Source organism: Paenibacillus sp. FSL R10-2788, from assembly GCF_038003885.1.
Taxonomy (GTDB): Bacteria; Bacillota; Bacilli; order Paenibacillales; family Paenibacillaceae; genus Paenibacillus_AQ; species Paenibacillus_AQ odorifer.
Genome location: NZ_JBBOQA010000001.1, coordinates 4,958,187 through 5,015,857, shown reverse-complemented (window position 1 = coordinate 5,015,857; position 57,671 = coordinate 4,958,187). Strand labels below are relative to the sequence as shown.

Genomic DNA, 57,671 nt, shown 5'->3' with positions numbered 1-57,671 from the left:
CCCTTCCCGGTCTGGCAACCGTCGGATTGTTTATCATGGTGGGGAGCTGGAACGCATGGTTTGATGGGATTTTGTATATGTCGAATACAACGGACTATCCGTTAGCTTCATTCTTACAGACTGTAGTTGTGCAAGGTTCAGCGCAGAGTATGGCACTTAGTCAATCAGAAGCAGCCGCGTTGTCAGAACAGAGTATCAAAGCTGCGCAAATTTTTATTAGCACACTGCCCATTATCCTTGTGTACCCGTTTCTACAGAAGTATTTTGTCAAAGGCATCGTTCTGGGTGCTGTAAAAGAATAACGTGACCAACATATAAAAACTTTAATTCAAAGGAGCTTATTGATGAAAAAAACAGGGGCCTTAATAACGACTACTGTATTGATGGCAGGATTGCTAGCGGGCTGCGGCTCAAACGGTAAAGAATCTAATGCGGCAGAAGCGGTTCTCAAAGACGGCAAATACGATCCTCCTATTACTATCAACATCGCCAAGCAACAAGATGAGAATGCCGGTAAATATATCAACGGGGAGAGCTTAAATGATAATGTGTTGACCCGCTGGGGTGTCGAGAATCTAGGGATTAACATCCAAACTACTCTTTTGGGCGGTGATGCCTCCCAATATAATACGAAACTTCGTTTAGCGCTCACTGGTTCCGAGAAGCTTCCGGATGTTTTGCCAGTGTATGACACCTCCTTAGAAAATGATCTGATTCAATCTGGACTTGTAAAAGATATTGCGGAAGACATTAACAAATATATGCCTGAGCGTCTGAAAGAAATATATAAACAATATCCAACAACGTTCAACCCGGTTATCCAGGACGGCAAGGTTTATGGGATGGCGATCTCGCCCAATCTCACTGAAGGTGAAGTCATGCTTATCCGTCAAGATTGGTTAGATAAATTAAATTTAAAAGCGCCAACAAATATAGATGAATTTGAACAGGTAATCGCTGCCTTTACGAATGATGACCCGGACGGTAACGGAAAAAATGATACTTATGGATTTGATTTCTCGGGAAAAGATTCTTACAACACGGGTTGGGTGAGTGACTCTGTAATGATTTTTAGTGCTTATACAGGGAAGAGTCTCCCCGGCCAATGGTATAACGACAATGGTAAACTCACTTACGGTTCTGTCGCTGATGGGACAAAAGATGCGTTAGCTAAACTACGCGATTGGTACTCCAAAGGGTATTTAAATAAAGAGCTGGCTACACAGGGTGCATGGGATGCACTGGCGGATTTCACTGAAGGTAAAGCAGGAATTATTATTGGCCGTCCTTGGCTGTACGGCAGTGTTAAAGATGTGGAAACTAACGTAAAAGGGGCTAAAATCAAAGCTTACCCAACTATCAACGGTGTAAGTGGGGATCGAACCTACCAATCCGGTCAACAGAACGATGGTGTCTTTATGTTTAATAAAGACTTTAACAATATGGAAGCTTTCTTCTTGTATTATGACAAGCTTTACGATGCAGCATTTGGTACCGGAGATTTCAAATATGGTTATGCTCAGGGATATGATTATGACATCGTAGGCGATGAAGTGGTATTCGATTCAAAAAAATTCAATACGCCTTTGGATGCCGCTCAAGGTGTAGGGAAAATGGCTTTTACCAAAAATACACCTAGTGTTGATGGTCCAGGTAAATCTTTTTATGATCTTTCCAAAGGTGCAAAAGCAGAGAATGGGGTCTTGATCAGATCGGCTTCAAATGATGAAACAGCCAAAGAGGGATATGTGATTTCCTATGAGAATAGAGAGTCGCTGCTTCCAAATGCATTTAACGGTCCTCCTACCAAGACTATGCAGACAACCTGGGAACAACTGAATACGATGGAAAAGGAAACCTTCACCAAAATTATTTACAGTAAAGAGCCGCTAACTGCGTACGATGACTTCGTGAAGCAATGGCATGACAAAGGCGGTACGAAAATTTCCGAAGAAATCAACGAATGGTATAACAATGCTAGCAAGGTGGATGTGATGTCTCAGATGGGATTGAAATAAGTTCGCAAGAACAGCAGGTTCAGTTAAGGTCATCCTTGGCCGGACCTGCTTTTTTGTATAAAAATCTAATCCTCTGGAGGATAATCATGGACGAAAACGCGAATATAGTCACCCTATTAAATAGCGCTCCGCTTCTGGATATGAGCGGGAACCCTGTACATGCACATGGTGGACATATGCTCTATAAGGATGGATATTATTACTGGTTTGGTGAGAACCGGATGGATCGGCGGAGAGTGAACTGCTACCGATCTGTGGATCTAGTGAATTGGGAATGGCGCAATGATGTGCTCACACTCGATTCACCGGTACAGCCGATTTATCATCGCACCACATTAGAGCTTGAACCCTTGGACAGGGAGGGTCGCCCAACGGGTGCGGTAATTGAGCGCCCAAAAGTACTCTACAACAAACTTACAGGGAGATTTGTTATGTGGATGCATTGGGAAAATGGACGCGACTACTCTGATGCGCGCTGCGCGATCGCTGATTGCGGGACGGTAGATGGGGATTATGTTTACCGGGGCAGCTTTAATCCGATAGGTAACATGTCTCGTGACTGCACCTTGTTCCAGGATGACGATGGGACGGCTTATTTTATCTCCGCGGCAAGGGAAAATGCTGATCTTATTATGTATCGTCTGTCACCTGATTACCTCAGCATAGAAGAACAGGTCAAGACCTTGTGGCCCGGACAAGCGCGTGAAGCACCTGCATTAATGAAACGTCAGGGTGTATACTTCCTCATCTCGTCCGCCTGTACGGGCTGGTTGCCTAACCAAGGAACCTATGCCTGGTCTGAGGAATTATTTGGTCGTTGGTCACCCTTGCTGCCTTTGGGCGACATCACTACATACGACAGCCAGCCTGCTTTTATAGTTCCTATTGTAGGAACAGACAATGACCAGTGCTCTTACCTGTATGTTGGGGATCGCTGGGACCCTGCGGATTATTATGCCTCTTCCTATGTATTTCTGCCGCTGAGCTTTCCTTCTGACCGGGAAATGAAGCTTGACTGGGCAGAGCGAACGGTGATTGACCTAAGGAAGGGAATCGTAGCTGTGGAATGCGGCTCTGGTAGTGGTCTGTTCAGATTGAAAAGCTTAGGAATGGGGCTTTATCTGGCGGCGGGAAATCAATCTATTGAACATGAGGAGACCCTGAACGTCGAAGTCCGTACGCTTTCGTATGAAGATCAGCAGCAGAGATGGACAGTTGAATACGGGGAGAAGGGTAGGGCGAGAATTCGAAACAGTGAAAAGGCCTTATCTATTGGCCCGTTGAATTCCTTGCTGCTGGAGCCTATTCGTGACAACGAAGATCAGTTTATATGGTTGCTTACAAAGACAGAAGCAGGTTCACTGACTATTGGGAGCAATGACGGAAGAGTTCTTACCGTAGCAGGAGAACAGCGTGGGGGCTGGGGTTGTGTGTTTCTTGAATCCATACGCTGCCATGATCCCCGTCTAGGTGCAGACCCACAGCTTTTTCAACTGATTTCAGTAAGGTAAACAGTTTAGAGAAAAGAGGTATACCGATGAATTTATCTGTCTCCTTCCCTATGGAATGGTTTAAAAGTGCCCCCCATACACAACTTACTGCGACTTCCTCTGAGGCGTTTCAGTTAATCACTACACCAGAAGGTGGTGGATTTGAGCTTCAGCCAGGGCATCTGGGATCCGCCGCTTGGTGCGATTATGGTTTCGTTAATGCGGAGGTTTACCATGAAAGCCATGACGTTCTGGTGCTGTTATTCAGTTTTTATGATCGGGATCATCGCGTCATTACTTATCATGTAGGAATTTTACCTGGTGTGCGCACGAAAATTTGTTTACCCTTGATTCATTTAAATGGGGAGAAGTTGTTCCTTCCCCGTTATCCGGGTGTGATGCAGACAGTACTGCGGGGAGATGCAGGCATCGATCGCAAGCATATCACCCGATTCTCTATCGCTACTCTCCCTTCAACAACAAGTAGAGCTGTGCAAATTAGTGGCTTGGCTCTAAGTCTAACTGAGCCCGCCTTTGAGTATGAACAGCAACCATATATAGATGATCTGGGCCAATTAAAGGGAAGGGATTGGCCAGGGAAAACGGTTGATGCAGAAGCGTTGACGGAACGGCTGCGCGCAGAGCGGCAACTTGCGGCACAAGTTGATCACAGTGGAGGTGACCTCAGCAGGTACGGAGGTTGGAAAGCGCTGAGATTCGCGGCAACTGGATATTTCCGCACGGAGTTTGACGGCAGCCGCTGGTGGTTCGTTGACCCAGAGGGTTATGCCCTGTTCAGTACGGGGATGGACTGTGTGGGTCCGGCTTGTTCTATGCATGTAACTGGCATGGAGCACTTGATACCCTCATTGCCGGAGCGGGAAGGAATCTATCAAGAAGCTTGGTCACAGGATGGCGAGGAATTCAGCTTCGAGATTGCCAATCTGATCACTGCTTTTGGGGCGGAGTGGCGCTCTAACTGGGTGGCTATGACGGATTTTCGCTTACAACAATGGGGATTCAACACCATCGGTAACTGGTCCAATGATCTTTTTATTGAGGAATCTCAGCTTCCGTATGTTTATCCTCTAGTGGACTTTCCTATGACGGAGCAATCTATTTTCCGGGATTTCCCGGATGTGTTTAGCCCGGAGTATGAGCGGAATGCCGGGAGCTTTGCGGAGCAGCTTCTTCCATTAAGGGAAGATCAGAGAATGGTTGGCTATTTCATGCGTAATGAGCCGCATTGGGCATTCGTGGATGGGTTGAATTTGACCGGGCAGATGCTGAAATCTCCGGTCCGTTATGCCAGCAAGAAGGAATTCATTCGCTGGCTTGCAGAAAAGTACAAAACAGTGGAGCAATTAAACATGGCGTGGGATAGTGTTTTTGAAGAATTCGAGGATTTATACGATGTATCGAATGTGAATGTAACCGGGGATAATCTCACTTCTGCCCGAGAAGTGGATTATAACCAGTTCAACCGGATCATGATCCGGCGGTATGTAGAAGTGCCAGCCTGTCTTTGCAAGCAGACGGATCCGAATCATCTGAATTTGGGAATGCGTTATGCCTGGGTTGGCAGTGATGAGGTGCTGGAGGGCTGCGAATGGTTTGATGTATTCTCTATGAACTGCTATCAGTTCAGTCCTGACAAGGAACAGATCGCCCAGATCAGCGGACGACTGAACAAACCAGTCATGATTGGGGAATATCATTTTGGTGCGGCTGAAGGCGGCATGTTGGCTTATGGGATCCGTGCGGTGGCAACCCAGAAGGAGCGCGGTGAAGCTTACCGTTATTATGTAGAGCAGGGGGCAGCCATCCCGCAGCTGATCGGAGTTCATTATTTTCAATGGAATGATCAGCCTGTGCTTGGACGTTATGACGGAGAAAACTATCAAATCGGCGTAGTGGATGTCTGCAACCGTCCATATGAACCTTTCGTGCAAGCAGCGAAAAAGGCCCATGACCAGATGTATCAGGTGCGGACGGGGAGGACAGCACCCTATAATATTGTGCCAATAGAGATTCCGAAAACGGGATTCTGATTGCAAATCTTTACAACAAAAAGGCCCCCAGCCAATGGGGGCCTTTTTTGTCCTCTCCTCTGCAATGTAGCCCCTTTATAAGCCAAGGCCGGAGGAGGGGAGTGAATCATCACGGGAATAGCGCTTGCGGTATTCCCCCGGAGTTATTCCGGCACAACGTTTGAACATACGGATGAAGGAATTTACGTTCTGATAACCGACCTGAAGCGCGATATCCTGAATCCGCAGTTCCAGATTCATTAGCAGCTCTTTGGCCCGCTCAATTCGCAGATTGTTCAGATATTCACTGAAGTTGATGTTTGTTTTCTCTTTAAAAATGCTGGACAGGTAACCTGGAGTTAAATTCAACTTGTCTGCTACTAGGTTGAGGTTGATGTCCTCGCCGTAATGTTTGTCTAAGTAATCCAGCACAAAGCTGATAATAGGGTCGCGCGGCTCCGAGCGGTTACTGATGACCACGAGCACACGACGAACCAGATCACGCAGCCATTCCTTGTATTGATCCATTGAGTGGAAAGCGTTAAATGGCTCTAGACGGGGTGGTAAGAGACGCTCCGCTTCCGCTTGGGGCAGATTCAGCTTCGTCACCGTTTTGCTCGTCTGTTCCGCTGCTCCCAAGGCAAATGCCCGAAAATCCGCCGCCGCCGCGTCCTTGTGCTGCAGTTGCTCCAGCTGACGATCCAGCCAAGCGAATACAGCCTCCTCATTGCCAGACTGCAGCAGATTGTGCAGCTCCTCTCCGTGTGTCACCTTTAAATGAAAGGATTTGGCGGACGAGGCTCTAGGTTCTACGATAATTTGTGTTTCCCCGTTCAATCTACGCTCATTTAACAACATCGATAGATTATTGTAGGCATCGGTAAATGAGGTTTCGCCTGAATATACCGGACTTACAGCAATAGTCAGGTATAAGGATATCTCCGAATCCAGCAGTTCTTTCAGTGTATCAAGAGCCTGCAGAAAACTGCTCTGCGGTCCGGGGTTGAACAGGAGCAGCAAGAGCTGATCCTGCTCCGGCTGGAGTGCGACGCTGTCGCTTTCACCTCCGGTGATCAAGGTTTGGATTAGCTTCCATAACATCAGTGTGTGTTTCTCAAATTCGTCCGGCAAGGTTTTGAAGCTGACCTTGAACAGAATGGAGGCATAGGGTAGTTCGGATTGCCGGACATCTTCAAGCTCCGCAAGACTTTTACTCAGCGGGATATTTTTCACTTTATGAGTGTAGGCATATTGGCGTACCAGTGAGTTCTTATGATCAAGATCGGTCTGGATGAATCGGTTATTCTCCAAAATGGAGCTCAGGCGGTCGCCGATAATGGCGAATTCCTTCACACTGCTCAATTTTTCTGGCCGGCTGCCCGCTTTACGGTCCAAGGCAGCAATCAGGCGCTGGAGCGGCTGGTTAAGCCGATGGCTGAAGATCAGGGATGAGAGAACACTGATCAGTACTGCCGCAGAGAGTAACACAGCCAGCAATAGCTGCATACCACGCATTTCTGCGGCAATAGCCGCTACCTCGGTCACTCGGATATAGGTGAATCCGGTTTGTTTACCTTTTTCATAGAAGTAATATTGATCTCCGACCCGCTCATGGGCATTGCTACTTTCCGGAAGCTGGCTTGTTTGCAGTTTAACATCTGATGTAGAGAACAATAAATTTTCTTGTGCATCCAGAATATAGAATGGGGTATTGCCGGCATCACCGTAGGTATCCTGCATCAGCTGCGGATTCAGCATGACAATCCCATACACTTCCTCATAAGGAATCGCTTTGACCAGCACTGGCATTAACCTTCCGAGCGTACGGGTGGAATGTATAGTTTTCTCGGTAAAGGTTACGGCGGGCATGACTTTTAAAAATTGATTGCCCATCGTTTGCCGGCTCCAGTACTCCGGAGGGTATTCTGCACTGAAGTAGTATTTACCGAACATATCTGCGGCGCTGCTTAGGCCCTCCCTCTCCAGTACATAATCTTCCTTTTTAAAATAAAGAATGAAATTTTCGATATGCAGAAAAGGATTAGCATACAAAGTTGAGAGATCCGATGTCACTTCTGCCGGGATATCATATCGACGGTTCTCTTTGAGGTGGCTTAAAATGCCCAGATTGGCAGTCCATGAATCGGATTGGGTGAGGGCAAGAATCATGTTCTGGGTCAACCGGAAATGATTTTCGTAGCCTTCGACCGTTTGTGCGAGTCCAAGCTCATTTTGACGGATCATCTCCTTATAGATTTTGCCGCTTAAATACAGATGGGAGAACAGATTAAATGATGCCAAAATCAAGATGACACTGAGGAAGCTTAGCATCAGCTTAACGAACAGGGCATTCAGCGCAAATTTGCCTGTAACGGATCCCTTCATATGTATCCCCCTTTGGATGCACCCGTAAATGAATTGGATTAATTCTATCATAGCGGCAAAAAGCTAACACCAACAATATGCAATTTTGCTGATTTGTACGCTATTCTATGGAAATCCGCAGTTAAGGCGAAATGTTATATAACATGTAGATAGCGCTTTCCAAAGAAATGCAGCTATAATTCGGAGACAAATCCCAGAAAAAAGGGGGAAGTAATCTGACATCTATATGATTTATGATCATTTTAACAAGAGGAGACATGCATATGGCTCAAGCTAGCGTAGTGCAGGACAAAATGCGAAAGAAAGTGCACCGGCGACCCCAACGCCACAAAACGGGAATCCTTAGAACTTGGAATAAAAACAAGGCGCTCTGGCTGCTGTTCCTGCCGTGCCTGTTGTATTATTTGATCTTCCGCTATGCGCCGATGTTTGGATTAGTTATCACTTTCAAGGATTACAATCTTTTTAAAGGAATTTGGGCCAGCGATTGGGTGGGACTCAAATATTACAGGATGTTTATTGAGAATCCCGATTTTTGGCCGCTGATGAAAAATACTTTTCTGCTTGGTTTATATAAGCTGTTTTTCGGCTTCCCGGCACCAATTCTACTGGCGATTTTGCTTAATGAGGTGCGCAAGGCTGCTTTCAAACGTGTTGTGCAGACCGTCAGCTATCTTCCGCATTTTATCTCAAATGTCATTGTAGCCAGTATGGTGATTATGTTTTTATCCCCAACCGGAGGGCTGATTAATAATCTGCTTGGTGCCATAGGGATTGGACCGATCAATTTCATGAATGAACCTGGATTGTTCCGCGGTATTTATGTCCTGTCGGAAATCTGGCAGCATATCGGTTGGGAGACTATTATCTACTTGGCCGCGTTGACCGCTATCGACCCGCAGCTGTATGAAGCCGCTGATATGGACGGAGCCAGCCGCATGCGTAAAATATGGCATGTCACCTTGCCCGGCATTTCACCCGCCATCGTGATCACCTTGATTCTTAATATCGGTAAAGTGCTCGAGATTGGCTTCGAGAAGGTGTTCCTGATGCAGAACCCGGCGATCTACGATACAGCGGATATTATCAGTACTTATGTCTATAGGGTGGGTATGGTGCAGGGGAACTTCAGCTATGGCGCTTCTATTGATCTCTTCATGGGCGTGATTAGCTTGATCTTCATCTATACAGCAAATTACATCAGCCGTCGTGTAAGCGAGACAAGTTTATGGTAGAAAAGAGGTGTGGTGATGAGATCACCCCGTTTATCCTGGTTTAATGTCGTGAGCACTTTTATCCTTCTCGTGGTTGTGGTGGTCACGCTTTATCCGTTCCTGCATATGCTCGCTGTCTCTCTCAGTAGTGATGTGCATGTCATGAAGAATACAGTTTCTTTCTGGCCTAAGGGTTTTAACCTGAATATGTATAAGCTTGTACTCGGAGATTCGCAAATCTGGGTGGCTTACAAAAATACACTCATTTACACCGTGCTTGGCACCTTTATCTCGCTGGTGGTCACCTCCACGGGTGCCTATGCACTCTCACGCAGTGATATGGCGCTGCGCAAGAGCTTCACCCTGTTGATTGTGGTGACGATGTTTTTCAGCGGAGGGATGATTCCTACGTTCCTCGTGGTTCGCTCCCTGGAACTGGTCGATACCGTATGGGGCATGGTGCTGCCGGGGGCGGTTAGCACTTGGAATCTGATTCTGATGCGGACCTTTTTCTCCGGCATTCCTAAAGAGCTGGAGGAGTCAGGCCGCATCGACGGACTGAATGATATCGGCATATTTATCCGTATTATTGTTCCGCTTTCCAAGGCTTCCTTCGCCACCATAGCGCTCTTTTACGCGGTTGGCATGTGGAATAACTTTATTTACCCGCTGCTCTACCTGCGCTCACCGGATTTGTTCCCGCTGCAAGTGCTGCTGCGCAATCTGGTGCTGGCTGGCAGTGCTAGCTCGGGAGATGTTACTAGCATTGGAGGTGACAACATGGTTATAGAAGAATCGCTGAAGTACGCGACGATTATGGTCTCGACGCTTCCGATTCTGATTGTGTATCCATTTGTACAGAAGTATTTCGTTAAGGGGGCCATGATTGGCGCAGTTAAAGGCTGAGGCGGGTGGTACCGTCACAAATTCAGAATAAGGGAGAGATCGTAATGAACAAATGGAAATCTGTACTGCTGCCACTGGTGATTGCAGCAACCGTAGTAACTGGCTGCAGCGGAGGGGGCAATGACACCTCGCCGCAGAGTAATACTCAGGGCAGCAGTACCGCTTCACCTACTGATTCGTCCAAAACGGAAAAAACCTTCACTGCGCTCTTAGACAACAATGCTACGTTCCCTTATTCGAAAAGCTGGCCCATTTGGAGCTGGCTGAAGGAGAAAACCGGTGTCACACTCGAGGTGCAGACCCCTTCAGGGAAGCTTGAAGAGAGCTTGAACCTGGCGATTGCCTCGAAGGCAATGCCGGATCTGATGTATATGCCTAACCGCAAAGAATCAAATAAATTCGGGCAACAGGGTGCGTTGGTGGATTTGATGGAGTATATGGACAAAATGCCGAATCTGACCGCCTGGGTAAAGCAATATCCAGAGGAAGCGAAGGCTGCACTGTCTGCTGATGGCAAAATGTATATGTTCCCGAATCAGGGCTTTGGCGAGACGAATCGCATGATCTGGTTATACCGTAAAGACATTTTTGACAAAGAAGGAATCCAGGCACCAGCCACATATGAGGAGCTGCATACAGCTCTAAAAACCTTGAAGGCGAAATATCCGGACAGCTATCCGCTTTCGATCCGCTACGGACAAATTCCCGATGAAATGAATGCCAATATGACTGTGAATTACGGGACAGGTGAAGGGGCTTATTATGATTTTGATAAAAAAGAGTGGCTTTTTGGGCCTACGGAAGATAGTTACAAGGAAATGGTTGGCATGTGGAAAATATTTTATGACGAAGGGCTGATTCCGCCTGACTTTCTATCTCTGCAAACTAAGCAATGGCAGGACATGGTGTCCACGGGCAAATCGTTTGTGACCATTGATTACATCAGCCGGATCGATTTTTTCAACAATGCGATGCAGCAAGAAAATCCGGACTTCAACATGCAGTTTATGGCTCCTCCAGCGGGCATTGCCGGCGGCAAGCAACTGAACCCGTATTTTCATTATATGGAAGGTGGCCTAACCGTAGCTTCAACCTCCAAGAATATCGATGAAGTGATGAGCTATATGGATTTTTTCTATTCCGAAGAGGGACGTGCGCTCAGCAGCTGGGGCGTGGAGGGCGAGACGTATGTGAAGGAAGGCGACACGATCAAGTTCAAACCAGAGTACAACGATGTGATCGAAATGCGGAAACAGACAGGACTTCAGACTAGCGGAACGTACACATGGATCGACTTTGGCTCACATCTGTCGTTGTTCTCAGACAATTTGAAGTATGCCTTTGAAGAAGCAACGAAATATGATCCGTCCATGATGCAGCCACGGCCTGCATTTACGGAGAAAGAGAATGAAATTATTGCGATTACCGGCCAGGCGATCCAAAAACACCGCGATGAAAGCTTTGCCAAGTTTGTAACCGGCTCCCGAAAGCTGGCCGACTGGGACAAATATGTGGAGGAGATGAACAATCTCGGCGTGGATAAGTTGTTGAGCACTTATAAGGAAGCTTACGAGCGTGTTCAGAACATTCAGTTAAACGGGAATTAATCTGTCTGGTGCCAAGGACAATAGTTGCCCGGAAAGGATGAACGGGATGAATGACATCATTAAACCGTTAGAGACACACAGAGTAGAGCAGATGTCCGTTCAGGTTTATGAAGATCGTAGCCTAATGGGCGCTGCGGCGGCATCGCAGGTTGCGCAGAAAATTAGAGCTTTGCTTCAAGATTCCGCGCGTCAGGTCCGAATCGTGTTTGCAGCCGCACCTTCGCAAAATGAACTGTACGAGGGGCTGGTGCGGGAGCAGGGGATTGATTGGTCCCGGGTCAATGCTTTTCATATGGATGAATACATTGGCCTTGCGGCTTCGGCTCCCCAGCGTTTCGGCCGTTTTTTGACAGATCGGCTATATAGTCGGGTTAACCCTGGCCGGGTAGAACTGCTGGATGGTCTCGCCGCTGATGTGGTGCAGGAATGCCAGAGATATTCGGCTTTGTTGAGCGAGGAGCCTATTGATATCGTTTGCCTCGGGATCGGGGAAAACGGGCATATCGCGTTTAATGATCCGCCAGTCGCTAATTTTACCGACCCGCAGCTGGTCAAAGCGGTCGAACTGGAGGAAGCCTGCCGCCGCCAGCAGGTGAATGACGGTTGTTTTACCGGGCTGGACGAGGTGCCAACCCATGCGCTGACGCTTACGGTACCAGCCTTGCTGGCTGGCCGTCACCTGTACGGAATTGTACCTGGGGTGTCCAAACGCAATGCTTTACAGGCGGCGCTCCATGATTCGATCAGCACGGCATGTCCAGCTACTATTCTGCGAACCCATCCGGAGATCACGATGTTCACGGATCGGGCTGCCTTCGGCCTATGAACGTGTCAATTAAAGGAAAGCACTACAAGACTGGGCTGCCGGTTGAGGTGAGTGTCGAGCACGGGCAAATCACTTCGGTCACCGAACTTGCGGAGAGTCCAGCCAGGGCCGATTGGCCCTGGCTGGCACCCGGGTTGGTGGATCTGCAAGTGAACGGGGCTGGGGGCTGGATCTCAACACGCTGCCTTTGCAGCCTGCCACGGTATTGGAACTGTCCCGACTTCTGCTAGGAAACGGGGTCACCAGCTATTGTCCAACTCTGATTACCAATGGCAAAGAAGCGCTGGCTCAAGCGATCTCCGCCATTGCGGAAGCCGCTTCGCTGTATCCGGAAGATGCTGGGGGGATTGTAGGTATTCATCTGGAAGGACCTTTTCTGTCACCAGAAGAGGGTCCACGCGGCGCTCATCCAAGGGAACATATTGGCCCGCCGGATTGGGATATGTTGTGCCGCTGGCAGGAAGCGGCTGAAGGGCTTATCCGTATCCTCACCGTCTCCCCGGAATGGCCAAACGCCGCTGCATTTATCGCCCGGTGCAGTGAATCAGGCATCCTTGTTTCCATAGGGCATACAGCAGCTTCCCCCGAGCAGATTAGGGAGGCGGTTGCCGCAGGAGCGGTGATGTCTACGCATCTCGGCAATGGTACACATCTGACGCTGCCCCGTCATCCCAACTATTTGTGGGAGCAGCTGGCGGCGGATGAACTATACGGCTGTATGATTGCAGATGGCCAACATTTACCACCCGCTCTGTTGAAAGTAATTCTGCGGATGAAGCGCAGCCGCACCATCTTGGTCAGCGATACTGTATCACTGAGCGGAATGCTGCCGGGAACTTACCACCTGCACATCGGTGGAGAGGTTGTATTAACAGCAGAAGGGCGGCTGCATCTGGCTGGCAATCAGCAGCTGCTTGCAGGTTCCGCCATGATGCTTCCAGATCAGGTAGCCTATCTTGCGGAGGCTGGATTAGCCCGGCTGGATGAAGCCTGGGATTGTGCTTCTGCTCATCCGGCCACACTGCTGGGGCTGGAACAGGCGATAGGGCTAAGGGCTGGAGCGCCTGCCGATCTCGTGAGCTTCTGCTATGACGACAGGACACTTACCGTGCTGGAATGCTGGAAGAATGGTCATAGCAGGGCTTGCAGTAAATAATTACAGCAAAGATTAGGAGGAGAACGATGCAGAGCTTGATACCGCAACCGAAGCAGATCCAAGCGAAAGAGGGAGAAGCTTTTCTGTTCAGCGAGGGTGTAAGTCTGAGCCTCTACATGGAGCGGCATGATCAGAGGCTGGTGGTTCATTGCCGTCGGGCGTTTCCGGAGCTGGAATGTACACATGTTATCTCGGGGAAAGGATTTTCACTTATTCTTCAGAGTCCCTTGCTGCCAGAAACGAAAGGAGCTCAGCCAGATGAAGTGGATCTGGAAATGCTTAACGGTCGGGCGGAAGGGTACAGGCTGGAGGTGTCGGAGTGCCGGATGGTAATCCAAGCACTGGACGCGCCGGGGCTGTTTTACGGGCTGCAAACGTTACTACAGCTGCGTAAGTCAGCAAGGGAAGTTCCTGCCGTGTCTATCACGGACTGGCCTGACACTACCTTGCGGGCGATGAACTTTGATCTTCGCCAGACATTTTCCAAGCCAGAGCTGCTGCTATCGTATTTGGCGGATTTTGCCCGGTATAAAACGAATGCGGTTCTGATTGAATACGAAGATAAATTCCCGTTCCAGAAGTACCCGGAATTCGTGCATCCTCAGCATTCGTTAAGCCTCACACAGCTAGAGGAACTGAAACGCACAGCCCATGAATATTTTATTGAGATCATTCCGCTGCAGCAGAGTTTCGGGCATCTGGAGTATGTACTCCGCCACGACGCTTGGCGGCACTTGCGCGAAACGGAGTTATCCCTCGGGGAGATCTGTCCATCGCATCCGGAATCCTTCGAGCTGATTACCGATCTGTTACAGGAGATGATGGATGCTCATCCGGATTCCCGTTATATTCACCTCGGCTGCGACGAGGTGTACAGCTTATGTGAATGCGAACGCTGTAAAACGTTGTTCGGAGGGGTACGGGAGCGGGCGTTTATCGCTTTTTTGAACACTTTGATTGAATTTACAGCCAGCCGTGGTAAAAAAGTGATTTTCTGGCATGACATGCTGGACAAATGCCCGCCGGAGGAACTGGCAAAGCTGGATAAGCGGAGTGCGGCGATGATCTGGATATACAACGGACGTAATATTGAAGCTGAGGTTTCTTCTCTTGCGGATAAATTCAGGTCACTAGGTATCGAGGTTATGGGAGCGCCGGCGGTTCGCAGCTTTGACTGGGCTGAACATCAGAATTATCCGGTACTATTGAACCGGACGGATAATCTGCTCCAATGGGCGGAGACAGCGGATAAGCTGGACCTCGGTTGCATCGTCGCCACGAACTGGACAGGGCCGTTCAGCCTTGGTGTTCCTTATGGGATCTTTGAGACGACCTGGTATCCGATGCTGCTGCACGCCGATTTGGCCTGGAACCGTAAAGCGGACTCAGCAACATTTATCGATCGATTCATGGAGCAGTTTCATGGCATCGGTCCTAGAACAGGTCACGCTCAGCTCGGGAATTATCAGCTGGAAGATTATTATGATGTTATCTGGAAGCTGTTGGACAAGGTGAAGGATCATAAGGATGAAGCAGAGCTGATTGCCATTATGCATGATTTTGAAGCGGCGACGGACCGTTCGCGGGCGATCCACAAATATGTCTACCGCTGGGAGCTCTATCCGGGAGATGAAGCGGAAAGGCACTCGCTGCTGAACAATTACATGCGAAATCGCCGCGGACGTGAGAACGTTTTGCCTCGCATGAAAGCGGCTTTGGAGCGTTACCAGCCATCCGATATGGCGGAGCATTTTGTGAAATCCCGCTTCTATCTTCACGATTATCTGGAGCGGACATTATACCGTGAGCTGGGGTTTGCTCAGGCTGAATAAGAGTTTTTGAAAAGATCGTAGGGCTATCGTGTAAGCGGGTAGCAGTGCGGTCTTTTTTTAATTCATAGCTGGATGAAGCTACATATTACAACATATTCAGGAACTAAATCCCAGTTTGCTGCGTCTAACTTATAAAGTTCTAGCAAACTACATTGGAGGAGAATGAATATGAGAGCAACACCCATAAACAGGACGATAAGGAAGGTTACACTTACCGCATTATGTATTTTGCTTGTATTGCTGAGTGGCAGGGTAATGGCGGAGCCGTCTCCGGCACAAAAGACAACCGCGGTATTCACAGCGGAGATGCAGAGTACCTTGGAAGGGGCGCAGAATGTGCTGCTTACGATACAGCCATTCCCGGACGAAGCAGCCGTAGGTTTCTTCAAGAATGGGCGTAGTCTGCCCAAGGGATATCTGGAGCAGACTGCCGATAAGATTCTGGAACAGCGGGGCAAGTTCACCAAGGTGGCAGGGCTAACTCGAACAGCGCTGGCTTACAGTGCTGCGGGGGGCAACATCAACAACATCGCGGGTATTGATCTTTATCCATTCCTGATGAATCATGACGGAATTGATTCGGAAGGGGCAGCAGCGGTAGCAGCCGCCTATATTACCTCGAAAAACTCCATTTCAAATTCATTGGAGCGGACAAACCGTTACCCCGATTTGCTGTTTTATCAGCTGCTTGATATGCAGCTAGCGGATGGCAGCTGGCCGCTGGCCGGGCAGAAGCAAGGAGATCTGGTAGCTACTGCCTGGGTACTGACGGCACTTGCTTCCGAAGTGAGTTCAGAACAAACTGCGCAGCCGATTGAGAAGGCTTTGCAGTGGCTTAAGAGCAAGCAGCAGCTAGACGGAGGATTCGATGGTAAAACTACGACGACAGCGCAGGTGATTGTTGCTTTATCCTCGCAGGGAGTTGATGCAGCAGATTTCACCAAGGAAGGCGGAGCCTCGTTGCTGGACCATTTGCTGGCGCGGAAGCTTACGGGTGGCGGCTTTGCGCAGACAGCAGGCGGAGGAAACGATAGTCCCGCTACTGTGCAAGCCTACCTTGCCTTGACTTCCTATAAGCTGCTGTCCAAGCAGGCTGGCATGCTGTATAGCGGACTACATCATGCTGGACTTGACCGGGCAACGATTCAGGTCGAAGGACCCGGTGGCACCCTTGCCGGGGGGCATATTGTTGGCGGAGATGCTGTGAAGGCAGCGGCAGCTTTTTTACAGGCGAAGGGTCTGGCGTATAAGCTGAATGCGGATGCAGCTAAACCGGCCTTCACAGCTATAGAAGGGATTCAGAACGGGCGATACAATGGACGCGGAGAATGGAAGATTGCTGTATTCAGCGGGGGCAGTGCATGGATGTATCCTGAGAATAGCCCGTACAGACTGACGATAGGCAATGGGGATCAGCTGCTCGTTTACTACGCGGACGATACAGAACTGCTTGACCGGATGGAAGTGAAGTGGAAAGATAAAAACGGCCAGGAAATGGGTGGATACGCAAGCGCCAATATGCCGTTTTCCCTCCATATCACCAAGTCAAACGGTCAGCTGGGCGGTCTTCCGGCTTTCGGCGCTACAGTGACACTTCAAGGAAAAAGCGTTGTGGCTGACAGCACGGGAAAGGTGTCTTTTGCCGGGATGAAGCCCGGTGTCTATCCTGTGCAAGTCACCAAATACCGTAAAGATGCTGCTCCAGCACTTTCCAAACGGACGTTTGCGCTGCATGTCTCTTCCCCGGAATTGGCCAGCTTTACGGATGCCAATAAAGTCGCAGCTTGGGCACGTTTGGATTTCGCAACAGCGCTCAGCAGCGGATATATTCAGGGCGTGAGTGCCAGCGGAAATGTGCTGGCTCCTAAGCAGAAGCTGACCCGGGCTGAATTTCTGACCCTGCTGCTGCGGCTATTGCATGAGTTCCCCGATGCCAAGGCCACTTCTAGCTTTAAGGATGTTCCGGCGGACAAATGGTACAGCGGTACCATCGCCAAGGCTGAGGAGCTGGGCATTATCAGCTCTTCAGCCGGCAAGTTCGAACCGGACCGCGGTATTACGCGGGAAGAAGCGGCGGATATGGTAACCAAAGCTGCCCGGTTGTCTACGTACGGCAGCCCGGACCGTGTGAAGTTTGCCGATACTTCCAGTTTGTCAGAGGCGAGCCGCCAGGCGATTCAGGCCGTGAATGAACATGAAGTAATGACCGGCAGCGGGAGCCGTTTCGATCCTAAGCAGATTCTGGTGCGTGAGCAGGCAGCGGCAATTTTAGTCAGACTGCAGAAATTAATCCCGGAAGCCTTCTATTAATGGAATAAACGTCCAGGGATATGATAAGCTTCAGATAGAGTTATCACATCCAGTGCAGAGGAGGCAAATCTATGAGCCGCTTGATCACAGGCAACATATATTATGGATTTCAGGTCGTTAATGAGGAATTTATCCGGGAGATCGATTCCGCCGTATTCACGATGGAACATCTGAAGAGCGGCGCCAGGCTGCTTTTCGTGCAGAATCAGGATGACAACAAGGTATTCAGCGTAAGCTTCAGGACTCCGCCTGAAGATAGCACAGGAGTCTTTCATATTTTGGAGCATTCCGTATTATGTGGTTCGGAGAAATATCCGGTGAAGGAACCTTTTGTAGAATTGCTAAAGGGCTCGATGCAGACATTCCTGAATGCATTTACGTTTGGGGATAAGACGATGTATCCGGTGGCGAGCCGGAATGAGCAGGATTTCTCCAATCTGATGGAGGTCTACCTGGATAGTGTCTTTCAGCCGAATATTTATAAGCAAAAGGAGATATTTGAGCAAGAGGGCTGGCATTACGAGCTTCAGCAAACTGAAGCTGATCTGATCTATAAAGGCGTGGTTTACAACGAGATGAAGGGTTCCTATTCCTCGCCGTTTACGGTACTGATGGACAGGATCAAAAAGTCGTTGTATCCAGACACGATTTACCGCCATTCTTCAGGTGGAGATCCGCAGGAGATTCCTGCGCTTACGTATGAGCAATTCCTTAAGGCGCACAGCAACTATTATCATCCGTCCAACAGTTATTTTTATCTGTACGGAGACGTCTCTATTGAAGAGAAGCTGCAATTTATAGACCAGGAATACCTTAGCCGTTATGAAAAGAACAGCTTTGATACCACCATTCCCCTACAACAGCCTACCGGAATGACGGAGCTGGTAGCGGATTATCCGATTCTGGAAGCAGAAACGGCCGACGACAAAACTTATTTGAGTCTGAACTATGTAATTGGAACCTCTACGGATCGGGAACTGAATCTGGCTTTTGATATTTTGAAAAGCATGCTAATGGACAGCAATGCAGCTCCGCTTAAGCAAGCCCTGCTGGAAAGCGGTCTGGGTAAAGATGCCTTTGCTTTTTATTCCGACAGTATGGTTCAGCCGCTGCTTGGTATTACCCTGACACATTCGAACGCCTCCGCCAAAGATGCCTTCGTGGAGCTGGTGAAGACCACATTAAGCAGCTTGGTTAAGAACGGGCTGGATGAGAAGCTGGTGCTGGCGGCGGTCAACAGCAAGGAATTTGAACTGCGGGAAGCGGACTTTAGCCGATATCCAAAGGGACTTACTTACAATATCGAAGTGATGAAGTCCTGGCTCTATGACGGTCAGCCGTCTACTCATATGCTTTATGAAGAGGTATTCACTACCATTCGGGAAAAAATAACGGATCGTTATTTTGAGAAGCTGATTGAGGTCTACTTACTGAATAGTGATCATTGCAGTCTGGTGGTGCTGAACCCGTCCAAGACGATTGCAGCCGACAAGGAAGCGAGCACCCAGCGTCAATTAAGTGAATACAAATCATCACAGCAACCAGACCAGCTGGAGCAGCTTGTGCAGAGTACACAACATCTTCTGGCGCGGCAAGGCCGTGCAGATGCTGCCGAGGATTTGCAGAAGCTGCCGAGTTTATCTCTACAGGACATTAACCGCAGTGCTGAACCTCAGGTGCCATCCCATGAATATAACCTTGAGGGTCTAAAGCTGATCCACCATGACGTATCTACTCAAAAGATTGCGTACTGCAAGTTTTATTGGGATACGAGTGTTGTGGCTCCTGAGCAAATTCCTTATCTTGTGCTGCTGGCAGAGGTATTGGGCCAAATGGAGACAGCTTCTTACAGCATTGAAGAGCTCACTAGTGAAATTGGGATCAAAACCGGAGGCATTCATTTCAAAAATGAGATCTTTGGCGCTGCAAAAGATACTGGAGCCAGTTATCAGCCTAAATTCACTGCGCAGGTTAAGGTGATGGCGGGGCATATTGGCGAATCGCTGGATCTGCTGCGCGAGCTGCTCTATACCAGCGCGCTTGATAATCTGACGAAGCTGCAGGAAATCGTGCGCCGGGAAGCCTCGCAGATGGAATCAGTTCTGAATCAAAAAGGCAATGAAATTGCGGCCAGCCGCCTGATGTCTTATTTTTCGGACATGGGAGCGTATCAGGAACAACAGGGTGGTGTGGCCTATTACCGCTTTATCCGTGAGCTTGCCGAGAAGATCGATCAGCAGGGAGCTGAGGTGGCAGACACGCTGAAGGATATCTGTGCGGTTTTATTCAATAAACAGAATTTAATCATCAGCGTGACGGGTACCCCTGATTTGTATGAAGAATTTGCCGCTAATGTAGCGAAGCTGGATATTCAGGATCGGCCAGTGGTGAATAAACCTAAGATTACGGCGCAGGGGCATGCGGATAATGAAGGTTTTATGTCTTCCAGCCAGGTGCAATATGTGGTTAAAGGCTACGACTTCAACAAGCTGGGATTTACGTATTCCGGCAAAATGCAGGTGCTCAAAAAAATCATGAGCCTCACCTATCTGTGGAATGCCGTGCGCGTGAAGGGCGGAGCTTATGGCGGAAGCCTGATGCTGCGCAGAGATGGGATATTGATGTTCACTTCCTACCGTGATCCCAATTTGCAGGAGACGCTGGAGGTTTATGATCAGGCGTACCGATTCACCGAAGGATATGAAGCGGATGCCGACGAGATGACCAAAGCAGTTATCGGCACCCTGTCCATGCTGGACCAGCCGCTGAGCCCAAGCGCTCAGGGACGGCGGGCGGACCGGTATTATTTTGAGCAGGTAACCGGGGCCGAGCTGCAGCAGGAACGGGATGAAATCTTGTCGACCACACCGGAAGACATCAGACAGTATGCCGATTTGCTTAAGGCTGTGACGGAACAAAATTATTTCACAGTTGTCGGCAATGCCTCCAAGTTGGAATCGAAAAAAGTCTTATTCGGAAACCTAGAAGAACTAGTAATGTAATTCTCTCTATAAACTCCTCTTCAGTACCTGTCTGCCGACAAGTGCTGGAGAGGAGTTTTTTTGTATTTAGTTAGAACCTTGACAGTTAGAGTTCTAACTATTATGATAATGATGTTACTTAGAGTTCTAACTAATTCAAAAGAGGAGGGAATAACAATGAACAAACCCGTTGTAGACACACCATTTTCTAATTTAATACGAGAGATTGGGATAAAAATAAAAGGTACAGCTGACACCAGGTTAAATGAGTTAGGTCTGAACTCACAACAAGGCCGCATGATCGGCTATATTTTTGAGAATCAAGCAGAAGGGGTTATTCAGAAGGATTTAGCGGAGGTCTTTAACAGGAAGGGGGCGAGCATCACCAGTATGCTTCAGGGGTTGGAGAAGAAAGGGTATATCCAGCGTGTCACTCCTGAAAATGATGAACGTCAAAAGAGTATTTTTGTATTGGAAAAAGGTGCTCTTTTAGTGGAAGAGTTCAATGAGATTTTCTCTGAGGTAGAAGCAAGCATTACTAAGGCGCTTAGTCCGGAAGAAACTGCAACCCTAAAGTCTTTACTTCAAAAAGTTAGTTCAAGTTTATAAACGTTCGGAGGTTCACTTATGACAAATGAGTTCTCAAATCAATATTATTTAGAGTCGGCGCCCATGAAAAAAGCGATCGCTCATTTATCGATTCCCATGATGATTGGGATGTCTGTGGGTACTATTTATAATGTAATCAATGCTTACTTCATCGGCTTATTGCATAATACAAGTATGCTGACCGCAATCACGCTGGGCCTGCCTATTTTTACCGTTTTAATGGCTTTTGGAAATGTATTGGGGGTAGGCGGAGGAACATTTGTAACCCGCTTGGCGGGGCAAAAAGAGACGGAAAAAGGGAAAAGGGTTGCCGGATATACTTTTTACGGGAGTATTGTAGTGGGGCTTCTTATCGCGCTCATCGCTTGGTTAGCTATTAATCCGATCACGCGCATGCTTGGTGCAGATGCTCCTACCTTAGACTTTACGAAGTCTTACGCGCTCACTCTTTTTGCAGGCGGATTTGCTGTTGTGCTTAATTTTGCATTGGAACAACTGGTCCGTTCGGAAGGGGCCTCGAAGGAATCAATGTATGGTATTTTTATCAGTACGGCTTTAAGTTTGATTTTTGATCCTATATTTATTCTCGTGCTGAATTGGCATGTTGCCGGGGCTGCTTTGGCTATGGTTTTAGCAAATTTGGGCTCTGCTATTTATTATATTTACTTTTTGGAAACGAAAAGTGAGCATTTAAGAGGATTTTTGAAGCATTTTAAGATATCTGTACGAGATCAGCTTGAGGTTTATAAAATAGGTACAGCCGAGCTATTGCAAGCCAGTTTTTTAATTGTCAGCACGCTTTTGTTAAATAACTATTCCATTCAATATGGGGAGAGTGTGGTCGCCGGATTTGGTGTGGCTTTAAGAATTGTGCAGATTCCAGAATTTTTATCGATGGGTTTATTTTTGGGATTGATTCCGCTATTTGCTTTTAACTTTGCTAGTAAAAATACGGAGAGACTTAAATCCAGCATCAAATACGCTTTTGCATATATAGGCGGCATTGCAGTTGTTTTTGTGAGTCTAGTATATGTGTTTAGAGGAACGATTCTTCATTGGTTCTCAGGCGATCCTTCTGTGTTAAGCATGGGAACTTATATTTTGGCAGCTATGCTGATTTCGGCTTTATTTAATGGATTTACCGGATTATTTATGAGTATTTTTCAAGCAACGGGGCAAGGCACACCCACTACTATTATGGCAATAAGCCAAGGTGTATTATTTATACCGATGATTATCGTATTGCATTCTATTTTTGGCCTGCACGGTGTGATTTGGTCGATGACTGTGACTGAGGTAATAACGAGTGTGATGGGTGTGGTTTTGTTTATGATTTTTCGGAAAAAACTGAATAGTGCGGGCGGGGATGGAAAAGGTGCTGTAGAGGTTACGCCGGTATAACGCGATTGCTTTATGTAAAACTCAATATGGATTTTGTTTGCTGCGGGAGCTTAGCTCGCGCTTTTTTTGCGTTGTGCAAAAGGAATATAAAACTGCTGGATCGGTAAAATTCGTTCCAAAATGAACAATTCTAGTTCTTATGATGACTGTTTACTTTTTCTACAATTATGGATAAGTAAAGGAGGAGAACTATGATACGCAAAAAAAGGTTTCATCTTAACATGGACACGCGCGAAGCGATGGCGGGATATTTATTCGTTGCTCCGCTTATGCTTGGGCTGATCATCTTGACGTTGATCCCGGTGCTGGGCTCACTGCTGTTAAGCTTCACGGACTGGAACTTTGTGGCTGGGTTAGGGGGGATTAAGTTCGCGGGCGTGGATAATTTCATCAGGCTGTTTCATGATGATGCTTTTATGAAAAGCTTGCTGAACAATTTGCTCTTTATTATCACAGTACCGGTTACGATCATCGTTGCCCTGCTGCTGGCTATCCTGATTGATAAACAGGTTTTTCTGAAGGATCTGTTTAAAGTAATTTATTTCCTTCCGTACATTTCCAGTGTAGTTGCCATCGCTATGGTTTGGCAGGTTATGTTTCACCCTTCGCTGGGACCCGTCAATCAATTCCTGATGTCACTGGGGTGGAACAACCCACCCAAATGGTTAGCTGATATCCATTATGCTCTGCCGTCGCTGATGTTGATTCAAGTCTGGATTCAGCTCGGTTACAACATTATTATTTTTATCGCAGGTTTACAGAGTATTCCAAAGGATCTTTATGAAGCGGCTGATATTGATGGTGCCAACGTCTGGCGCAAATTCCGCAACATCACGGTTCCCTGCATTTCGCCAACTACCTTTTTCCTGCTGGTAACAGGGGTTATCGGCTCATTTAAAATCTTTGATCTGATACAAGTGCTGACCCAGGGTGGACCGGCTAACTCCACGACCGTTATCGTCTACGAGTTATATGATACAGCCTTCAATCAGCTGAAGACAGGTTACGCCTCTAGCATGGCACTCGTTCTGTTCCTTATTTGCCTGATCATTACAGCCTTGCAGATGTTGGCGCAAAAAAAATGGGTCAACTATTAAAGGCGGAAAGGAGAAATTACAGTGAAAAAAGAGCTTCTATCCAGAACCTTCTGGACCATCGCAATGGGACTGCTAGGTATCGCATTTCTTTTACCGTTCTTATGGATGTTATCCACTTCCTTTAAGCTGGAGAAAGATGTGTTTAACTTTCCGATTCAATGGTTGCCACAGCAGTGGAACCTCATTGAAAATTATAAAGAGGTATGGTCGGGTGATTTCGCTCGCTATTATGGAAATTCCATTTATATTACGCTGGCTACGACTATAATTAATGTGCTGATATGCGCACTCGCTGCTTATGGATTCTCCAAGCTGCGTTTTCCGGGCAGGGATGCGATGTTTATAGTTGTATTGGCACTTTATATGGTTCCACCACAGGCTTCGTTGGTTCCACAGTTTCTACTGTTTAACTGGCTGAATTTAATTGACACACATTTGGGATTGATCCTGATTAACAGCTTTAGTATTATTGGAGCGTTTATGCTCAAGCAATTTTTTATGGGGGTAAACAACGAGTATCTTGAATCGGCGCGGATGGATGGAGCAGGGCATTTTCGCTCTTTTCTACAGATTGCCTTTCCGCTGATCCGTCCCGCTGTAGCTACTTATGCTATTTTGCGCTTTATTTGGACCTGGAACGACTATCAATATCCACTCATTTTTTTGAAATCTAAAGCTTTGTTTACGATTCAGCTGGGGATCCGGTTGTTCGGGGATCAATACGGGGATGTCTATTCACTCATGATGGCTGGTGCGGTATCTGCAATTCTGCCGTTGCTCATCATTTTTGCACTCGGACAGAAGCAGGTTATTGAGGGAATTGCCCTCGGAGGTGTGAAAGGATAATAAAAGTCAAAATAGTTTCTCTTCGGTAGAATATGAGAACTTTCCTCGTCAATCCTGCATGTTAGGATGTTCTTGTAAGCAGTTACATAGTCACTGGTTATTAAGCGAGTGATGCCCAACACATTTATAGGAGGGTCTAAATGAAAAAGAAATTATTATCTGCATTCATCATCACATCGATGGCGTTATCATTGGCCGCTTGCGGCGGAAATACGAAAACCAATAATGCAGGAGCGACTAATGCACCCGATGCTGGCGGGAATTCAGAGCCTGCAGCGGAGAAGGTTACCCTGAAGCTCAGCACCTGGCAGACAGAAGCCAAAGCGAAATGGAGCACGATTATCACGGAGTTTGAGAAGACGCATCCCGATATTCATGTGGAAGTAGATTTGCTGAATGAAAAAGGTGATTCGGTTGCCTCTATGCAGAAGCTGGATTTGATGGCGGCTGCGAGCGATCCGCTGGATATTGTCGAACTGCCTTATACCAACTATTCACAGCGTGCAGATATCGGGTTATTGGAACCGATGGATGACTATATTCAGAAGGAAGGTTATAAGCTCGCAGATGAATATCTGGTGGACACTACGGTCAATGGCAAAATCTATGCGTTACCGTCTTCCATGCAGCGCTGGTTCGTGCTCCTTAACAAAGAAATGTTAGATGAAGCAGGCCTTCCGGTTCCGACAGATTGGACATGGGCGGATTTCGAAGAGTATGCCAAGAAATTGACCAAGGGCGAGGGCGCAACGAAACGTTTTGGCGCGTATCTGCATAATTGGCCGGATTATTTCCAGCTCCAACTGATGAGCAAGTCTACGGATAATACTTTTCTAAAAGCTGATGGAACCTCCAATGCACTTGACCCGCAATTTAAGGCTAATCTGCAGATGATGAAGAAAATGATGTACGAAGATAAGAGTGCCACTCCTTATGAGGATATTATTTCGCAAAAACTAGCTTACCGGAATCAGTATTTTAACGGTTTAGCAGCGATGCTTCCGATGGGCGACTGGATGGTTGCGGAATCGGGTGGAACGGATGCCATTCCGGCAACCTTTGTTACCGCGTTTGCGCCGATTCCCCGACTTGAGAGTGAGAGCAAACACTACTCACCCGTACAGCCGACCTACATGGGAATAGCCGCTAAATCCAAGCATAAGGAGGCTGCCTATACCTTTGTGCGCTGGTATACCTCAGAAGGACTTGAAATTGGTGGACGCGTTTTCTCTGGCTGGGCTAAATCGGATACGAACAAATTAGTGGATACAATTGTGAGTGGTTCTAAGGATGCCTCTAAGATTGATGTCGATTCTCTGAAATATACGATGGAGAACTCGACACCTGGTGCAACGCAAGTTCCGGCTAAATATGCGGATGAAGCTAAGAACAACGTTATTCCAGAAGCGGAGATGTATCTCCTTGGCCAACAGGATCTGGATGTCACGGTTGCCAATATCGATAAAAAAATAACGGAAGTTGTTCAGAACAATAGCGGAAAGTAAGCGGAGACTGATTGTACGCTTTTCAAAGGGGGCTTATAATGTGGGGGCAGGAAAGCATTTCTGCCTCCTGCTCCAAATTCAAACAGATGTGGGGCCTGTAATCCGTGTTTAGAAAGCATCAATCCCTCCGTAAGAAACTTGTCTGGTCATCGCTGATCTGCGTCCTGATCCCGCTGATCTGCATTTACATGGTTACTGATTATTTGACCCGGGATCTCATTCTGGAGAAAGCGGTTGGTAGCGCAAGAGAATCTTTAAATGCAGCCAGCGCCAATATGAATGCCATATTTGAACAGACACTGGAACAGTCCAACTTTGTGCTCCAGAACAGCGAGATCAGGCAGATGATGTCTGCCGATTCAGAGTCGCTCCGTGCACCAAAGCAGATCATTCAGTATAACCGTATGTCGCGGATGCTGGATGATATGTTTGTTTTAACAGAATATTTGAAGGTGACGTTAATCGGAAAAAATGGTCTTATTTATACCAGCTATCCTTACAGTGACTTTAACCCGAAAAATTTCTACAACAAGAATTGGACATCGTTGCTGAAACAAATTCAACCCATCTCGACTTATTGGAGAGCGGAGCACGATACTTACTACAATTATTCTGATAAAGGCTCAGCTGATTGGGTAACCATTGCAAGGCCGATTCAATCGACCTCTAGCAGTACCATCGGATATTTAATTATTAATATCAATGAGCGCAAGCTCCGTCCTTATCTAAATAACGATAATGATAAAGAGATGATGCTTTTGGATGACAAGGGAACTGTAGTTTCCCATGCTGATAAGGCCCGAATCGGAGAGACGATGACGTGGTTGAAAAAGGATGGCGAGCTTGACACTGTGGAAATCGACGGAGAGAAGTTTTTATATGTTGATCAGGAGCTGAGCAGCAACAAATGGCGGATGGTCAGCATTATCCCGCTGAAGGCAGCCTTGTCAAAAAATAAGCAGATTTTATTTATCAGCCTGGCGGTGCAGATTCTTTTCTTTACTTTGTTTTCCGTTCTCTTAACCGTTCTAATCTCAAAGCTGACTCAGCCTATCGTAAAATTAAGCGCTTTTGTAAAGCGAATAGGTCGTGGTCAGTTAGATGAACGTTCGTTCATTCGAGGGAATAATGAGGCAGCACAGCTCGCCCGCACCATTGACCAGATGCTAGATCGGATCGAGTCTATGATTGAACAAATCACTTATGAACAGACGGGAAAAAGAAAAGCCGAACTAGAGATGCTACAAGCGCAGATCAATCCACATTTTATGTTTAATCTGCTGAATTCGATTCGCTTAAATATTCTGATGCAAGGCGATCGGGAGAATGCTGAGTTGATTGGTTCGCTGTCGTCTTTGCTCCGTATGACCTTTAACAGGGACAATGAGTTTATCCCGCTTCGTGAGGAGACAGATACGATATCGCATTATGTCACTTTAATGAATTTCCGCCATGCCAATCAGGTCAGGCTGGAAATGAATTTAGAGGACGGGAGCGCTGAAGCACTGGTGCCTCGATTTATGATTCAACCCATGATCGAGAATGCCATCATCCATGGCTTCGAGCAGTTTGGTGGCGAGATTTTTATTGAAGCTCGTATTGTTGCAACTACGGGAAGCTTGGTTATCACCATTAAGGATAATGGGATCGGGATGTCACCGGAAACTTTAACAAGACTTCGTGAAACCGCATACAGCAGCGAACAAATTACAGAGGAGGACAGAAAAGGGTTCTCCGGCATAGGTTTACGCAATGTGGCCCAACGCCTCAGTATGATTTATGGCGCTTCTTTTAAGCTGAATATTCAAAGTGAACCTGATGTGGGCACGGAGATTTGTCTGGAGTTTCCTCTGAATTACGGAAAGGTGGGTGTGGAGAATGCTGACGGCAATATTGGTGGATGATGACTATCCGGTTATCCGTTATTTGTCGCAGGCCGTACCTTGGAGCGAGCTCGGTATTGAACTCACCGGATGTTATTATAGCGGTCTCGAGGCTTGGGAAAAAGCACAGCAGAGTCCACCAGATCTCATTATTACCGATATTGGCATGCCCAAGATGAACGGGCTGGAGATGCTGGAGCTATTCAGAGCTGTGCAGCCCGGAATCCGTGCGATTATTCTCTCCTGCCACAACGAATTCAAATACGCCCAGCAAGCGCTGAAATTAAACGTAGGAGAATATATTTTAAAGGAATCACTGGATATTGAGCAGTTACAGCAAGCGATTAGAACCCTTGTGGCGGAAGTGGGACTGAATAGGCAGCAGCATACGGAGATGCTGGTTTATAAGCAAAAGCAGTCTCAAAATCGCGCCGCGCTGAAGGAAAAGTTTCTAAAAGATACCTTGTATCAATCCTGGGACAAGGGGGCTTGGATCGAGCAGGCCCGATCAAACGGAATTATGATCCATGCCAAAAACTATATCCCGCTGGTTATTGTAATTGACCGTCCAGAGGAAGCTTCAAGGGTGCGCCGGATGAGTGAATATACGATTTCTTTTGCGGTTGAGAATATTATGCAGGAAGTGCTTGAGGCTGATCACAGTCTGTTTATTTCGAGATACAGCCATAAGGAGATAGTCATTCTCTTTTGTAGCGACCAGCCTTCCAAAGATCACCAGGCAATCTATCACTCCATTCAAAATGCAGCCTCTGCGGTTCAGAAATATCTTAAACTTTCTGTCTCTTGCTTATTTGGCGCTGAGGCGCGCAGTCCTGAGGAAATTCGCGGAACATTGCAGCGGATGCTGAAGGAGAAAATACAGCGCTTTTATCTCCCTGCGGCGGGAATTCACCGTTTTGAAGAAGTCTGCTTTTCCGGAGAAGATATTTATGCTGAATATGGAACCTTGTACGCTGTTATCAATGATGATATTGCCTTGAACAGGAACACGGAGCTTCGCGTTCATGTAAAGGAATGGAGGGAATGGGTGGCCTCGCAAAAATTCCATCCGAATGAAGTCAAGGAATGTGTGCTTCGCTTGCTGATGGACTTGCAGATGAAGACGAAACAGCTTCTGCAATCTCCATTGCCTATAACCGAAGAAAAGCTATTTAGCGTGGTTGGTGACATTGAAACTCTGGAGCATTTGGAACAATGGCTGGTGCAGTACTTAGAGGAATTAGCGCGGAAAATAAGTATGTTCTCCATCAAGTCTAAACGGAGTGAGGTCATCAAAGCCCAGCAGTTCGTGATTAGTCATGTGACGGAGAAAATAACGCTGGAGGACATGGCAGGCCGCCTTAACTTAAATGCCAGTTATTTCAGCCGCTTATTCAAACGGGAAACAAACCAGAACTTCATTGAATATGTAAATATGCTAAAGCTTCAGAAGGCAAAGGAGCTGCTTAACCAATCTGAAAAGACAGTGGAAGAGATCTCCGAGTATCTGGGATATGCCAACAAAAGTTATTTCATCAAGCTGTTTAAACGGGAAATGGGCATGAGGCCTAGTGAATATGCGGCTTGGCATTGAGTGTGGACAGGAGGAAACATTGCTGTGGAAATAAAGGGCACTAGAAATGAATTACAGATGTTCCTAAATGAACTATATACTCCACTGGAGAGCAGATTTACCTCTGGTTGTGCAGGAATTAATATGGGCGCTACAGGATCGATTTACAATGAGGCTACGGCGCTTATGGAAGCTTTCGCCCGTCCTCTATGGGGCCTTGTTCCCCATGCCAGCGGTGGAGGGGAAAGTGCACTTTGGCCGATGTTTCTGGAAGGGATCATCAACGGAACAGACCCGGAGCATGAAGAATATTGGGGGCAATTTACTACCAAAGATCAGCGTATGGTAGAACAGGCCGTGTTGGGACTGGGGCTTGCTCTTGCACCACATAAAATGTGGGAGCCGCTGAGCGACACGCAGAAAATGAATGTATATAACTGGCTAAATCAGATTAATCATGTGGATCGTTCCAATCCGAATAACTGGCTGATGTTCACGGTTCTTGTGAATGTGGGCTTCAAGAAAGTCGGATTGCCTTATGATCAGAGCATAATGGATGATTATCTAGCGAAGATCGATACTTACTATCTTGGTGATGGTTGGTATTCCGATGGATTGACCGATCAGAGGGACTATTATATTGCTTTTGCTATGCATTATTATACGCTGATATACGCTAAGCTGATGGCGGATGATGATCCTCAGAGAGCTGCTGTTTATCGGGAAAGATCAGCACGATTTGCCGAGGATTTCATTTATTGGTTCGCTGAGGACGGAAGTGCAATTCCTTTTGGTCGTAGCCTGACCTATCGTTTTGCACAGGTTTCTTTCTGGAGCGCGCTGGTGTATGCAGAAGTGGTTCCTTTTTCATATGGCGTTCTTAAGGGAATCATTATGCGCCATTTTCGTTGGTGGTTTGAACAACCTATTATGGGATTAGACGGACTGCTTAGCATCGGATATGCTTATCCGAATCTAGTTATGACAGAGAGCTACAACGCCCCCGGATCTCCGTATTGGGCCTTTAAAGCTATGCTTATTCTTGCCTTGCCAGATGATCATCCTTTTTGGCAGGCGGAGGAAGAGCCGCTGCCTATTTTGAAAGAGGTACGGGCTCTCCAAGAGGCGCGAATGCTTGTGAGTCGTCCGGAAGGAAACAGGCATGTTATTGCCTATACCTCTGGCCAGATGGCTAATTTTGATATGGCCCATAGTGCAGCCAAATATTCTAAATTTGCATACTCCACTCTGTTTGGCTTTAGTGTCCCGAAAGCGGGTTACGGGTTGGTTCAAGGCGCTTACGATTCTACACTCGCACTATGCGAATGTGATGAACACTATCGGGTACGCAGATTCTGCGAGACCTGGGAAATCGGAGACAGCTATGTATATTCCCGCTGGCATCCCTGGAGTGATGTACATGTGGAGACATGGATTATTCCGGCAGGTCTATGGCATGTTCGTGTTCACAGCATTCATACTGCCCGGCGGCTGGATGTAGCGGAGGGTGGATTTGCCATTGGCCAGTCAGCTGGCTTCTCGCACAGTGAACGGGAAACCATTAAGGTATCAAACACTGCTGTTTCGGTGCAGCTGCCCTGGGGAATCAGTGCCATACATAGGCTAAGCGGCTTTGATCGGGGAGAGTGCGTACATCCCGAGCCGAATACCAATCTGCTGAAGCCGCGGACACTTCTTCCGAGCTTGTGCTCCAGACTGGAACCGGGAGATCAAGTATTGATATCTGCTGTCTTCGGAGCGACGAATACTCCGGAGAACCAGGCAAGTCTTGCTTCACCACCGCTTATTCAATGGCACTCGGACGGAAGGGTTGCTGTATACGAACCTAGTAACGATACACTTTTGCATACTGTTGATTTAAGGGAAGGGAGAAACAAAGATGTGGAATAAGGCTATTGAGGATGCGATTCACAAAGTTGGGAGCAATATTGCTAACCATCCGGGCAAACTGCCTCATATCGCTGAGGGGCAACAGTACGAATGGGGAGACAACGACGACTGGATAGAGGGTTTCTATGTTGGGATGATGTGGCTTGCTTATGAATATAGTAAGGATTCATGCTATAAGGAGGCGGCAGCCTCTTGGTTAGGGGACTTCAAGCATCGTCTGGATCAGCACATTGCCCTGGACCATCATGATATTGGTTTCTTGTATACACTGACTGCAGTAGCGGAGTGGAAAATAACGGGCAGCGAAGCGGCGCGAGCTGTCGGCCTGCAAGCTGCGGACACGCTGTGCAAGCGCTGGCGTGAACCAGCAGGGATTCTTCAGGCCTGGGGACTGGAGAGTGACCCGGAGAATGCGGGACGTATCATTATTGACTGCTTGATGAATTTACCTCTATTGTTCTGGGCAGCGGAGGAAACAGGAGATAGGCGCTATTATGAAATAGCGCTCGAACATGCGTTTAAGAGCCGGAAATTTCTTGTGCGTGGGGATGCCTCCTCTTACCATACTTTTTATTTTGATCCGGCTACCGGAAATGCAATTCGTGGGGGAACACATCAAGGTTATGAGGACGGATCGACCTGGACACGGGGTCAAGCTTGGGGAATATACGGTTTTGCTCTGGCGTATCGCTATACGCAGAATGAGGATTTTCTTAAGACCTCTAAGAGCCTAGCGGATTATTTTATCAGCCATCTACCGGAGGACAGTGTGGCTTATTGGGATTTCGATGTGCCAGTGGGAGCGGATACCCCTCGCGACAGCTCGGCTTCGGCGATTGCTGCAGCCGGTCTTTTGGAACTGCTCGATCACCTAGGCGTAGATGATCCGGACCGGGCCATTTATGAAGTTGCTTTACACCGTAGCATGAAATCCCTAGTGGAACATTATGCGACATCTGGAAATCCGGAAGCAGAGGGACTTCTAAAGCATGGTTCTTATCATGTGAGAGGTGGACGTGTGCCTGATGGTCATATGATTTGGGGAGATTATTATTATTTGGAAGCGTTGATCCGCTTGCAGACTGGCATCCGAGGCTATTGGTAGTGGGATGTTAGAATGTGGAAAGGTTTAGCCTATAGAAAAAGGAAACTGCTAAGACTAATCTCTTAGCGGTTTTCTTTTTTTTGTGGACTACTATACAAGAATTTTAAAACGTAGTTATTTACTTGGAATAGTATGAATAAAATCATATCACCACACGTAAGGTTTAATGTAAGATTTTGATAATTATTAGAAATTAAGAAAAGGGGATCGGGTTACTCAGATATGAATTTAGACTGGGAGTTTATCTATGAGAGTTTGCCGCTTTATAGTGAGGCGATGTGGCTGACAGTGAAGCTAGCGTTGTTAGCTATTGTCTTCTCACTCCTTATTGGCTTACTGTTTAGTATCGTCTTGTACTATAAGGTCAAAATCGTAAGTGATGTTATTAAGATCTACATTGAGCTTTCACGGAACACCCCTTTACTTGTGCAGCTCTTTTTTCTTTACTATGGCTTACCTAAGATCGGAATTCACTTTAGTGAGATGACCTGTGCGATTGTAGGCATGATATTTTTGGGCGGGAGCTATATGACGGAGGCTTTTCGTGGTGGGTTCGAGGCAGTTAGCCAAACGCAGATTGAATCAGGTCAGAGCATTGGACTGTCTAAGCTGCAGCTGGTCAGATATGTTATTTTTCCCCAAGCCTTTGCGATAAGTATTCCTTCTTTAGGGGCAAATGCGATCTTTCTGCTGAAGGAGACCTCTATTGTAGGTGCCATTGCTTTAATGGATTTGATGAATGTGGCAAAAGACTTGATCGGCATGCATTACAAAACAGCGGAGTCTCTGCTCCTTCTGGTACTCGCCTATTTGGTGTTAGTCCTGCCCTTATCGCTTTTATTGACTTGGGTGGAAAGGAAGGTGAGATATGCAGAATTCGGGGATTGAGGTGCTTTTTGAAGGTTCTAATTTCGAACGATTATTAGGGGGCTTACTTGTAACGATTGAAATTTCATTCCTCTCTATTGGAATCGGTACGTTATTAGGTATCCTTATGGGATTGCTCCGGACGCTGGGATCGAGGCCTTTAAGGTTTATATTACGTCTTTATTTGGAGACCTTTAGAATTATTCCGATTCTAGTGTGGCTGTATGTAGTACATTTCAGTTTCTCTCCATTACTTCATATCGATATCAGCGGGGAGGCTACCTCTATATTGGTGTTCAGCTTATGGGGAGCTGCGGAGATTGGGGATCTTGTTCGTGGAGCTTTGCAATCTATGCCAAAACATCAGGTGGAATCTGCTAGGGCGCTAGGTCTGAGCAGCAGTCAACTTTATCGGCATATTTTGATTCCGCAGGCTGTACGCAGAACGCTGCCGGGAATGATTAATCTTGCCACACGAATGATCAAGACAACATCACTGGTGGTGCTAATTGGAGTGATTGAGGTGGTAAAGATCGGGCAGCAGATTATTGAACTCGGCGTGATAAAAGCGCCCACCGCTTCCTTCTGGGTATACGGCTTTATCTTTATATTATATTTTTCTGTATGTTTTCCGTTATCCAGACTTTCGAAAAAAGTTGAAAGCAGATGGCAAAATTAAGGCTTAGGAAGGAACGGTTGTAATGGCAGATTCCGGAGAACTCCTGCTGGAGGTTACACAATTACACAAATATTTTGGAGAGCGAAAGGTTCTGGACGGCATTGAATTGCAGGTGGCAAAAGGAGAAGTAATCGTTATTCTCGGTCCCTCTGGTTGTGGAAAAAGTACGTTCCTGCGTTGTCTTAACGGTTTGGAGCCGGTTCAGGAAGGGGCGATACAATATCGTGGGCAGAACCTTGCGGGGGCTGCTGTAGATTGGCGTGAAGTTAGGCAGCATATCGGAATGGTCTTTCAAAATTATGAGTTATTCCCGCATATGACGGTTATGGATAACATTCTTTTAGGTCCTCTGAAAGTACAAAAGAGAGAGCTCAAAGAAGCAACGCAGCAAGCGGAACAGCTCTTAGAGCGGGTTGGGCTGCTTGAGCGTAAACTTGACTATCCACGGCAGCTTTCCGGTGGACAAAAGCAGAGAATAGCTATAGTAAGAGCTTTATGTATGAACCCGGAGATTATGTTATTTGATGAAGTGACGGCATCCTTGGATCCGGAAATGGTTCGGGAAGTGCTTGATGTGATCTTAGGGCTTGCTCAGCAAGGAATGACGATGATCATCGTGACTCATGAAATGGGGTTTGCCAGATCGGTTGGGGATCGGATCGTGTTTATGGATCAAGGCAAGATATGTGAGATCGCTGCCCCGCAACAATTTTTTACCCACCCTGCGACAGAACGTGCCCAGCATTTTCTGGATATATTTCAGTACGAAAAATTATAGAAATAGGAGAGGAAGAGAAATGAAGGAAAGTTTGAAATGGCTAACGATGCTGGTAGGTGTAAGTATATTATTGATGGGATTGGCTGCTTGCGGCAATAGTTCGGATAACAACGGAAACTCAGCATCTTCTAAATTCACTTCTATTGAACAGCTAAAGAAGAAAGGGAAGATTAAGATCGGCGTATTTGCAGACAAACCACCTTTTGGTTATGTGGACGCTGAGGGTAAAAACCAAGGGTTTGATGTGTATATTGCCAAACGGTTTGCCAAGGATCTGCTGGGGGATGAATCGAAGGTTGAATTTGTGTTAGTTGATGCTGCCAGCCGCGTGGCTTATCTTGAATCGGGTAAGGTTGATATCATTATGGCTAACTTTACGGTCACCGAGGAAAGAAAAGAAAAAGTGGATTTTGCTAATCCGTACATGAAATTGTCCTTTGGGGTCGTATCCCCAGACAGTGCTCCAATCACTTCCATTGATCAATTAAAAGGGAACAAGCAAAAGCTCATTGTAGCTAAAGGTACGACAGCGGAAACCTATTTTACCAAAGAATATCCGGATATTGAATTGCTCAAATTCGATCAGTACACCGAGATTTTTGCAGCGCTTAAAGATGGTCGGGGGGCGGCAATCGCTAACGATAATACAGAACTCATTGCCTGGGCTAAATCAAATCCTGGATTTACGGTCAGCATTCCTGCTTTCGGGGGTCAGGATACAATTGCTCCAGCAGTGGCAAAGGGGAATAAGGAATTATTGGACTGGATTAATACAGAACTTGATACCCTTGGTAAAGAACAATTTATCCATCAAGCCTATAAAGAAACCTTAAATGAAATTTACGGTGAAGGATATACCGATGAGCTTGTTGTTGAAGGTGGGAAAATCCAGTAACAGATTAGGAATAACATTGCGGGGGCATCTGAGAAGATGCCTTTTCTGCAGATAGACTATTGCAATTTCTATAATGCCGAGTATAATACTAGGTATACACAGAATAAGGAGTCGGTGAAAATGTCTGTCGATGATTATCTGGATCTTCTAAACTACGCCAAAGCAATTAACGATGGACAGTGGCAAGTTGACATCATAGACCGTTTGAATAAGCTGAGTAAGGCTTCTCATGCTGAGACAACAGAACAAAGTGTGAACGAGCTGTGGATTCAATTCGACGATATAAATGCAATATTAATGGATTTATTTAATAAGCTGAGGGAAAGTGTGGATCCAGTAGCGCAGTATCGGTGGAAAGAGAAAATCTGGGAGTTAAAGCAGGAACGGATTAATCTATCGAAGAAGATTCAGAGTAGATATATCAGGATATAATTTAAGCCCACATTGTGATAAAAAAGAAAATAAAAAAAGGCATGCAGTTAGTCTGCTCTGCCAAACTTACGATGGTCTATAGGCTACTTAGACATTTGCATTCCTTCGCGCATCATTGTCATACACATAGTCATCATTTCATCGCAGTCCTGCATTTTTTTCATCATCATATCCATGTTCATATCCATCATGCCCATTTCAGACATTTTTTCCATGCCGATCTTCATACAGTTCATCTTAGACATCATATCATCCATACACATGTTCATCATCATTTCCATACACATCTTGTCCATTTTTAATTCCTCCCTTCTTTTAAATTACCTTTCTTCCATAAAATACTATACAATTTCGGAACAATCAACGCTAGATTTGATATTTTACTAACTTATTTTTCTTATTTGTCGTAATTATGTATATCCTTACCATGCGGATGTTATTAATCAGAATACTTAATTGTGGATCGGTGACTATTGGCTAGATTGCCTCAGGTCAGCGTTTTTTTTGCGTTCTACAGAGTGAGGAATTAACGAGCTGGATCATCACTCTGGGATAAACGAGAAGACACTGCCATAGGTCCCTGTAAATACGGGCTGACCGAATTTTTGTGTCCATTCCTTGAGTAGCTTATATGAGACCTTTTTGCTCGTAATTACATAATCGGGATGATCGTAATTAACGATCTCGGGAAGGTATTCAGAGAATCCGTGCATCGAGCGTTCAAAAGCAGTCCAACCCAATACGCCAAGAGAATCTTTTGTCACGAAGGGATCTTGTCTGCCATCACATAACACATCTCCCCCTCGGAACATGACATAGCCGGATGAACCGTAGTGGGCGAGAACTTTGGGACGTGTACCTTCAGGTGTATGCTGCAGAATATAGTCCATTTCATCTACAGGATATTTTTTAGCGTCAATAACTGGTGGTACAAGGAACAGATAAGCAATGTTTAGCAGCAGACCAACTGCCAGTAACCCTCGTAATGTACTTTGTCGGACTAGAATACCTGTTTTGGTGAACTCAGGAAGCGCATCAAAAAATACAGCCGCAAAATAGGGAATGAACAGCCACATAAACAGGTTTTGCTTGAAGTTTGATACACCGAGGTATAGAATCCCAAGCATAAGAAAAAAACGGAACGGTTTACGCTGGAGTGCAAAAGGAAGTGTGCAGGCAAAGAACATAAGCAACAGTAGAATGGGCAAATTATCCAAGCTATTGAACCGAATCGGCTGCCATTCATTAATCAGCAGGTTAAAGTTCTTTTTCGTTACTGTCAAAATAAACAAGAGGCTTTTTACGCCGCCTGGATTTAGAATGCCAACTAACCAGATGAGACCGAAGACTATAATTTTACGCTCATTCAGCGTTTTTTGGATCAATGATTCAAGCAAGGCCATCCCTGTAAATACAGCAATTACAAGCCATACTCCTGCATGGAAATTGGCAATGCCAATAGAAAGGGCAATCATCGCAGCGGCATATTTCTTTTGAGCACTCATTTGATATTCACGCAAATATACGAAAAACCAGACAATCATAAACGAAGAGATCATCTGTGGACGGCCTTTGAAATAATTATAATAAATCCAGCAAGAAATTAGCAGCACAAAAGGGAGCAGGAGAACATGGTCTTCCTGAAGTCCCAGTTCTTTGCGTGAAACCTTACCCAGCCGAAGCAATCCGAGCACTAACAAGAACAAGCATACAGCGGTCAAAATATACACACCCGGCCATCCAAACGCTGCATAAAGCGGGGCAACGAGCAGCTGGAATCCGAATTCATGAGGGACGTAGGGCAGCTTACTTCCGTAAAAAGTATGTATGGCATGATGTAGAACTTGTCCGTGCTCGATCATATATTGTCCTAGCTCTATATGCCAGAAGGTATCGGGATCATTGTAAGAAAATTTAGGGAACATCAGCAAGATAGCGGCTATAACGAATATGCCGTACAAAAGTTTGTGTATATTGAATTTCACCATTATTTTGTTTCCTTTCTTATATAATAGAAAATTTATGAAGCGGAGTGAACACTCATGCATCAACTCTTTACGTGGATATCTGAATCCGCGCTTCACCTTGTTAATTCTATGGGCATTTGGGGCATATGGTTAGGGATGATTCTAGAGAGTGCCTGTATTCCCATTCCCAGCGAAGTGATTATGCTCAGCGGTGGCTGGCTGATTGCGCAAGGCTCGCTTACTTTTATGGAAGTTGCTGTTGCTGGGATATTCGGAAACCTACTGGGTTCCATCATTGCCTATTATATTGGTAAGGCTGGTGGACGCCGGTTATTAGAGAAATACGGAAAATATATTCTCCTGAATGAGCATCATTTGGAGCAATCGGAGCGTTGGTTCGAGCGTTATGGCGAGAGTACCGTATTTTTTACTCGTATGTTGCCCTTTATTCGTACTTTTATCTCACTGCCCGCAGGGATTGCTGGAATGAAAGCTTGGAGATTCATAACATTTACAGCACTCGGCTGTATCCCGTGGAACTTAGCTTTGATCTATCTGGGATACCGCTTAGGTGACAACTGGGGTATCGTGGAGCAATTTATTCGCCCAATCAGTTATACCATTTGCGGAATCGTGGTGCTTCTTGTGTTGAGATGGTTAGTACGGAGATTTCGTAACCAGACTTAATGCCAACTCTTCGGGTGTTTTCTGCTCGGTGAGCCTCACAGCTTATTATGGATAAATTAAGGTTAGGAACGTCGATGCTAGAATTAACTGTTATATGTTGAATGTATTCTATATTCAAGATTAATCTACTTATGTCTGGGAGGTTTGAAATGAAGGTCAAACGAATCGTCGCCAATATAAACACGAAGGATATCACGGCAGCTAAATGCTTCTATGAGGATGTGCTCGGTCTTGATTTAATGATGGATCATGGTTGGATTAGAACTTATGGTTTAGACGAGGAGATGAGCATTCAGATTAGTTTTGCCTCACAGGGTGGCTCAGAAACGCCTACGCCTGATCTATCAATTGAAGTCGATGATGTCGATGCTACATTTGAAAGCATGAAGAAAGCTGGATTTCCGATAGAATATGGGCCTGTTGATGAGCCTTGGGGCGTTCGGCGATTCTATGTCCGCGACCCGTTTGGCAAACTTATTAATATTCTTGCACATAGACATTAGAAGAGTGGTCACGGCGTGCAGAAATCTTGATTGTTAAACTGTCGAATAGCGATAGCTAAATGATGACATAGGGGCAGCCGGTCAGGGGATCGGCCGCCTTTGTTCAACTAACGGGCAGTAGAGCGTAATGTCGCTGATACAAAAAACTAACATTACATAAAGTGTTGCTACGAATTGTATGTCTTGGGTAGAGATAGGGCAACCTAATTAATGGAAAATAAGATAACGGAGGAAAAGAGCGCGTGGATTTTTTTAAGAGCCAAGAGTCATTGTCGGCAATAGGGTGGATTTTACGCTCGATTGTCGGATTTGTATTCCTTATAATTGCTGCCAAAATGATGGGTCAGCGTTCAATATCGCAGCTTAGGTTTCTTGATTTCATCATCGCGCTGACGCTGGGAAATATTATTGCGCATCCACTGTCGGACGAGCAACTTGGCCTGAAGGGTTCCATGATTACGACTCTTTCGCTCGTGATCCTATACATAGTCGCGATCTGGCTCAGTTTAAAGATCCCACTGTTAAAACAATTTTTCGATCCTCCAGCGATTACTCTTATTCAGGAAGGGAAGCTTAATTACCGGAACCTGTCGAAGGCAAAGTTACCTATTGATTTTTTGTATGCAGAGCTGAGAAAGTCGAGCGTAGAGGATATCTCGAAGGTTGCCTTTGCTTCATGGGAGCCAGGCGGTACTCTTTCTGTATTCGTAAATACGGCTTATCAGCCTGTAACTCCGGCTGATCTGAAGTTGGCCACACAACCATTTAACCTGACCAAACCGATTATTGTGGATGGCCACATTGAACATGCACTGTTACGCGAAATCGGCAAAAACCGCGAATGGCTGGAAACGGTAATACAGCCCCACTTATTGAACAATGTCATCTTGGCAACCGTAGATAGTAAGCTTACAGTGCAGGTACATGTGGTTGAGGGTCCATAAACGTATGTTTCCTCCGAAAGTGTAATCGCGTAGCCATGAAATTTGAATATATAATACGGTTCACCGTAATGCTTCCAAATACAAAGTACAGTTTGACCACAAAATGTATATCAGTATATAAAGCAAAAAACACTCCTGACAATGGAGTGTTTTTGTTATTAAAATTTATTTGAGGTCCATGTAGCAATTCCATTCATTGGACATGCAACAACCAGCCAATTATCAAATTCTACTCCCACCTGCCAACATTCATACTTCTCATGAAAACCATTAACAAATAATATGCTTCCTGATTCCAAGTTTATAATTAAATGTGGAGTAACGTCTCCCAATTTTATATCTGTAATTTTTTCACGTCTCAGCTTTATTATTTGACTGTACTTTTCTTCCTCTGAGACATCTGCAATTTGACTTTCATTACTAGGGTATTGAGAGGGAACTGAATCAAATATAGTCCACTTTGATTCAATGTTCAGGTACAGTTGACCAGCTAAATCATCGAACTCGTTCAGCGAAGTCCCTATTTTCTTTATTCATTCCGTTCCCAGCTCTTTTCATCAACGTATAAGCAAAATTTTTACACCATATCTTGGATTTGTCGGTGTTGGCTTTTCGCTTCAAATTTCACTCCTAAAAAACTCAATTACGACACAAAGGCAGCCAGTCAATGGAGCGGCTGCCTTTGTTTAGCTAACGGAAGGTTAGTTCAAATATGCAGGTGACCTGCGTTTTTATATTAGCGTTTTGGCATTTTGCTCTCATCCATGTACAGCAGATTCCAGCGGTGACCGTCCAGGTCGGCAAATCCTGCGCCGTACATCCAGCCGTCAGTTTCACTTGGCTTGCCAAAGATGTTTCCTCCGGCAGACTCTGCTTTTTGGATAAAGGCATCTACTTCTTCTCTGCTTTCAGCACCAATGGAGAATATTACTTCAGCGCTATGGGAAGTATCTGCGGTCTTTGAACCTGTGAATTTCTCAAACGCCGCATCCGGAAACAGCAGAATTGTTGTTTGGCCTATAACAAGCTTGGCTCTCTCGTTACCAACACTCACCGCTTGGAATCCAATCTCATTGAAAAAGGCAGTTGACCTCTCAACATCTTTGACTGGCAGGTTAATCCAAATCTCCTGTGACATGGCTGTAGCCTCCTAATATATTTTCAACTATTCCTACTATACTCTACTTCTGGCAGCAGAAGCGATCTCTTTCGCAACTCACCTTTAATTGAAATACTCGATAGTTTTCTCAATAAATGCCTTGGCCGATTTTGTCAGAAAACGGTCGGAACGATGAATGATCTCAAAGTGACGATATGGCGGATCGTCTGTAATTCGGATGCAGTGTAGTGTTGGTTCATTCATCGCTTGGATCAGAGGATAAGGCAGCAATGTTCCTCCGACGTTGGCTTTAACCAAGCTAATAATGGAAGTTGCCGAACTGGTCTCCATGATCGTATTTAAGCTGAAGCCATATTTACGGCAATAGCCATCAACCAATTCTCTGCCTGTAAATCCTTCGGGGAACATTACAGTTTGGATATTACGCAGTTCCTGGATTCCAATTGTGCTTCGTTCAGCCCAATCATGTTTCTCGGAAACGACAAGTACATATTCTTCACTGCACAAAGGAATGCGTACAAGCCGGTCATCAGGAGCGGAAATGATCTCGATCCCGATGTCTACTTCATTATCCAGTACTTGATTCAAGACGTAGATCGAAGAGATAACCTTCAGCTGCACCTTAGGGAATCGCGTATGAAAATTCACGAGTAATGGGGTGAGCCGATAGTCCAGATCGGAAGGGAGAACACCAATTACCAACCGCCCTCGTTGATCATTGCGTAATTCAGCTAACGCATCCTGGGTATTCTGTAAATGCCGAATCATCTGTACACAGTGCTCCAGAAAGAGATTTCCGGCCTGAGTCATCACAATCTTTTTGCCGACTCGGTCAAATAAGGGAACTCCGAGTTCATCCTCGAGCGCGCAGCTTCATCAAGCAGTACTTCCCTGACCGAGTGGCATCCATGGTGGGTATTTACTCTACAGCGATGGTGATGGGGGCCAGCATTAGTGTGGGACTATCGGTTCCGCTACAGCATACGCTGGGTGGTTCGTGGAGAGGCTCGTTGGCTGTATGGGCATTAGTCGCAGCCATTGCATTGCCGATATGGTTGAGATTAGCCTGGTCTGCGCACGCAGATCGACAATCCGGTAAAATCTCCAGTGTACTTAATGCACCACTTCCGGTGAACAACAAACGTGCCTGGGTGCTGACATTATTCTTCGGGCTGATGGCAGCGATCTTCTATTCATTGACCGCTTGGCTTGCACCAGCAATCCAAAGCCAGGGGTATAGTCAAGAGACGGCCGGCAAAATCCAAACTTTATTTACATTGATATCGCTGCCCTCTACGTTGTTCATTCCCATGCTTGTACATCGTTACCAAAGACGTGTATTCTGGCTTGTCGGGTGTGCATTATTGGAGTTGATGGGTGTCCTGATGCTGAACCTAACCGTTAGCCCCTGGCTCGCGGCGATTCCGCTCGGTATTGGAGCGGGTGGGCTGTTCCCGATTGCACTGATGTTGCCCATTGATGAAACAAGCAGTGCTCAAGAAGCCAGTAGCTGGTCCGCAATGACCCAATCTGGTGGCTACATTCTCGGAGCGCTTGGGCCGCTAGCCATTGGCTGGCTGCACGATGCAACAGGCAGCTTCGTTCAAGCATTTTATGGATTGGCTGTAATCATCGTGCTTCAGATTATCGTTCAAATGGCTATAGGAAATAAAAAAAAGTTCTCCAGCGAGTTATGATAAACCGCAACCTGGTGTATAAAGAAATCTATCAATATGATGAAATCTCCTATTTCTGTTCCGTCTCTTTTTCTAGAGCGTGAGCAATGCTAAGCTCCACAAAGTTCAGCGCTTCGTCGGAAACGGGATATAGTCCTGACTCTGATGTAGGGAGCTTCCTCACTTCCCAAAACTTCTCCATCAATTCCTCGTCTCCATTAAAGGTTTCGTGTGATAGCTTTATTAACTCACAGGCAATGGAATAACCTTCATCAGATTCAGGTGGAACAGATTGTTGTATGCACCACTCAATCCGGCGCAGCAAAGAGGCATATTGCTGAGTGGTCTGGTCATTACTGCTGAGATTGGGTAGTGCATTTTGTAGAAAGGTACTTTCGTCATCGTTGAAGTAATCGATCCATTGTTTAGAAATGGGTTGTACGTTCTGGACCAGATGAGAAACCCGATCCCAGGAGAGTGTACCTTCTAGATCAATCATGTTGATCAAAGAAGTAGTATTTGCAATACTGCCCTGAAGAGAAGCAAGCTGCTCCTGAAGATGATTATGATGTGCGATTAGAATATGACGAAAGGATAGCTTGTCCATTACATTTTGAATGTCTTCAAGCGGTAGTGATAGTGATTTAAGCAACGTTATCTTTTCGAGAGTGAATAAATCTTCTTCTGAATAATAACGGCGGCCGTTATCTTCCTTATAACTCGGTGTAAGTAGACCGATCTGATCGTAATAACGTAGGGTTCGAACCGAAATGTTCCGCTGTTTGGATATTTGTCCTGTTGTCCATCTATTCATGGTTCTTTTTCCTCCCAAAAATAATGCTTGCAGGTGACGTAACGTCACCTATTATCATTAAATTATATCACAGAGGATTGAGGGATTAAGGATGACCAGCACGGAAATGTGGAAGAAGATGGATCAGTGGACATGGCGTGAGTTTATTGCTTTACTTGCGCTTGAGTTTGTATTTGTTATATTCGTTATCAAATATGCGGTACAGTCAATGTATGAGCAATGGCTGGGGAATACTCTTTATTCAGGAACTCTTACAGGGCTTACCATAGCAATTGTACTTTTGTTAGGGTTATATTTTATTGCTTTACGACCGAAGAAAATGCCTTGGACTGAGGTAGGAGTAAAGAGATTTTCTGCGAAAGATTGGTGGAGAATTGCGCTGTGGACACTTATTCTTATCGTATTGAGTATGGCGACTCTCTATCTCACGAGTTTTCTTGGGAATACGGTGGACAATAGCAAAACAGAGAGTCTGAAGCAAAATGTCACTCTATTTACTATAATTATTGGTATTGTGTCGGCAGGGATCGTGTCACCATTTTATGAGGAGATATTTTACCGTGGATTTGTATATCGTTGGTTACGGACTCGTGTTAGTATGAGCTGGGCGATTGTGATTAGTTCGCTAATCTTTACGCTTGCACATTTTCCCACTATGAATGCCATGCCCGTGAATTTTATTAGTGGAGTTGTCCTTGCATGGACCTATGAACGTACGGGATCGGTCGTGCCTGGTATGATCGTTCACGGTGTGTTTAATACGATTGCGGTGTTGTTAACAGCGATGAGTTAGAGTGATGATTATATTATGTATAAACGATGAGCGCTGATGAGCCTCAGGGTTTCTGCATTAATTGGACGAGAGAGCAACGTATTTAAGACTTCGGTACTGACCAAAGGCCTGGGTGTAATTCAACTAGCGGGTAGGATAATGGAAATGATTTGTAGAAAAAAACCTATAAATGAAAGTGACAAAAGTGGACAATTCTACCGGCAGTTGAATAAAGCGCCTGGGATAATTCAACCACCGCTTGATAGGATTGCGTTTGAGGAAATGCTATGCTGTTTTCGACAGTGCGCACTGTACATTTTGTTTTATTGGAGGTATACAATGCTCGACTTGCGTAAAATTGGAGCTTATATTTCGAAGCTTCGCAAAGACCAGGATTTGACCCAATTAGAACTTGCCGACCAACTGAATGTAAGTCATCAAGCGGTATCGAAATGGGAACGGGGCGACTCGCTACCGGATATCGGAACGCTTCCGCAGTTTGCGAGGTTATTCGGCAAAACGGTAGACGACATTTTAAATGCAGGAGACAACGCAGAAAATCGGGAGCACCCGCACCTAGGAACGATCGTTGAGGAGATCGCAGAGAACAGGCCGGACCAAGTTGCAGAGATGGTCAATACCGGTGAGGTGGAGGTGGAAGAACTTGTAGAAGTAGCGCCGTTTGTAAAAGCGAGTGCTCTGCATAAGGTTACAGAACGATTAGACAGCAGCGTCCTTAAGTTAGACGTGATCATGCGGCTGGCTCCGTTCCTTGGAACAGATACATTGGATGAACTGGTTCGTCAGGCAGAAGAGGGCGAAATTGTGTGGAATACCATTACTGGACTCGCTCCGTTCGTCAGCAGCGACACATTAAGCCGACTGGTAGATAAATCAATTGACGGTTCCTTAGAAGTGCACAATCTTGTTGGAATTGCCCCATTTCTTGAAAAAGAACATGTAGATCGGTTGGTACAACAAGCAGAAGAGGGTAGCTTGAGCTGGAATTCCGTTCAAGGGTTGGCACCCTTTATTAGCAGAGAAACGTTAAGCCGCTTGGTAGACCGGGTTGCAGATGGCACTATTGATGCGAACCGGATCATTAGCCTCGTACCTTTTCTGGACAGGGAAAATCTCGAGAAGTTAATTAGTGGAGTCGAAGCTGAACATCTTAGCCCAGATCTGCTGGCAAGCCTTGCTCCTTTCGTCGATCAAGGGACATTGAGCAGAATGGTGACAAACTTATTAAATAAAGTAAAGTAGACACGTATATCGGAGATTGGTGATGCATAGGCAATGGCGTTAAGCTCCCTCGAAATGATTCAGTTTCCTCACTCAGACTCATGAATTCGCAGGATTTCATCCTGTAGTTAAAGTGATGAAGAGGATGATGAAGGAGCCGGTGGCTGGGAGATGGGGAATTGGGCATGCGTAAATAAGGGTGAATAAGGATCACCCATATTGTTCCATTATATGCACGTCTCCACTTCGCCCTAGCGATTCTCACTCCCATGTCTCAACGGGTCATAGCCCTTTCATTCCTTCGTCACATCTAACTAAGGGGTGGAGGTCGGTCTTTCTAACGGAACGGGTCCGAGCCCTTTTGCGTAACGTCTCCCGATACTCCGTGCTTCTTGTTATCCTGCGAATGCATGAGTCGATGAGGATTAATTGGTTTTATGCTGCTTGTGGGAATACCTTGATCGGTTCGTAAGCGGTACTGCTTTTAGCCAATGCGACTAGCATTCTCGCTACTTTACCGATTAATTTCATAATGGATTTCATCTTCTTCAGTTTCTTTTCCTCTACATTATAACGATGTGCCGCTCGTATCTCCGGATTTGTCATAACCATACTCATTGTCATGAGATAAAGAAAATGACGTAAACGTGGCCGGCCTCGTTTGCTGAGCACCATCTTTCCTCGCCATTTCCCGGAGCTAGCTTCAGCTAGATTTAACCCAGCATGACGCAGTAAAGCATTTCCGTGCGTATATCCGCTTAGATCACCAGCCTCACCGAGTACACCAGCTAGATTCGTAACATAGATGCCTCGTATTTCAAGGAGCTTCTGTGCATAAGGAATACGCTTAAGAATGAGGCGGAGCTCATGCTCAATTTGTTCAAGCTGGCGCTGGGCCAGGTCATATTCTTCGAGCAATTGCCCAAGATGGAGCTTGTATGCGTGGAGTGCCTGAGTGGCACCCACACTGGATTTCGCAAGTGAAATGAGTAGCTCAGCACGTTTAACTCCAGCATGACGCTTTACATATTGCTTCCAACCGGCAAGGACCTGTTCCGTATTTAACAGACGGATCTCTTTTGGCAAGGGGAAGAGTCGGAGTGTTGCGATTGCACTGGTGCAAGTGAGGATTTTAAAAACCTGACGAAGTTCAGGGAAAACAATGTCTACCCAGCGATGAATCTGATTAACCGCAGCGTTGAGGCGCTTGGTAACCGTCTCTCGGTTCGCCATTAGAATACGTAGTTCCTCGTAATCTTCGGGATGAAAACGAACAGGGGAGTAGTACCCGTTTTTGACCATGTCTGCTATGACAAGCGCATCTTTATGGTCACTTTTAGACGGTGTATTATCTCGGTTTTCCTTGTTCTTTTTGACGAGATGAGGATTAACCAGAACGGGCTCCATGCCTTGATCGAGGAGCCAACGTGCCAGGCTAAACCAGTAGTGGCCAGTGGGTTCCATACCAACTATGACGCTGCTAAGTTTGTAGGATTTGAGTAGATCTTGGATCCAGCGTTCGAACAGATCGAACCCTTCACGATGGTTACCGAATTCGAGCGGAGTTCCCAAAGCAATCCCACGAAAGCTGACCGCGCGGGCCACATGGACTTCTTGGGCGATGTCTACGCCAATGACCAAATGATGAACGGTAATGTTTTCAATGAGTTGATTTTGCTTGTCTTGAGCTTTAAACTTCATAGTAGAGCGACCTCCTAAATGGTGAGATTAAAAGGGCTGTAGACCCGTATCCAACTCCCATGTTACCGAGGCGCTCGTTTTTGTTCAAACTCCAAATTATTCAGTTTACAGGAATTCTAACGGGAAACGTTAATTTAATAAAAACATGTAAGCAGCCGCTCAAACAACCGGCTGCTTTTTCATTAAAGCTAACGGGCAGGATAGTTGAATGATTTCGCGAATAACTTAAGTCATGACGAATTTACGAAGTTCGCAAAAAGGCGTTAGCCGAAAGAAGTTCTTAGTTTAGGAGGAGTCTATATGATATTAGAAAAAGTTATAAATAGAATTGAAATACAAAGTGAATATAAGGATTTTGTTGATAAGTATATAGATAATATACTTACCGAATTCAAAGGTAAGATTCATAGCATTTATATGTGTGGCTCGATTCCAAAAGGAACTGCTAAACCTTTTAAGTCAGATGCAGACTTTACTATTGTATGTGTAAATCCCAAAGATATTGATTACGAAAGATTGTCAAAAATTAAAGACAGGCTTTTGGAAGAATATCCAATAGTAACTAAGATTGATACGATAATTTGCTCGATTGACGATGTATTAAGTAAACCAAATGAGTGGGGTTTTTGGGTAAAGATAATTTGTGTTTGCATATATGGTCATGACGTTGGTGAAAAAGTACCACCGATAATTATTTCTCCAGAGTTCATTTTAGACTTAAATACAGAGACCAAGGAGGAAATAGATCGTATACATAGTTTACTTTCTAATGCTAGTGATAATACAATGAAAACTAGATATATTAAAGGTTACTCTAAGAGATTAATTCGTGCATTATACTCTTTGGTTTTAGAAGATACAGGTGTATGGCAAGATGACATTATTAAGATGAAGAATGCCCTATTAAACTATTGTGAGATTGACTCCGCTTTAGTTGATTATCTGTATGCTTGTTACTTGGATAGTAATGTACTTGTTGAAGAGTTTCTGGGAATTGCAGATGAAGTATGTAGCTATTTTGAGAACGTCTTAAATGCAATGGCTGCTTCCAGAACTTCCCTCGGCTAACACCATATTGACGCTCCGGGTCACTCTGGGAAGCGAGTGACCACATCCAGCCCCCTAAGCCCGTCGGGACGTCACTGCGTTAGGTGTTTGGCAAGCCTCACAACTATAAGCAGCGACTCTAATTAAAACATATGACTATCGAGCTAACGGGAACTTTAGTTGAATAATACACATTAATGAGCAGGCGCTACGGTAGCCTGCTGTTTTTATTGAAGTAACGGGCAGATTTGCACAATAGTCACCGCAGTTTAATGCGACTTCAAAATAAAAAGGAGAGAAAAGACCCATGAATACTACACTTGGCAGATTAACAGGTCGAATCGCAATAGTAACAGGTGCAAGTCGCAGCACAGGAATCGGTGCTGCAGTGTGCAAAGAGTTGGCCTATCTAGGCGCTGATGTATTTTTTACACACTGGGTTAGTTACGATCAACAGATGCCCTGGGGTAGCAATAATGAGGAGCAAAAGCAACTTTGTGAGGAAATACGTTCCATGGGCGTTCGTTGCGAACACCTAATGATGAATCTTTCTGTACCTGAAAGCTTTGTGGATTTATTAAATAACGTTGAGCAGAAGCTGGGAGAACCTTCCATTCTTGTTAACAATGCTTGTTATTCGGTTAACGATGACTTAACCACGATTACCCCAGAGTCTTTGGATGCACACTACGCAATTAATGTTAGGGCGGTAACTATGCTTAGTGTGGAATTCGCTAGACGGTTTACGCAATCGGCAGGTGGTCGAGTTATTAATATGACATCGGGCCAATCACTAGGTCCCATGGCTGGTGAAATCTCTTATGCCACAACGAAAGGGGCAATAGATGCTTTCACACGAACTTTTGCAGCAGAGGTGGGACCGAAAGGCATCACCGTAAATGCGATAAATCCTGGACCCACAGACACCGGCTGGATGACTCCTGACCTACGACAGCAGTTATCTAAGCAATTTGTAACAGGTAGAGTAGGATTGCCTAAGGATGCAGCTCGTCTGGTTGCATTCTTAGCCAGCGATGATGGGGAGTGGATTACCGGCCAAGTTTTACATTCCACGGGTGGATTCAACTAACGGAGAACGATAGTTGAATAATACATTACTTTGATAAGCAGGTGCTTCGGTATCCTGCTCTTTTTATTAAGCTAACAGGCAGGATTGTTTAGAAAGTCCCTGATTGTATTTACCTATGCTTACTGTTAATCTAAACAATAGAGATGCAAACAAAGGAGCATAAACTTATCATGTGGAATACTCTGTAAAGATTAACAATTTGAAAGGATGCCTGAAATAGTGACTACACTATTTATTAGGTATGCTTTTCTTTAATCTTATAGGGTATGCAGGAAAAGGTGTATCATATACCCATCCTGCGGATACCTGATGGTATCCGCTTTTATTCGTGGGAAACAGCATAACAGCATCTCTATTGATTCCTACCTGTTTATCCTTCTACTAGCGAGTGGAGGAACTTTGTTATGCGATCGAAGTTAGTCTTGATTGAGGGAATGCCAGGATCTGGTAAAACAACAACTGCTCAGCAAGTTCATGAAATTCTTACGGAAGTGAACATTACATCCCAGCTTTTTTTAGAAGGAAATCTGGAACATCCTGCTGATTATGATGGAGTCGCTTTCTTTAAGAAAACCGAATGCGATGAATTATTGAATACCCATAAAAAGTTTAAAGATTTGTTGAGTAATCTAATGATTAAACAAGGTAACGATTACTTCCTGGAATATCGGAAAATAAAAAATGAAGTCTGGTCAAGTTTTCCAGATGAATTGCATCACGCAGTTTTTAAACATGATATTTATGAATTGCCGCTAGATCAAAATAGGAAACTGATAACAGAAAGATGGAAGAAGTTTGCGGATCGTGTTTTGTATGGCGCAGACACCTTTGTTTTTGATTGTTGTTTTATACAAAACCCTGTAACTATAGGCATGATTAAACATGGTGCGAAGAAGGAAGACGTTATAAGTTATGTTATTGAACTGGCAACAATTGTAGAGCGATTGAATCCATTGTTGATATATGTACAGCAGAATGATCTTGATCATTCTTTCAGAAAGGCTGTAAAGGAAAGACCTCAGGAATGGTCAGAGGGATTTATTGAATATTACACGAACCAAGGGTATGGAAAAGAACAAAATTATAAAGGGTTAGATGGAACACTGCAGGTTCTTAAAGCAAGAAGGGAACTGGAAGAAGAAATTTTTAACAGATTAAACATTACCAAGATAAAAGTTGATAACTCTTCTTATAATAAAAATGATTATAAGCAAGTTTTAGAGGGCATTTTATCAGAATATTATAAAACAACAAACTAATGAGAGAATGGATTCTAATGATTGCAGGCTGAAAAAGAGGCAATCTATAAAGCTTACGGGAAACGATAGCTGAGGAGCATTGCCATGACAATGCTCCTCTTTTATTTGTTAAAGTTACGGGCAGGATTGCTTCATCAATTGTCGAATCCTTTGCTTGAATATTTCTATAAAGGGGGGGATGGAAATTAAAATACGAGAAGTTGTAGCAAATGATTATACTGAAGTTGTTTTTTTATGGAATGATGTACTTGGCGTTCGCAATGTTAATATTGAAAACTTTCGAGTTACTATGGAAAACATGAATAAGGCTGGAAATTACAAAACATTCGTTGCATTATTTGAAAATGATGTGGTTGGTTTTGTCACTATAGTTCAGGCGTTATCCGTAGGGTCTTCGAATGGTTATCTACATATTCAAGGGCTTGCTGTTAAAAAGGAATTACAGCATAGTGGGATAGGTACAGAACTACTAAGATACACTGAAAATTACGCTAAAGAAATGGAAATATCAAGTATTATTTTATGTAGCGGATTTAAGCGAACCGACGCCCATGCTTTCTATGTGCATAGTGGCTATGACAAAGATTCATACTGCTTTGATAAGATTATTAAACTTGACTAATTTTGAATATGTAATAGCCGAGCAGCCATTTTGTATTAAGTTAACGGATAACGATAACTCAATAACGACACACGGGCAGGTCAGCGTGGGATTTATGTTGTTATTCAGGAGGATTTTTAATTGTGGGTTTTGAACAGGATTTTAAAAAAAGGGTACATGAAGTTATTACACAGAAACAATTATGTTCAGTTATGAATGACACTAAGTGGGGAAACTTACAAAGTGATGTACTAAATAAACTACCTTTTACCCCTCCATATCAAGCTAAGTATGTATTAGACGATATACTTTATCCAGAGAACTTCGAAAACGACGTCTGGTATTTAGGGGATTGGATAGAAGGACTTTCACCTTTTTTTTCTGTAGAATGGATACGGGTTAGACCAAGGTATCAGAAGCACAAGGGGAATCTGCTTCCTCCTGAATTAATTGACATAAGTAAAGAATTTCTTTCGATTTTACATGAATTAAGAATTCCGTATAGAGAAGAAAATAATACATTTTTCATTTATGGATATATATCAAATACAGACTCACTTTTCAAAGGTAATCAATTGAGCTAACGGGACACGTTAGTTCAATAAACCAGCGGCAGTCTAAAACTTTATTTACTCAGACACCAACTTTCATTTAATTTGATCATATTACACGTTCGAAGATGCTTTCGGACACAGTTTGCCTTTAACTAAACACAGAACATTAATCCTATCGTTACTGGAGGTTGATGCACTGTGTTTTTTTCTGCGGATTTCTTCGTTTGCTTCGCTCTATAGAAAATCATGAAGTTAATATTCAGTTGAGGATCTCATCACTATCTGTTTACGATTCAGAGTTAGAGTTAGAGAAGGCCAAGCGAAAAAGGAGCTTTCTCATGAACACAGATCCTAAAGTACTTATTGTAACTTCGGCATTTGGAGACGGGCATATCAAAGTAGCAGAAGCAATTGATCATTCTTTTAGACGTAGAGGGATCAGCCGGATTGTTACCTTGGATCTTTTCGCTGCAGTCTACCCTAGTCTGAATGAGCTGTCCCGCAGATTCTATCTGAACAGCACAGGTTATACTCAAGAATTTTATGGATTAGTGTACAAGTTGACGAGCAAGATTAAACCAGACCAGTTCATGGGTAAATGGATTCATTCTATGGGCAAGCGGAAAGTGCAAAGGATCATCGACGAGATTGGACCGGATATTATCATTCATACCTTTCCCTATTTGGCCGCTGCTGAGCTTGCATCAACAAAGGGAAGACGAATCCCCCTTTTCACTGTCATGACGGATTATGTGGTTCATGGCAGGTGGCTTCATCCACAAACCTCGAAGTATTTTATTGCTACGGAAAGTATGAAAGCAGAACTGATGTCATTAGGTATTGCTGAAGAAAAGCTTGTGGTTAGCGGGATTCCGATTCGTGAAGCTTTTGAACAGACTCAGGAACGTGAAGGCCTTTTACGTAAGCATGGACTAGATGGAAATCGACATTATCTATTACTTGCGGCAGGGGCTTACGGCGTGTTGAGTGATATTAACCATTTAATAATAAGGGCGCTGCAGCAATCAAACTTCGATGTAATGGTATTGTGCGGGAATAATCATAAGCTCCAGATGGCTACGGAAGAGCTTTTTCAAGAGAATCCTCGGGTTCACATACGGGGTTATACAGAAGAAATGCAGGAGCTAATGTGCATATCCTCCTGTCTGTTGACCAAAGCAGGGGGGATTACCTTGACTGAGGCGATGGCTCTAGCACTTCCTGTAATTGTCTATCGTCCGCTCCCCGGTCAGGAGGCAGGCAATGCAGAATGGTTGTCTGAGCACAATTTAATAGAGATTGCCCGAAACGAGGAGCAGTTAGTAGAGCAGCTTCAGAGATTGGAGCATCTGGGGTACAGGGATGGAAAGGTGCAGGATATGAAGAACTTTTCCCGGAAATCAGCCGCGGATGCTATCGTTACTGAGGCTTTAGAGGTTATCAAGCTGCGGCAGCCGTCTGTTTCAGCCGTAAAATCTATGGTTGTTGAAGGGCAGGCGAAGACGATTCATGGATATTATTAGCAAGGTAGAAAGACCACGCGTTGTGGGTCCTCTAATTGGAGGCTGGCTCGGAAGCTCGGGAAATGAATTGCTGCCTTTTCAAGTAAGCGACTGTTTATTTGATTATAATTATTTATTACCAGATAAAGGGTCGATAAGATGTTATTATTTGTATGGGTGAATTTATTGAAAATGGTGCTTTATTGTCATTGGGGAGGACAAAATGTACACGAATCAGAAGATAGAGGATATTTTGCATGAAATGCTAATCAAGTTTGTGGAAAATGAAAAGTTTCCGGGATTAGCGGCCGGAATCGTAAAGGACAACCAAGTTCTGTTTACTGGTGAATATGGGACGGCAAATTTATCGACGGGTGATCCTGTAGTTCGTGGCACTTTGTTTCACCAAGCCTCTGTCTCCAAAACCTTCGCAGCAACCGCCATTATGCAATTAGTTGAGCGTGGTAAGGTAGAATTGGATGCCCCCATCACTAAATACCTGTCATATTTTAAGTTAGAGGATGAGCGGTATCAAAATATAACAATAAGACAGCTTATGAATCATACCTCCGGTATGCCTGATGAGGAAGATTATGCGTGGGATCGCCCTGAATACGACGAGCAAAGTCTTGAACGATATGTAAAAGGGATAGGTCACCACAAGCTGTTAAGCCAACCGGGAGAGAAATTTGCCTATAGTAATATAGGATATGAGATCTTGGGAGATATGATAGCAAAAGTCAGCGATATGAGCTTCGAGCAGTATATGGAAAAAAATATTCTTGAACCAACAGGAATGCAGTCCAGTTCTTTTCTTAAACAGGAGGCTGAAGCTTATATTGCTGCACCTCATGTGCTTGGAGCTACCCATGAATGTGGTGGCTGCGTTAGTAGTGTTTTTCCATATAACAGGGCCCATGCACCTAGCTCCACTTTATATACCCATGCCGAAGATATGTGCCAATATCTGTCGATGCATCTAAACGGTGGAACAGCCGGGAACGGCAATGAAATCCTCCAGCCAGGTAGCTATGATGAAATGTGGAAACCTCATGCACAAACGGGCTATGATCCGGAAAATGCACAGATAGGATTGGGCTGGTTTCTAGGAGAATATAAAGGTTCTCGTATTCTCTCACATTCCGGCTGGGATACTGGATTCTTAAGCAATCTGTTCCTGCTTCCCGATGAAAAAATCGCTATTTCTGTTATGAGTAATTGTGACTATGTCAACATGGGCGGTGTATGCTTCCCAATCCTTGATCTGTTGCTTGGCTCCAATATTTAGAACGAGTCTGTAACTGATTTTACAACTTCATAACAAGGGGCTTCGTACTTTATAACATTCGTAACTTAAAGTACATGTAAGTCAAGCCCACTTACACTATGGAGGTTATGAGAAATGAAGAGTAAAGATGTGAAATCAGCCCTTGGGGTGATCGCGATATCCGGTGGTCTGCTGGCCCTGACTGCTTTGGCAGTGCCCAAAATCGTCGCTTACACTACAGTGAACCAGAATGTGTCTCAAGCGAACGTTTCCTACACGCAAGAACTCAACCAGAAGCCTGCTGTTCAACTGGCGAGCAGCCAGATCCCGGTACTTAAGGTTGCAACCAAAACACCAGTCTCGACGATCAAGTCGTATTTTGAGCGCACAGTCACCGCTGAAGAAATTAAGCAGATTAATGAGTATGCAGAGAAGGCCAGGCTCACTGGCAAGGATGAACAGCTTACGCGGCAATTTACGGACCAGGAGAATAAGCGGCGGATGTTATTGGATGATCAATACAAGTACGATGGTTTACGGCCCAAGCAGAAGCTACCTTTGAAATCAGGGAGCTCCGAATTTTATCTGGATCAAAGCAAATTTACCTATGTATTTCCTAAGCGCGAACTGACCGATGAAGAAATGCTGCAATTGATCGACTGGAATTACCGTTTTAATTATGTGGTAAGCCTCAATCTTGTCGTGGCACAGCCAGATAAGAAGGACATCAGTCAGGATGAAGCCCTACGCAGAGCAAAAGAGAGCGTAAGCCGTCTATTCGGTGTCGATCTCTCAAAGTTGCAGGCTCAGACCTCATATCATAAGCCTTTTCCTGATTCGAAAGGGCAATGGTTCGTTAATTTTCTACCTTACCGGGCAGAGACACTGCGGGCTCAGGATAAGTCTTATTTCATGTATAATACTTTCGTGGATGCAAAGAGCGGGACCGTACTTGATACCACGATAGTGGATCTGTCCTACAAGAGAACTCCGATTACAGCAGCTATAAATAAAAAGATTAGCCAGGATTCCAGCTGGCTTCAAGCCGCTAAATCCATTGTGGTGGACAAGCAGGGCGAGACCCGTGCGATAACCAGCTCCTCTATCATTAAAGACAGTGCATATGACAAAAGCGGAGTGGTAGCGGTCTTGGTCAAACTGAAAGACGGTAGCACCTACACGGCAGAGCTGCGCTATCCCGAGAAGACGCTGCGCTGCCTGATCTATACACCGGTTTCTAAGTAATGAAGTGAACCAGCGTTATAACCTACTTTAGTATTTACAACCTACAGCAAGCCCCACTCGGGGCTTGCTGCTATGCATTTTGAGAGCTGGTGGATGACTATTGTGAGAGCAGACATGGGTATAGGAATTTCTTTTTACAAGAAGGGATGGTTAGATGCTAGATATTAAATCCTTACAAGAATGTCCTCTTCGTCAAAATGAGCTTATTAAGTATGTCAAAAAACGGTGGCCAAAAGTACAACAAGTTGTGCTCCCCAATATACAAGAAAGTTTAATCTCAAAAGATGAGGAGTTTCCTTTTACATTTTTGCTGTTGAAACATGATGTAATCATCGGGTTTTATCAATTAATTGAGCAGGAATTTATAACTCGAAAAGATTTATCACCTTGGATTGCGCCATTGTTTATTGACGAAAGTGAGAGAGGCAAAGCACTAGGAGCCGTTTTGTTGGAGCATGCCAGAAAAATAGCTGGACAACTAGGTTATGCAAAAGTCTACTTGGCGACGGATCATATTCTTTATTATGAGAAATATGGATTTAAGGAGATAGGTCTGGATAACTTCGAGTGGGGACGGCCCACCAAAATATATGAACATGACACTATTACATAAATGACCCAAATGGAAAGCAGGAGTTATCATGGAACATATCTTCGAATTAGCAAAAATAAAGAGTGAAGAAATAACGATACTCGAACTGCAGGATGCAATGGTAAGAGGGGATGTTAGTTCTAGGGAACTTGTTATGTATTACATGTATCGGATAGCAACGTTTGACCAGAGTGGTCCCATGATAAACTCTATTATGGAAATGAATCCAGATGCGATTTTTATTGCCGAGGCATTAGATCAGGAGAGAAAATTAAGCGGAGCACGAAGTCTTTTACATGGTGTGCCTGTATTATTGAAAGGAAATATTGAAACGAATGATAAAATGCATACAACTGCTGGCGCATTAACTTTGGAAAACCATGTTAGCTCAAACGATGCTTTTCTTGTCCAAAAACTAAGGGATGCTGGGGCAATTATACTTGCAAAAACAAATATGACGGAATGGGCAAATGGGATGTCATCATCCATGTGGGCTGGGTATAGCTCAATAGGAGGACAAACCAAAAATCCATACGGGGATCATTTTCCGGGGGGTTCCAGTACGGGTTCTGCCGCTTCCGTTGCAGCCAACTTTTCAACAGTAGCCGTGGGGACAGAGACGTCTGGCTCTATTTTAAGTCCAGCTGTGCAAAACGCAATTGTTGGTTTAAAGCCAACTGTAGGTCTAATAAGTAGATCAGGCATAATTCCATGGTCATATTCTCAGGATACAGCTGGACCTATGGCAAGGA

Annotated in this window: 49 protein-coding genes (2 of these 49 cut by a window edge); 42 read left to right on the top strand and 7 right to left on the bottom strand. The window is 45.2% G+C overall.

Annotation, left to right across the window (positions count from 1 at the left end):
* From NSQ50_RS22385 to NSQ50_RS22370, 4 genes are all read left to right on the top strand, one after another.
* Nucleotides 1-302, top strand: the 3' end of a protein-coding gene (locus NSQ50_RS22385; RefSeq protein WP_080742561.1) for a carbohydrate ABC transporter permease. The gene continues 568 nt to the left of window position 1, outside the view; the window shows 302 of its 870 coding nt (coding positions 569-870); its start codon lies beyond the left edge, outside the window; its stop codon occupies nucleotides 300-302.
* A 42-nt stretch (nucleotides 303-344) separates the two neighbouring features.
* Nucleotides 345-2,018, top strand: a complete 1,674-nt coding sequence (locus NSQ50_RS22380; RefSeq protein ID WP_036683168.1) for a hypothetical protein — start codon at nucleotides 345-347, stop codon at nucleotides 2,016-2,018.
* Nucleotides 2,019-2,104: 86 nt separating this feature from the next.
* A complete protein-coding gene (locus NSQ50_RS22375) occupies nucleotides 2,105-3,529 on the top strand; it encodes a family 43 glycosylhydrolase (protein ID WP_076224916.1) in 1,425 nt (474 codons plus the stop codon).
* Between the two features lie 26 nt (nucleotides 3,530-3,555).
* The gene (locus NSQ50_RS22370) at nucleotides 3,556-5,559 is read left to right on the top strand and encodes a beta-galactosidase (RefSeq protein ID WP_076224915.1); all 2,004 of its coding nucleotides are present in this window, start codon (nucleotides 3,556-3,558) and stop codon (nucleotides 5,557-5,559) included.
* A 75-nt stretch (nucleotides 5,560-5,634) separates the two neighbouring features.
* On the opposite strand, the gene NSQ50_RS22365 is transcribed toward NSQ50_RS22370, so the two are convergent.
* Nucleotides 5,635-7,923, bottom strand: a complete 2,289-nt coding sequence (locus tag NSQ50_RS22365; RefSeq protein ID WP_076142257.1) for a helix-turn-helix domain-containing protein — start codon at nucleotides 7,921-7,923, stop codon at nucleotides 5,635-5,637.
* A 293-nt stretch (nucleotides 7,924-8,216) separates the two neighbouring features.
* Here NSQ50_RS22365 and NSQ50_RS22360 point away from each other — a divergent pair, with 293 nt between their 5' ends.
* The 22 genes from NSQ50_RS22360 (at nucleotide 8,217) to NSQ50_RS22255 (ending at nucleotide 36,336) form a co-directional block, all read left to right on the top strand.
* A complete protein-coding gene (locus NSQ50_RS22360) occupies nucleotides 8,217-9,158 on the top strand; it encodes an ABC transporter permease (RefSeq protein WP_076100988.1) in 942 nt (313 codons plus the stop codon).
* A gap of 15 nt (nucleotides 9,159-9,173) precedes the next feature.
* Nucleotides 9,174-10,043 carry a carbohydrate ABC transporter permease gene (locus NSQ50_RS22355; RefSeq protein ID WP_076224914.1) on the top strand — a complete coding sequence of 290 codons (870 nt, stop codon included), beginning with the start codon at nucleotides 9,174-9,176 and terminating at the stop codon, nucleotides 10,041-10,043.
* A gap of 44 nt (nucleotides 10,044-10,087) precedes the next feature.
* Entirely contained in the window at nucleotides 10,088-11,650 is a 1,563-nt protein-coding gene (locus NSQ50_RS22350) for an extracellular solute-binding protein (RefSeq protein WP_076224913.1), read from the top strand.
* Nucleotides 11,651-11,696: 46 nt separating this feature from the next.
* Nucleotides 11,697-12,476 carry a glucosamine-6-phosphate deaminase gene (locus NSQ50_RS22345; protein WP_143760544.1) on the top strand — a complete coding sequence of 260 codons (780 nt, stop codon included), beginning with the start codon at nucleotides 11,697-11,699 and terminating at the stop codon, nucleotides 12,474-12,476.
* 112 nt (nucleotides 12,477-12,588) lie between these two features.
* Entirely contained in the window at nucleotides 12,589-13,632 is a 1,044-nt protein-coding gene (locus NSQ50_RS22340) for an N-acetylglucosamine-6-phosphate deacetylase (RefSeq protein WP_340949728.1), read from the top strand.
* A gap of 26 nt (nucleotides 13,633-13,658) precedes the next feature.
* A complete protein-coding gene (locus NSQ50_RS22335; protein ID WP_076224910.1) occupies nucleotides 13,659-15,464 on the top strand; it encodes a DUF4838 domain-containing protein in 1,806 nt (601 codons plus the stop codon).
* A 168-nt stretch (nucleotides 15,465-15,632) separates the two neighbouring features.
* The gene (locus tag NSQ50_RS22330) at nucleotides 15,633-17,774 is read left to right on the top strand and encodes an S-layer homology domain-containing protein (protein ID WP_076215640.1); all 2,142 of its coding nucleotides are present in this window, start codon (nucleotides 15,633-15,635) and stop codon (nucleotides 17,772-17,774) included.
* Between the two features lie 71 nt (nucleotides 17,775-17,845).
* A complete protein-coding gene (locus tag NSQ50_RS22325; protein WP_036683145.1) occupies nucleotides 17,846-20,776 on the top strand; it encodes an insulinase family protein in 2,931 nt (976 codons plus the stop codon).
* Between the two features lie 156 nt (nucleotides 20,777-20,932).
* Nucleotides 20,933-21,364: a MarR family winged helix-turn-helix transcriptional regulator gene (locus tag NSQ50_RS22320; RefSeq protein ID WP_036683144.1), complete on the top strand. Its 432-nt coding sequence runs from the start codon at nucleotides 20,933-20,935 to the stop codon at nucleotides 21,362-21,364.
* 18 nt (nucleotides 21,365-21,382) lie between these two features.
* Nucleotides 21,383-22,765, top strand: a complete 1,383-nt coding sequence (locus NSQ50_RS22315; RefSeq protein WP_076147944.1) for an MATE family efflux transporter — start codon at nucleotides 21,383-21,385, stop codon at nucleotides 22,763-22,765.
* Between the two features lie 191 nt (nucleotides 22,766-22,956).
* Nucleotides 22,957-23,862 carry a carbohydrate ABC transporter permease gene (locus NSQ50_RS22310; RefSeq protein ID WP_036683142.1) on the top strand — a complete coding sequence of 302 codons (906 nt, stop codon included), beginning with the start codon at nucleotides 22,957-22,959 and terminating at the stop codon, nucleotides 23,860-23,862.
* A gap of 63 nt (nucleotides 23,863-23,925) precedes the next feature.
* Nucleotides 23,926-24,708, top strand: a complete 783-nt coding sequence (locus NSQ50_RS22305) for a carbohydrate ABC transporter permease (protein ID WP_051491277.1) — start codon at nucleotides 23,926-23,928, stop codon at nucleotides 24,706-24,708.
* A 140-nt stretch (nucleotides 24,709-24,848) separates the two neighbouring features.
* A complete protein-coding gene (locus NSQ50_RS22300; RefSeq protein ID WP_036683138.1) occupies nucleotides 24,849-26,213 on the top strand; it encodes an ABC transporter substrate-binding protein in 1,365 nt (454 codons plus the stop codon).
* A gap of 104 nt (nucleotides 26,214-26,317) precedes the next feature.
* Complete coding sequence (locus tag NSQ50_RS22295) at nucleotides 26,318-28,117, top strand: sensor histidine kinase (protein WP_076215635.1); 1,800 nt, start codon at nucleotides 26,318-26,320, stop codon at nucleotides 28,115-28,117.
* Nucleotides 28,092-29,690 carry a response regulator transcription factor gene (locus NSQ50_RS22290; RefSeq protein WP_036683135.1) on the top strand — a complete coding sequence of 533 codons (1,599 nt, stop codon included), beginning with the start codon at nucleotides 28,092-28,094 and terminating at the stop codon, nucleotides 29,688-29,690. Before NSQ50_RS22295 ends, NSQ50_RS22290 begins: the two co-directional genes overlap by 26 nt.
* A gap of 24 nt (nucleotides 29,691-29,714) precedes the next feature.
* Entirely contained in the window at nucleotides 29,715-31,580 is a 1,866-nt protein-coding gene (locus NSQ50_RS22285) for a DUF2264 domain-containing protein (protein WP_256717099.1), read from the top strand.
* On the top strand, nucleotides 31,570-32,685 hold the full coding sequence (locus NSQ50_RS22280) for a glycoside hydrolase family 88 protein (RefSeq protein WP_076142264.1): 1,116 nt from the start codon (nucleotides 31,570-31,572) through the stop codon (nucleotides 32,683-32,685). Before NSQ50_RS22285 ends, NSQ50_RS22280 begins: the two co-directional genes overlap by 11 nt.
* 222 nt (nucleotides 32,686-32,907) lie before the next feature.
* Nucleotides 32,908-33,573, top strand: coding sequence for an amino acid ABC transporter permease (locus NSQ50_RS22275; protein WP_076224909.1), 666 nt, complete (start codon nucleotides 32,908-32,910; stop codon nucleotides 33,571-33,573).
* A complete protein-coding gene (locus NSQ50_RS22270; protein ID WP_076224908.1) occupies nucleotides 33,554-34,231 on the top strand; it encodes an amino acid ABC transporter permease in 678 nt (225 codons plus the stop codon). The genes NSQ50_RS22275 and NSQ50_RS22270 overlap by 20 nt, the downstream gene beginning before the upstream one ends.
* Nucleotides 34,232-34,253: 22 nt before the next feature.
* Nucleotides 34,254-35,009, top strand: a complete 756-nt coding sequence (locus NSQ50_RS22265) for an amino acid ABC transporter ATP-binding protein (RefSeq protein ID WP_038572651.1) — start codon at nucleotides 34,254-34,256, stop codon at nucleotides 35,007-35,009.
* Nucleotides 35,010-35,028: 19 nt separating this feature from the next.
* The gene (locus NSQ50_RS22260) at nucleotides 35,029-35,904 is read left to right on the top strand and encodes a cysteine ABC transporter substrate-binding protein (protein ID WP_076224907.1); all 876 of its coding nucleotides are present in this window, start codon (nucleotides 35,029-35,031) and stop codon (nucleotides 35,902-35,904) included.
* Between the two features lie 120 nt (nucleotides 35,905-36,024).
* Nucleotides 36,025-36,336, top strand: a complete 312-nt coding sequence (locus NSQ50_RS22255; protein WP_076224928.1) for a hypothetical protein — start codon at nucleotides 36,025-36,027, stop codon at nucleotides 36,334-36,336.
* 83 nt (nucleotides 36,337-36,419) lie between these two features.
* On the opposite strand, the gene NSQ50_RS22250 is transcribed toward NSQ50_RS22255, so the two are convergent.
* Nucleotides 36,420-36,632 (bottom strand): hypothetical protein, encoded by a 213-nt coding sequence (locus NSQ50_RS22250; RefSeq protein ID WP_076224906.1) that lies wholly within the window; start codon nucleotides 36,630-36,632, stop codon nucleotides 36,420-36,422.
* Between the two features lie 246 nt (nucleotides 36,633-36,878).
* A complete protein-coding gene (locus NSQ50_RS22245; protein WP_076224905.1) occupies nucleotides 36,879-38,324 on the bottom strand; it encodes a hypothetical protein in 1,446 nt (481 codons plus the stop codon).
* Nucleotides 38,325-38,378: 54 nt separating this feature from the next.
* Here NSQ50_RS22245 and NSQ50_RS22240 point away from each other — a divergent pair, with 54 nt between their 5' ends.
* The 3 genes from NSQ50_RS22240 (at nucleotide 38,379) to NSQ50_RS22230 (ending at nucleotide 40,437) form a co-directional block, all read left to right on the top strand.
* The gene (locus NSQ50_RS22240) at nucleotides 38,379-38,990 is read left to right on the top strand and encodes a DedA family protein (RefSeq protein ID WP_036683119.1); all 612 of its coding nucleotides are present in this window, start codon (nucleotides 38,379-38,381) and stop codon (nucleotides 38,988-38,990) included.
* 149 nt (nucleotides 38,991-39,139) lie between these two features.
* Entirely contained in the window at nucleotides 39,140-39,493 is a 354-nt protein-coding gene (locus NSQ50_RS22235; protein ID WP_036683117.1) for a VOC family protein, read from the top strand.
* Between the two features lie 242 nt (nucleotides 39,494-39,735).
* Nucleotides 39,736-40,437 (top strand): DUF421 domain-containing protein, encoded by a 702-nt coding sequence (locus NSQ50_RS22230; protein WP_036683116.1) that lies wholly within the window; start codon nucleotides 39,736-39,738, stop codon nucleotides 40,435-40,437.
* A 736-nt stretch (nucleotides 40,438-41,173) separates the two neighbouring features.
* On the opposite strand, the gene NSQ50_RS22225 is transcribed toward NSQ50_RS22230, so the two are convergent.
* Both NSQ50_RS22225 and NSQ50_RS22220 read right to left on the bottom strand, forming a co-directional pair.
* Nucleotides 41,174-41,575 (bottom strand): VOC family protein, encoded by a 402-nt coding sequence (locus tag NSQ50_RS22225; protein ID WP_036683113.1) that lies wholly within the window; start codon nucleotides 41,573-41,575, stop codon nucleotides 41,174-41,176.
* 84 nt (nucleotides 41,576-41,659) lie between these two features.
* A complete protein-coding gene (locus NSQ50_RS22220) occupies nucleotides 41,660-42,325 on the bottom strand; it encodes a LysR family transcriptional regulator substrate-binding protein (protein WP_256717098.1) in 666 nt (221 codons plus the stop codon).
* Between NSQ50_RS22220 and NSQ50_RS22215 the strand changes: the two genes are divergently transcribed.
* The gene (locus NSQ50_RS22215; RefSeq protein WP_306068404.1) at nucleotides 42,283-43,254 is read left to right on the top strand and encodes an MFS transporter; all 972 of its coding nucleotides are present in this window, start codon (nucleotides 42,283-42,285) and stop codon (nucleotides 43,252-43,254) included. The genes NSQ50_RS22220 and NSQ50_RS22215 overlap by 43 nt on opposite strands.
* A 49-nt stretch (nucleotides 43,255-43,303) precedes the next feature.
* On the opposite strand, the gene NSQ50_RS22210 is transcribed toward NSQ50_RS22215, so the two are convergent.
* Nucleotides 43,304-44,047, bottom strand: coding sequence for a MerR family transcriptional regulator (locus NSQ50_RS22210; RefSeq protein WP_038572641.1), 744 nt, complete (start codon nucleotides 44,045-44,047; stop codon nucleotides 43,304-43,306).
* A gap of 91 nt (nucleotides 44,048-44,138) precedes the next feature.
* Here NSQ50_RS22210 and NSQ50_RS22205 point away from each other — a divergent pair, with 91 nt between their 5' ends.
* Together NSQ50_RS22205 and NSQ50_RS22200 are read left to right on the top strand one after the other, a co-directional pair.
* Nucleotides 44,139-44,840, top strand: coding sequence for a CPBP family intramembrane glutamic endopeptidase (locus NSQ50_RS22205; protein ID WP_076224904.1), 702 nt, complete (start codon nucleotides 44,139-44,141; stop codon nucleotides 44,838-44,840).
* A 318-nt stretch (nucleotides 44,841-45,158) separates the two neighbouring features.
* Nucleotides 45,159-46,082 (top strand): helix-turn-helix transcriptional regulator, encoded by a 924-nt coding sequence (locus NSQ50_RS22200; RefSeq protein ID WP_051491268.1) that lies wholly within the window; start codon nucleotides 45,159-45,161, stop codon nucleotides 46,080-46,082.
* Between the two features lie 414 nt (nucleotides 46,083-46,496).
* Here NSQ50_RS22200 and NSQ50_RS22195 read toward each other — a convergent pair whose 3' ends face one another.
* On the bottom strand, nucleotides 46,497-47,762 hold the full coding sequence (locus NSQ50_RS22195) for an IS110 family transposase (RefSeq protein WP_036684113.1): 1,266 nt from the start codon (nucleotides 47,760-47,762) through the stop codon (nucleotides 46,497-46,499).
* A gap of 300 nt (nucleotides 47,763-48,062) precedes the next feature.
* On the opposite strand from NSQ50_RS22195, the gene NSQ50_RS22190 reads away from it, so the two are divergent.
* From NSQ50_RS22190 to NSQ50_RS22145, 10 genes are all read left to right on the top strand, one after another.
* Nucleotides 48,063-48,830, top strand: a complete 768-nt coding sequence (locus NSQ50_RS22190; RefSeq protein ID WP_076223599.1) for a nucleotidyltransferase domain-containing protein — start codon at nucleotides 48,063-48,065, stop codon at nucleotides 48,828-48,830.
* Between the two features lie 286 nt (nucleotides 48,831-49,116).
* Nucleotides 49,117-49,899, top strand: a complete 783-nt coding sequence (locus tag NSQ50_RS22185; protein WP_038572625.1) for an SDR family oxidoreductase — start codon at nucleotides 49,117-49,119, stop codon at nucleotides 49,897-49,899.
* Nucleotides 49,900-50,303: 404 nt separating this feature from the next.
* Nucleotides 50,304-51,158 (top strand): hypothetical protein, encoded by an 855-nt coding sequence (locus NSQ50_RS22180; protein ID WP_076223596.1) that lies wholly within the window; start codon nucleotides 50,304-50,306, stop codon nucleotides 51,156-51,158.
* 178 nt (nucleotides 51,159-51,336) lie between these two features.
* A complete protein-coding gene (locus tag NSQ50_RS22175) occupies nucleotides 51,337-51,780 on the top strand; it encodes a GNAT family N-acetyltransferase (protein WP_036683081.1) in 444 nt (147 codons plus the stop codon).
* 122 nt (nucleotides 51,781-51,902) lie between these two features.
* Entirely contained in the window at nucleotides 51,903-52,343 is a 441-nt protein-coding gene (locus tag NSQ50_RS22170) for a DUF6678 family protein (protein ID WP_051491267.1), read from the top strand.
* Nucleotides 52,344-52,651: 308 nt separating this feature from the next.
* Nucleotides 52,652-53,836, top strand: coding sequence for an MGDG synthase family glycosyltransferase (locus NSQ50_RS22165; protein WP_036683080.1), 1,185 nt, complete (start codon nucleotides 52,652-52,654; stop codon nucleotides 53,834-53,836).
* 202 nt (nucleotides 53,837-54,038) lie between these two features.
* The gene (locus NSQ50_RS22160; protein WP_076223594.1) at nucleotides 54,039-55,103 is read left to right on the top strand and encodes a serine hydrolase domain-containing protein; all 1,065 of its coding nucleotides are present in this window, start codon (nucleotides 54,039-54,041) and stop codon (nucleotides 55,101-55,103) included.
* 114 nt (nucleotides 55,104-55,217) lie between these two features.
* Entirely contained in the window at nucleotides 55,218-56,327 is a 1,110-nt protein-coding gene (locus tag NSQ50_RS22155; RefSeq protein WP_038572617.1) for a hypothetical protein, read from the top strand.
* 154 nt (nucleotides 56,328-56,481) lie between these two features.
* Entirely contained in the window at nucleotides 56,482-56,940 is a 459-nt protein-coding gene (locus tag NSQ50_RS22150; protein WP_076104339.1) for a GNAT family N-acetyltransferase, read from the top strand.
* Nucleotides 56,941-56,968: 28 nt separating this feature from the next.
* On the top strand, nucleotides 56,969-57,671 hold the start of the coding sequence (locus tag NSQ50_RS22145; RefSeq protein WP_076223592.1) for an amidase family protein. Its footprint extends 770 nt past the window's final position; 703 of the gene's 1,473 nt are visible here — the first part of the coding sequence; it begins with the start codon at nucleotides 56,969-56,971; the stop codon falls past the right edge of the window.

Bases quoted from the DNA above. Each gene is read 5' to 3' on its own strand.
- NSQ50_RS22260 (WP_076224907.1), top strand. From the start codon at position 35,029: ATGAAGGAAAGTTTGAAATGGCTAACGATGCTGGTAGGTGTAAGTATA.
- NSQ50_RS22270 (WP_076224908.1), top strand. From the start codon at position 33,554: ATGCAGAATTCGGGGATTGAGGTGCTTTTTGAAGGTTCTAATTTCGAA.
- NSQ50_RS22265 (WP_038572651.1), top strand. From the start codon at position 34,254: ATGGCAGATTCCGGAGAACTCCTGCTGGAGGTTACACAATTACACAAA.
- NSQ50_RS22155 (WP_038572617.1), top strand. From the start codon at position 55,218: ATGAAGAGTAAAGATGTGAAATCAGCCCTTGGGGTGATCGCGATATCC.
- NSQ50_RS22345 (WP_143760544.1), top strand. From the start codon at position 11,697: ATGAATGACATCATTAAACCGTTAGAGACACACAGAGTAGAGCAGATG.
- NSQ50_RS22200 (WP_051491268.1), top strand. From the start codon at position 45,159: ATGCTCGACTTGCGTAAAATTGGAGCTTATATTTCGAAGCTTCGCAAA.
- NSQ50_RS22360 (WP_076100988.1), top strand. From the start codon at position 8,217: ATGCGAAAGAAAGTGCACCGGCGACCCCAACGCCACAAAACGGGAATC.
- NSQ50_RS22365 (WP_076142257.1), bottom strand. From the start codon at position 7,923: ATGAAGGGATCCGTTACAGGCAAATTTGCGCTGAATGCCCTGTTCGTT.
- NSQ50_RS22330 (WP_076215640.1), top strand. From the start codon at position 15,633: ATGAGAGCAACACCCATAAACAGGACGATAAGGAAGGTTACACTTACC.
- NSQ50_RS22195 (WP_036684113.1), bottom strand. From the start codon at position 47,762: ATGAAGTTTAAAGCTCAAGACAAGCAAAATCAACTCATTGAAAACATT.
- NSQ50_RS22220 (WP_256717098.1), bottom strand. From the start codon at position 42,325: ATGATTCGGCATTTACAGAATACCCAGGATGCGTTAGCTGAATTACGC.
- NSQ50_RS22350 (WP_076224913.1), top strand. From the start codon at position 10,088: ATGAACAAATGGAAATCTGTACTGCTGCCACTGGTGATTGCAGCAACC.
- NSQ50_RS22320 (WP_036683144.1), top strand. From the start codon at position 20,933: ATGAACAAACCCGTTGTAGACACACCATTTTCTAATTTAATACGAGAG.
- NSQ50_RS22185 (WP_038572625.1), top strand. From the start codon at position 49,117: ATGAATACTACACTTGGCAGATTAACAGGTCGAATCGCAATAGTAACA.
- NSQ50_RS22325 (WP_036683145.1), top strand. From the start codon at position 17,846: ATGAGCCGCTTGATCACAGGCAACATATATTATGGATTTCAGGTCGTT.
- NSQ50_RS22225 (WP_036683113.1), bottom strand. From the start codon at position 41,575: ATGTCACAGGAGATTTGGATTAACCTGCCAGTCAAAGATGTTGAGAGG.
- NSQ50_RS22210 (WP_038572641.1), bottom strand. From the start codon at position 44,047: ATGAATAGATGGACAACAGGACAAATATCCAAACAGCGGAACATTTCG.
- NSQ50_RS22275 (WP_076224909.1), top strand. From the start codon at position 32,908: ATGAATTTAGACTGGGAGTTTATCTATGAGAGTTTGCCGCTTTATAGT.
- NSQ50_RS22165 (WP_036683080.1), top strand. From the start codon at position 52,652: ATGAACACAGATCCTAAAGTACTTATTGTAACTTCGGCATTTGGAGAC.
- NSQ50_RS22190 (WP_076223599.1), top strand. From the start codon at position 48,063: ATGATATTAGAAAAAGTTATAAATAGAATTGAAATACAAAGTGAATAT.
- NSQ50_RS22180 (WP_076223596.1), top strand. From the start codon at position 50,304: ATGCGATCGAAGTTAGTCTTGATTGAGGGAATGCCAGGATCTGGTAAA.
- NSQ50_RS22305 (WP_051491277.1), top strand. From the start codon at position 23,926: ATGGGACTGCTAGGTATCGCATTTCTTTTACCGTTCTTATGGATGTTA.
- NSQ50_RS22245 (WP_076224905.1), bottom strand. From the start codon at position 38,324: ATGGTGAAATTCAATATACACAAACTTTTGTACGGCATATTCGTTATA.
- NSQ50_RS22380 (WP_036683168.1), top strand. From the start codon at position 345: ATGAAAAAAACAGGGGCCTTAATAACGACTACTGTATTGATGGCAGGA.
- NSQ50_RS22235 (WP_036683117.1), top strand. From the start codon at position 39,140: ATGAAGGTCAAACGAATCGTCGCCAATATAAACACGAAGGATATCACG.
- NSQ50_RS22175 (WP_036683081.1), top strand. From the start codon at position 51,337: ATGGAAATTAAAATACGAGAAGTTGTAGCAAATGATTATACTGAAGTT.
- NSQ50_RS22355 (WP_076224914.1), top strand. From the start codon at position 9,174: ATGAGATCACCCCGTTTATCCTGGTTTAATGTCGTGAGCACTTTTATC.
- NSQ50_RS22280 (WP_076142264.1), top strand. From the start codon at position 31,570: ATGTGGAATAAGGCTATTGAGGATGCGATTCACAAAGTTGGGAGCAAT.
- NSQ50_RS22375 (WP_076224916.1), top strand. From the start codon at position 2,105: ATGGACGAAAACGCGAATATAGTCACCCTATTAAATAGCGCTCCGCTT.
- NSQ50_RS22290 (WP_036683135.1), top strand. From the start codon at position 28,092: ATGCTGACGGCAATATTGGTGGATGATGACTATCCGGTTATCCGTTAT.
- NSQ50_RS22150 (WP_076104339.1), top strand. From the start codon at position 56,482: ATGCTAGATATTAAATCCTTACAAGAATGTCCTCTTCGTCAAAATGAG.
- NSQ50_RS22160 (WP_076223594.1), top strand. From the start codon at position 54,039: ATGTACACGAATCAGAAGATAGAGGATATTTTGCATGAAATGCTAATC.
- NSQ50_RS22315 (WP_076147944.1), top strand. From the start codon at position 21,383: ATGACAAATGAGTTCTCAAATCAATATTATTTAGAGTCGGCGCCCATG.
- NSQ50_RS22250 (WP_076224906.1), bottom strand. From the start codon at position 36,632: ATGGACAAGATGTGTATGGAAATGATGATGAACATGTGTATGGATGAT.
- NSQ50_RS22335 (WP_076224910.1), top strand. From the start codon at position 13,659: ATGCAGAGCTTGATACCGCAACCGAAGCAGATCCAAGCGAAAGAGGGA.
- NSQ50_RS22310 (WP_036683142.1), top strand. From the start codon at position 22,957: ATGATACGCAAAAAAAGGTTTCATCTTAACATGGACACGCGCGAAGCG.
- NSQ50_RS22300 (WP_036683138.1), top strand. From the start codon at position 24,849: ATGAAAAAGAAATTATTATCTGCATTCATCATCACATCGATGGCGTTA.
- NSQ50_RS22240 (WP_036683119.1), top strand. From the start codon at position 38,379: ATGCATCAACTCTTTACGTGGATATCTGAATCCGCGCTTCACCTTGTT.
- NSQ50_RS22255 (WP_076224928.1), top strand. From the start codon at position 36,025: ATGTCTGTCGATGATTATCTGGATCTTCTAAACTACGCCAAAGCAATT.
- NSQ50_RS22370 (WP_076224915.1), top strand. From the start codon at position 3,556: ATGAATTTATCTGTCTCCTTCCCTATGGAATGGTTTAAAAGTGCCCCC.
- NSQ50_RS22205 (WP_076224904.1), top strand. From the start codon at position 44,139: ATGACCAGCACGGAAATGTGGAAGAAGATGGATCAGTGGACATGGCGT.